General features: G+C 68.5%; 22 protein-coding genes and 8 pseudogenes. 19 read left to right on the top strand and 11 right to left on the bottom strand.

All coding sequences use genetic code 11. The annotated features are described in order from the left end of the window. The first annotated feature begins 150 nt into the window (after positions 1 to 150). The 10 genes and pseudogenes from ACFVV1_RS36095 to ACFVV1_RS36050 all read left to right on the top strand — a co-directional run bounded on the left by ACFVV1_RS36095 (position 151) and on the right by ACFVV1_RS36050 (position 14,359). A complete protein-coding gene (locus tag ACFVV1_RS36095) occupies positions 151 to 3,216 on the top strand; it encodes a lantibiotic dehydratase (RefSeq protein ID WP_389998448.1) in 3,066 nt (1,021 codons plus the stop codon). Further along, a complete protein-coding gene (locus ACFVV1_RS36090; protein WP_389998445.1) occupies positions 3,213 to 4,442 on the top strand; it encodes a lanthionine synthetase C family protein in 1,230 nt (409 codons plus the stop codon). The genes ACFVV1_RS36095 and ACFVV1_RS36090 overlap by 4 nt, the downstream gene beginning before the upstream one ends. Further along, positions 4,415 to 5,413 carry a thiopeptide-type bacteriocin biosynthesis protein gene (locus ACFVV1_RS36085; protein ID WP_389998443.1) on the top strand — a complete coding sequence of 333 codons (999 nt, stop codon included), beginning with the start codon at positions 4,415 to 4,417 and terminating at the stop codon, positions 5,411 to 5,413. The genes ACFVV1_RS36090 and ACFVV1_RS36085 overlap by 28 nt, the downstream gene beginning before the upstream one ends. A 166-nt stretch (positions 5,414 to 5,579) precedes the next feature. After that, positions 5,580 to 8,846 carry a hypothetical protein gene (locus tag ACFVV1_RS36080; protein WP_389998440.1) on the top strand — a complete coding sequence of 1,089 codons (3,267 nt, stop codon included), beginning with the start codon at positions 5,580 to 5,582 and terminating at the stop codon, positions 8,844 to 8,846. 123 nt (positions 8,847 to 8,969) lie between these two features. Then, a pseudogene (locus ACFVV1_RS36075) lies at positions 8,970 to 9,399 on the top strand (HAD family hydrolase); the annotation flags it as partial. Between the two features lie 373 nt (positions 9,400 to 9,772). After that, positions 9,773 to 10,033: a helix-turn-helix transcriptional regulator gene (locus tag ACFVV1_RS36070; protein WP_389998437.1), complete on the top strand. Its 261-nt coding sequence runs from the start codon at positions 9,773 to 9,775 to the stop codon at positions 10,031 to 10,033. A gap of 139 nt (positions 10,034 to 10,172) precedes the next feature. Continuing rightward, complete coding sequence (locus ACFVV1_RS36065) at positions 10,173 to 11,444, top strand: tyrosine-type recombinase/integrase (RefSeq protein WP_389998435.1); 1,272 nt, start codon at positions 10,173 to 10,175, stop codon at positions 11,442 to 11,444. Positions 11,445 to 11,743: 299 nt separating this feature from the next. Next, a pseudogene (locus tag ACFVV1_RS36060) lies at positions 11,744 to 12,019 on the top strand (L-serine ammonia-lyase); the annotation flags it as partial. A 133-nt stretch (positions 12,020 to 12,152) separates the two neighbouring features. Beyond that, positions 12,153 to 13,150: pseudogene (locus ACFVV1_RS36055) on the top strand (IS5 family transposase). A 90-nt stretch (positions 13,151 to 13,240) separates the two neighbouring features. Continuing rightward, on the top strand, positions 13,241 to 14,359 hold the full coding sequence (locus ACFVV1_RS36050) for an IS701 family transposase (RefSeq protein ID WP_389998540.1): 1,119 nt from the start codon (positions 13,241 to 13,243) through the stop codon (positions 14,357 to 14,359). Positions 14,360 to 14,545: 186 nt separating this feature from the next. Here ACFVV1_RS36050 and treY read toward each other — a convergent pair whose 3' ends face one another. Next, positions 14,546 to 16,402 carry a malto-oligosyltrehalose synthase gene (gene treY / locus ACFVV1_RS36045; RefSeq protein WP_389998432.1) on the bottom strand — a complete coding sequence of 619 codons (1,857 nt, stop codon included), beginning with the start codon at positions 16,400 to 16,402 and terminating at the stop codon, positions 14,546 to 14,548. Between treY and ACFVV1_RS36040 the strand changes: the two are divergent. Continuing rightward, positions 16,374 to 16,805 (top strand): annotated as a pseudogene (locus tag ACFVV1_RS36040) (disulfide bond formation protein DsbA); the annotation flags it as partial. The gene treY and the pseudogene ACFVV1_RS36040 sit on opposite strands and share 29 nt — an antisense overlap. Positions 16,806 to 16,960: 155 nt before the next feature. Continuing rightward, the gene (locus ACFVV1_RS36035; RefSeq protein WP_389998429.1) at positions 16,961 to 19,582 is read left to right on the top strand and encodes a right-handed parallel beta-helix repeat-containing protein; all 2,622 of its coding nucleotides are present in this window, start codon (positions 16,961 to 16,963) and stop codon (positions 19,580 to 19,582) included. Positions 19,583 to 19,707: 125 nt separating this feature from the next. On the opposite strand, the gene ACFVV1_RS36030 is transcribed toward ACFVV1_RS36035, so the two are convergent. From ACFVV1_RS36030 to ACFVV1_RS36005, 6 genes and pseudogenes are all read right to left on the bottom strand, one after another. After that, positions 19,708 to 20,304 (bottom strand): hypothetical protein, encoded by a 597-nt coding sequence (locus ACFVV1_RS36030; RefSeq protein WP_389998426.1) that lies wholly within the window; start codon positions 20,302 to 20,304, stop codon positions 19,708 to 19,710. Positions 20,305 to 20,609: 305 nt separating this feature from the next. After that, positions 20,610 to 20,747, bottom strand: a complete 138-nt coding sequence (locus ACFVV1_RS36025) for a hypothetical protein (protein ID WP_389998423.1) — start codon at positions 20,745 to 20,747, stop codon at positions 20,610 to 20,612. 1,223 nt (positions 20,748 to 21,970) lie between these two features. Further along, a complete protein-coding gene (locus ACFVV1_RS36020; protein WP_389998420.1) occupies positions 21,971 to 22,981 on the bottom strand; it encodes an FKBP-type peptidyl-prolyl cis-trans isomerase in 1,011 nt (336 codons plus the stop codon). 2 nt (positions 22,982 to 22,983) lie between these two features. Then, complete coding sequence (locus ACFVV1_RS36015) at positions 22,984 to 23,205, bottom strand: hypothetical protein (protein WP_389998417.1); 222 nt, start codon at positions 23,203 to 23,205, stop codon at positions 22,984 to 22,986. A gap of 142 nt (positions 23,206 to 23,347) precedes the next feature. Further along, on the bottom strand, positions 23,348 to 29,485 hold the full coding sequence (locus ACFVV1_RS36010) for a DNRLRE domain-containing protein (RefSeq protein WP_389998414.1): 6,138 nt from the start codon (positions 29,483 to 29,485) through the stop codon (positions 23,348 to 23,350). A 476-nt stretch (positions 29,486 to 29,961) separates the two neighbouring features. Beyond that, a pseudogene (locus tag ACFVV1_RS36005) lies at positions 29,962 to 30,054 on the bottom strand (IS5/IS1182 family transposase); the annotation flags it as partial. Between the two features lie 2 nt (positions 30,055 to 30,056). Between ACFVV1_RS36005 and ACFVV1_RS36000 the strand changes: the two are divergent. The 4 genes and pseudogenes from ACFVV1_RS36000 to ACFVV1_RS35985 all read left to right on the top strand — a co-directional run. Continuing rightward, entirely contained in the window at positions 30,057 to 30,227 is a 171-nt protein-coding gene (locus ACFVV1_RS36000; RefSeq protein WP_389998545.1) for a hypothetical protein, read from the top strand. Between the two features lie 106 nt (positions 30,228 to 30,333). Further along, positions 30,334 to 30,735: pseudogene (locus ACFVV1_RS35995) on the top strand (IS630 family transposase); the annotation flags it as partial. Positions 30,736 to 30,814: 79 nt separating this feature from the next. Next, positions 30,815 to 32,419 (top strand): ISL3 family transposase, encoded by a 1,605-nt coding sequence (locus ACFVV1_RS35990; protein ID WP_389998411.1) that lies wholly within the window; start codon positions 30,815 to 30,817, stop codon positions 32,417 to 32,419. 151 nt (positions 32,420 to 32,570) lie between these two features. Beyond that, positions 32,571 to 33,617: pseudogene (locus ACFVV1_RS35985) on the top strand (IS630 family transposase); the annotation flags it as partial. A 20-nt stretch (positions 33,618 to 33,637) separates the two neighbouring features. On the opposite strand, the gene ACFVV1_RS35980 reads toward ACFVV1_RS35985, so the two are convergent. After that, positions 33,638 to 35,470 (bottom strand): transposase, encoded by a 1,833-nt coding sequence (locus tag ACFVV1_RS35980; RefSeq protein ID WP_389998408.1) that lies wholly within the window; start codon positions 35,468 to 35,470, stop codon positions 33,638 to 33,640. A 135-nt stretch (positions 35,471 to 35,605) separates the two neighbouring features. Here ACFVV1_RS35980 and ACFVV1_RS35975 point away from each other — a divergent pair. Then, positions 35,606 to 36,132: pseudogene (locus ACFVV1_RS35975) on the top strand (transposase); the annotation flags it as partial. Between the two features lie 300 nt (positions 36,133 to 36,432). Here ACFVV1_RS35975 and ACFVV1_RS35970 read toward each other — a convergent pair. Beyond that, positions 36,433 to 38,118, bottom strand: coding sequence for a recombinase family protein (locus tag ACFVV1_RS35970; RefSeq protein ID WP_389998405.1), 1,686 nt, complete (start codon positions 38,116 to 38,118; stop codon positions 36,433 to 36,435). A gap of 28 nt (positions 38,119 to 38,146) precedes the next feature. Here ACFVV1_RS35970 and ACFVV1_RS35965 point away from each other — a divergent pair, with 28 nt between their 5' ends. Both ACFVV1_RS35965 and ACFVV1_RS35960 read left to right on the top strand, forming a co-directional pair. Then, the gene (locus ACFVV1_RS35965; RefSeq protein WP_389998402.1) at positions 38,147 to 39,442 is read left to right on the top strand and encodes a uracil-xanthine permease family protein; all 1,296 of its coding nucleotides are present in this window, start codon (positions 38,147 to 38,149) and stop codon (positions 39,440 to 39,442) included. 128 nt (positions 39,443 to 39,570) lie between these two features. Continuing rightward, positions 39,571 to 40,305 carry a DUF5995 family protein gene (locus ACFVV1_RS35960; RefSeq protein WP_389998399.1) on the top strand — a complete coding sequence of 245 codons (735 nt, stop codon included), beginning with the start codon at positions 39,571 to 39,573 and terminating at the stop codon, positions 40,303 to 40,305. Between the two features lie 14 nt (positions 40,306 to 40,319). Here ACFVV1_RS35960 and ACFVV1_RS35955 read toward each other — a convergent pair whose 3' ends face one another. Next, complete coding sequence (locus ACFVV1_RS35955) at positions 40,320 to 41,252, bottom strand: GNAT family N-acetyltransferase (protein ID WP_389998396.1); 933 nt, start codon at positions 41,250 to 41,252, stop codon at positions 40,320 to 40,322. Then, positions 41,249 to 42,862 (bottom strand): peptidase C14 (locus ACFVV1_RS35950; RefSeq protein ID WP_389998393.1); only part of this gene is annotated, 1,614 nt, incomplete at its 5' end. The genes ACFVV1_RS35950 and ACFVV1_RS35955, both read right to left, overlap by 4 nt.

Below are 42,862 nucleotides of genomic sequence, written 5' to 3'. Positions count from 1 at the left end.
CCCCGGGGCGCCCCCGGGGGTGTTCCTTCCCCGGCGCCCCGGCCCTTACCCGGGGGCCCCCGGGCGGGGGGGGGGGGCCCCGCCCCCCCCCCGCCCCCCCGGCCCCTCTCCCCCTCTCCCCTCCCCCGCGCCGCCTGACGGAAGGGCCTCATGGCTTCCCGAGCAGTCGCCGGCTACCAGTGGCAGGGCGTGGCGATGCTGCGCGCCACCACCAGCCCCGGACCGGCAGACATCCCCCGTACCCTCAACCTGGACAACGTGGCCGTCACCCGCGGATGGCTGAACCGCATCTGGCAGCGCGAGGACTTCCGCAGCGCGCTGGAGCTGGCCACCCCCGCCCTGTCCGACGCCATCGAGGCCGTCGTCCGGGGCCGGCAGGCCGAGCCCCGTCACGTCCGCCGCACCGCGCTGTCGACGGCCTCCTACCTCCTGCGGTGGCAGCACCGCCCGACCCCGCTCGGGCTGTTCGCCGGCACCGCCCCGGTGTCTGTCGGGCCCCGGGCGAGCGTGCGGTGGCGCGACAAGCACCGCGCGGTGATCCGGCCGGACGCCGAATGGGTCACCGACATGGTCCTGCGGCTCCAGCGCACCCCCGCGTTGCTGAAGCGGTTACCGCTCGTCGCCAACAACGCCGCTCACACGCGCGGCGACCGGTTCGTGGCGCCCGGCCCGCCCTCCGACGGCCACGCCGTCCTCCTGGCCCCCGTCGAGATATCCGTCCGCAACGCCCGGCCGGTGGCCGCCGCCATGGACGCGGCCCGCGCCCCCATCTCCTACGGCGACCTCCACGGCCACCTGCGCGACAGCTTCCCGCAGGCCACACCAGAAAAGATCGACGCTCTCCTCCTGGGCCTGGTCGAGCAGCAGTTCCTCATCACCAGCCTGTGGGCGCCCATGACCACCGTGGACGCCTTCCAGCACCTGTGCCGCGAACTGGGCCGGCACCAGGCGGACAGCGTCCCCGAGGTACGGGACCTGGTCCACGCTCTGTACGCGTTGCGCGACGACGTGTCCTCCCACCAGCCGACACTCTCCGACACCAGCGTGAGCGCCCTCGCCGCGCGGATGCGCGCCCTCACCCCCGTCACCCCGACACCGCTGCTCATTGACACCGCCCTCGACTGCGAGACCCAGCTCCCGCAGGCCGTGATCGCGGAAGTGCAAGCAGCCGTGTCGGCCCTGTACCGGACCACCCCGCAGCCCTACGGATACCAGCACTGGCGCGACTACCACCACCGGTTCCGGGCCCGGTACGGCGTCGGCGCCCTGGTGCCGGTGATGGACCTGGTCTCCGACAGCGGCCTGGGCCTGCCCGCCGGATACATCGGCTCCGAACGCGGCGCCGCCCCGAAACTGCGCACCGACCGGGACGAACTGCTGCTCGCCCTGATGCAGCAAGTCCTCCTGGACGGCCGCGATGAACTCCGGCTGACGGACGACACGGTCGACGCCTTGGAGAAGGCCGCCGGAAGCGACGAGCGGCTGTTCGTGCCCCGAGTGGAGGCCGCCTTCGAAGTCCACTCCCCCAGCACCACAGCTCTGTCCCGCGGCTCCTTCGACGTGCTGCTCACCGCGGTACCTCGACCCGGCAGCAGCATGGCCGGCCGGTTCGCCCACGTCCTGCCACCCGAGGAACAGGACGCGCTCGCCGCCACGTACCACGGGGCGCCGGACGTCCTCACCGCCCAACTCGTGTTCCCGCCGCGCCGACACCGCAACGAGAACGTCACCCGTACACCGCGGCTGCTGCCGCACGTCATCGAGCTGTCCGGCCACCGGGAGCCGGACGAGACGACGATCCAGCTCACCGACATCGCCGTCACCGCGGACCCGCGCAGCTTCCACCTCGTGCAGCTCTCCACCGGCCGGCGCATCGACGTACGGGTCCTGCACGCCTTGGAAGGCGGCACCCAGACACCGCCGCTCGCCCGCTTCCTCGCCGAGGTGGCCAACGGGCGGTACGCCGCCTACAAGCCGTTCGACTTCGGCGCCGGCTCCCGGTTCCCGTACCTGCCGCGGGTGCGCTACCGCCGCACCATCCTCGCCCAGGCCCGGTGGTTGCTCATGGCCGACGACCTGCCCGGCCGCAAAGCCCCGACGCAGGAGTGGGAGCACGCTTTCGACACCTGGCGAAACCGCCTGCGGGTGCCCATGGAGGCCGCCATGATCGAGTACGACCAACGCCTCCCCCTCGACCTGTCCCACCCGGTCCACCGCCGGGTACTGCGCGCACACCTGGACAGCACCCGGCGCTTGGAACTGCGCGAGGTCCCGGACGGCGACTCCCACGGCTGGATCGGGCGAGCACACGAAATCTGGCTCTCCCTGGGCCGGTCCCAGCCGGACACCACCGATGTGCCCGCGCTCCGCCCGGCCACTTCGGCGACCCCCGAGCGACACCTCCCGGGCGCCGGCAACGTGCTCCTCGCGCAGCTCCACGCCCACCCGCGCCGCTACGACGAGATCCTCAGCCGTCACCTGCCCAGCCTTCTCTCCACGTTCGGCGAGCAGCCGCCGGCCTGGTGGTTCACCCGGCACCGGGAGATGGCTCGTCCGGACGCCGACCAACACCTCGACCTCACGCTGCACCTGCCGCCAGACGCGTACGGGACCGCCGCCCAGCACATCCGTACCTGGGCGGACAGCCTGCACCGGCTCGGTCTGGCGTCCGGGCTCGTCCTGGCTCCCTACCAGCCGCAGACCGGGCGCTTCGGCGGCGCGGCGGCCATGGCCGCCGCGCACCAGGTGTTCGCAGCAGACTCCGCCGCCGCCCTCGCGCAGATCCAGCTCACCGAGCACAGCGACACATTCGCCCCGCAGGCCCTCGCCGCAGCCAGCGCCCTGCACCTCGTCACCCCCCTGGCGCCGAACACCACCGCGGCCGAGAAGTGGTTGGTGCGCAACCTTCCCCAGAGCAAGGGGCGACTGGACCGGACCGCACGCAGCCAGGTGCTCGAACTCGCCGCACCGGACGGTGCCTCCGCGCTTGCCGCGCTTCCCGGCGGCTCTCTGGTCGCCGAAGCGTGGCGGGCTCGCGCCGCCGCCGTGGACACCTACCGGCGCACCTTTACCGGCCAGCGTGATCCGCTCGACGTCGCCCGCTCGCTACTGCACCAGCACCACGTTCGGGCCCTGGGCGTCGACCCGCGCACCGAGGAGACCACGATCCGGCTCGTACGAACCGTGGCCCTTCAGCACCGGATGGCGGCCCGATGACCGCGCCGACCGCCACCCCCTCGGCATTCCTGGAGCAGTACACCGTCCAACTCGCAGAACCGGCTTCTCTGCCCTCCGACGAGCCCTGGGCGGTGCAGTCCCTCGCCGACGGCGCCGCCGGAGTCAGCCTGCTGCACATCGAGATGGTCAGCCGTCACGGCGGCTCCTGGCGCTCCGCCCACCGGTGGATCACCGCCGCAGCCACCGGACACATCAGCGCGGCCGACACCACCGGCCTATTCCTCGGCGCCCCCGCCATCGGCTTCATCCTCACCACCGTTCCGCCGCCCTTCCAACACCTGTACAACCCGGCGCGCAGAACGCTCCACCAGCACATCACCGCTCTCGCCCACCGCCGCGTCGATGCCGCGCTCACCCGCATCCGCAACGGCGACCTGCCCACCTTCGCCGAGTACGACCTCTTCTATGGCCTCACCGGCATCGGTGCCTACCTATTGCGCGCAGACCCCGAGGGGATCGCCCTGGAACGCGTCCTGCGATACCTCGTCGCCCTGACCCGCCCGCTCGCCCCTGACGGTCGTGGGCTGCCCGGCTGGTGGGTCCGCCACGACCCGGCACGCGGCGACTCCCCCCACTTCCCGGGCGGCCACGCCAACTTCGGTGCCGCCCACGGAATCACCGGCCCGCTCCTCCTCCTGGCCCAGGCCCTGCGTCGCGGCATCACCGTCGACGGCCACCGGGAGGCCATGTGGGCCATCTGCGAACACCTTGACGTCTGGTGCCAGCTCAGTCCCTCCGGTCCCTGGTGGCCCGAGCACATCTCGCGCCGTGACTTCAGCCGCGGACGCCCTCACCACGACGCCCCCGCCCGGCCGAGCTGGTGCTACGGGACGACGGGCATCGCACGGGCCGGGCAACTCGCCGGGCTCGCCCTGCGCACCCCCGACGTCCAAGCGTTCTACGAGGACGCCCTGTACCGCGCCCTGACCGACCCCGAACAGCTCGCGCACGTCACCGACTCGGGTCTGTGCCACGGCTGGGCAGGCATCTACCAGACCGCCACCCGCGCTGCCGCCGACGCCCTCGACCCCCGCCTTCAGACCCTCCCGAAGCGCCTCGGCGACACCCTCGCAGCGCACGCCCAGCCCGGCCTTCCCGAGCCCGGCCTGATCAGCGGCGACGCCGGCACCGCGCTCGCCCTCACCACCTACGCCTCGCAGCAGGCCCCGATCACCGGATGGGACGCATGTCTCTTGATCAACTGATCTTGACGGAGCCGAGCCCGATCCAGCGCGCGGTCGCCGCCGCCCTCACCGGCCTGCCGATCCCCGACGTCGCAGCCCAGTACGGGATGGAACCAACGATCCTGTCCGACGCCGTGGCGGTCTACGACCAGGCGGGCCGGGAGGCCCTGGCCCGCCACGCCGCCACCACCGATTGGTGGCAGGCCTACCTCCACTTCACCGACTGGGCGGACGCCGACACCACCTTCACCGCGCACGTGCTCCCCGTGCTCCGGGAAGCAGAGGCGGCGGGGGCCATCGCCGGCTGGTGGTACACCCGCAAGCACCCGTGCTGGCGCCTGCGCCTTCGTCTACAGCCCGAGCCCGAAACCAAACTGCCCCTTGGCGACAGCTTCGACCGTCTCGTCTCCGACGGGCACCTGCAAAGGTGGTGGCCCGGGATCTACGAGCCGGAAACCGCAGCGTTCGGGGGCCCGGCCAGCATGACGGCCGCGCACGCCCTGTTCGTCACCGATAGCCGAGAGGCGCCGCAACTGAGGCAGCGCGGGGACCTAACCGTGGGACCGCGAGAGCTGTCCGTTCTACTCTGCACAATCATGATGCGCGCCGCTGGCCTGGAGTGGTACGAGCAGGGGGACGTCTGGCACCACGTCATCACGGAAGAGCACCGATCGGCCGTCAGCGACGTCCCAGCAGACCGGCTTGGCGCCCGCGCCCAGGAGATCCGGCCCCTGCTCTTCGCCGACAGCGATGCCCTGCTGCGCCCTGGCGGCCTGCTGGAGCCCGTCGCCGAGTGGGCCGCCGCCTTCCGCACCACGGGGCAGCAACTCCGCCGTGCCGTTCAGACCGGGACGCTGGACCGCGGGTTGAGGCAGGTGCTCAGCTACCACGTGATCTTCCACTGGAACCGACTCGGCCTATCCATCCGGACACAGAGCATCCTTGCCTGGGCGGCTAGAACGGCGATCCTGCACCACGACAGCCGCGCGTAATTCTTTTGTGGGTGGCGTGTAGAAGACGGACTGCAACGCATCCGCACCGTCGCCGTGCGAGGCCACGGGTGAACGCGGTGAAACAACAGGCCTGTGGCAGGGCACTGGTGCCATTCTGTGATGGCGGACGTATTGAACCGCACGAGCTGCCGCCGGAGGAACGCAGGTGCCCCAGATCGACACCCGACTTATACAGACCGCGGTCATGGGCGGTAAGGACGGCGATCGCCCCGTCATCCTCCCCGAGGAAGCGCACAACCTCGACGAGTTCCGCCGTCAGTACGGCCAGACGAACTTCTGGTGCGGCACGCTCCTGGGCGGCTGCGGCGAGAAGCTGATGACCAAGAGGTACGAGACCAAGGTCTGCCACTTCGCCCACCACCCGGACCGCTACGGCACCAGCGCCGAGTGCCACAGGACCTCCGAGGGTGCCGACGGTGCCGACCACCTGTTCATCAAGCAGCACGTGAAGGACTGGCTCACCGGACAGGGCCACGCCGCCGAAGCATCTCTCCGCACCCTCGGGACGGGACCTGGCGACGCCGTCGACTTCTGGCTGCGGGCCACGGAGCAACACCTGCGCTTCGAGCTCCGGCCCGAGGACTACCGGAGCTGGCGCAAGGCCGCTGAGAGCCTGGGTGCCCGCGAAGGACATGTGGAGTGGGTCTTCGGACCGGAGAACACGATCACCCACGACATGGTCGCGCGCCAGGGATACGCGCTGCGGGTCCGATGTGAGACAAATGGCACCGACCGGCGGGTTCTCATCGGAACCATCACCGCGGACCGGCCGGTCGTGTGGGACCCTCTCGCCACGTGCCGGATGACCAGGGACGGCATTGTGACCCCGGCCCTGGAAAATCTGCGTTCCGCCGGAAAGATACGCGTTGGCGGTATGCGCAACGCCCCGCTCCCCACGAGTCTCCCCATGACCGGAGCTCAAATCGTTTTCGCTGTCGACGGCGAGGCAGCGGCACCGACGGATTCACCGTTCGAGGAGAAGGGCCGCCGTCTCTACGTCGGTTACTTGAAGCCCACCGCCAAACGGATCATCCGGGGGCTGCTCTCGCTCCCCACCGACACGCCGCCGCCCTCCGACGACTTCGTCTACCAGCTCTCCGGTGCCGTGCGCCTCCTGCTCACCGACCCCATCGGAACCGCGCAGGCTTACTGGGCGGTCCGGGCCGACGTAGTAACGCAGCTGAACGGCCTGGACGCGGAGCGCACCGGATTGTGGCGCCCGAGCGTCGCGCTCGACGCGCCGGTCTCTGCGCCCGCCCCCGCGCAGCGGCAAGCCAGCGAGAGGAGGCCCCCTGCCGTCCCCGCACCACAAGTAAGAGGTGTACGCAGTCGGCAGGCGACGGCTCTCCGTAAGGGGTTAGTCATGGTCGCACGCAGGGGCGGTACGACCACGTGGCAACAACTCGCCCAACAGATCGACCCTGGGCTGCGTCATCTCTCTGACAACTCACTGCGCAATCTGCTCGTGGAAGCAGATCACCCGGTGAGCGAGAACGCGGTGCCCTTGAGCGTACTGGTCCTGGCACCCGGGGGGCAGAAGAAGTTGCCTTACCTGAGTGCGGTTCTACGGGACCTCGGTATTGATGCCCCTGTGTCTGAAGCCGAGCTTCAGCGATGGAGTACGGAAGCGATCCGCCGAATCCACACCCTCTACGAGCAACGCAACACCTCGCCCCTGAACGCGGAATCTCCCCCCATCTCCCCCATGATCACGCGTCCGCCGAATGAAGCCAATCTGGAAGACGCGAACCAGAAGATGCGGCTCCTGCGCGAGAAAATCGAGGAGGTGCGCCAAATCGCAGCTTGTGGGGAAGGAGATCGGGCCGCACGCCTCACCACTTCCCTCAAAGTGGGGGCGACCCATCTCCATGACTACACCGAAGCCTGCAAGGACGCCCACGCACTCCGTCGATGGCGCGAGACCAGCAGGCAGTTGCTGCGCAATCTTGAAGACTTGGTCGGCCAAGTCCCAGAGTTTCAGGCTTCAGCCGTTCATCCCCCTACTCCCGCACCGCCTGCCGCCCCTCACCCACCGGAGCGGCCCGAGTCTCCTCCGATCGAACATTTCGAGGCAGCGCACAGCACGGATCAGGCAGCATCACTCCTGCCGCGAATGAGCGAATCCTTCATCGCAGCCAAGGCGTCCGGGGACGTCACCTCTGTACGCCGCTTTGAGCGGGAGGCGATCGCTCTCGCCGGCAGCAAGGCGTCCGCGCAGACGAAACTGCGGGCACGAGTCCTGAGCGACGAGATGCGCACCTGGATCAAGGCACGGGAGTCCGAGGAAGCGCTCGAATCCATGCGCACAGTCTTCGAGACCTTGCCCTCCCCCGGCGATCCCAGAGAAGCGGCGCGGCTCCGGAGCGCCCTGGAGCATGTCAACGCCCTTCGCCGGCTGTCTTCCGAAGCGCTGACACAGGACCTCTCAGACAGCTTTAGCGATCTTGAACATCGTTTGCACGCTGCGCAGACGGCTGCGGAGCAATCGGCCCGACCTGCCTCTGCGGGGGCAAAAGCAGAGAGGTTGAAGAACTGCGGCAGCGATCAGGCTGCGGCACTCGCCGATTTCATCTGGCTGGTCAGCGAGATCGAGGCAGCGCGGGAGGCAGACGACCTCGAGTCGGTCGAAGCCGCGCGCAGACTCGCTGGCCCGCTGTACGCACGCCAACTCGCTCCGGAGGACCGGGAGCGGTTCACCCCGTTCATGCGAGACGTCAAAGCTTGGTGCGGCGCGCACCGGTCACGCCCCGAAACCGTTCCCGTACTGAAGATGATCAGACAGTTGTTCACGAAACTGGACATGACCCGTAGCACGGCGACGGTGTCGGACATCGGGCTCGTACTCGACACGGTGCGAGAACTGCTGCACAAGATGAACGCACCCCTACCCTCAGCGGATGAAAAGCGCCTCGTGGGTTGGGAAGCGCGTCTGCGGCAGCGATCGCTCAGAGAGCGAACTGCGGCCCGTCGTGAAGCCGCGCCAGACAGTACGGTCAGACGGCGTCCCGGCGCCACCACTGAAACCGCCGCCAGTCAGGCCTCATCGCGGCCAGAACGGTTGTCTCTCACGGCGGTCGAGCGGCTGGCCGCTCCGGCCCGCGAGGTCCTGATGGACGCCGCTCGCACGGGGGGTGCGGTTCTGACCTGGGGGGACCTGCGAGCGCGGCTGAAGGAGCCGCTGCCCCATCTGCACCCGGACGACCAGGGTGAACTCCTTGTCGCCGTCGACCGGAACACCCCGCAGGACGAGCCGCTGCTGACCACGCTGATGGCGAGTGCGGACATCTCGCAGCACTGGCTGTACCCGCACGTCCGGTTCAGCCTCGACCGCCCTCGGGTTCCCGAGGAGGAGCTGGCGGCGCACTGGGCACGGGAGGTCCTGAAGCTCCGGCAGATCTGGCGGCATCGGTAGACCGGGGGTGTTCCCCTCTCAGTCACAGGAACGGACTTGGCTCCATGCCGCATGTCGTCCTGAGCCCAGTTCGTTCCGGCGGCCATGGACGGACCGGGCGCGGACTGGCCATGCAGATCAATACAGAGCGACCTGTACCCCGACGTCCGCGACAGCCTCGCCGCCCTGCGCGCGGACGGGCCGTGGCTGGGCATCGCCGGGAACCAGACCGTGCGCTCGGGGAAGATCCTGCGCGGACTCTTCGCCCGAACGTCGACCTGATCGGCACCTCTGACGGCTGGAGGGCCTCCAAACCCGACCCCACCTTCTTCCCCGCCGGGTGGCCGCCGCTGTGCCGGCCGAGCCCGACAAGATCCTCTACTTCGGCGACTGCGTCGACAACGACCTGCGCCCCGGCGCCGCGGCGGGAATGCACACCGCGCTGATCCGGCGCGGCCCCTGGGCCGTTATCCAGCGGCACACCCAGGAGGCCGAACAACTGTCCACCTTCCGGGTGAAGAACCTCCTGGAGCTATCCCCACTGATCAAGCGGTTCAACGAGCGAGCGCGCTGATGGTCGCCGACCAGTCGTAGGGCCGGTAGTTGGTCTCACTACCGCGCTCGCACGCAACTTCGGGGCTGGGATCCGAGTCCGGCGTGCTCTGCCATTTCAGCGAGTACATCGTCGGTGCACAGGTGGAACGGCCCACCGGTCTCGTCCGTGGCCGAGCGGCCGGCGGCGATCCAAGGCACGAAAAACGGCTGAGTTCGCCAGGGTCCAGGCGCAACGATACTGGACGGGACTTTGCTCGACGCCTGGGCAAAGCATGTGAACGGCATCGAACTAGAAATATGAGACCCCCGCTTACCACAAAGGCACGGTACGCCCAAACCGTGACTCGTCAGGGACTCTTGCAGTCGGTCGATTCGACAGGCAGGAGCGCACCATGGACGAGAGCAAGACCCGCATGCCCGAAATGGCATTCCTCACGTTGCACAAGGCAGCGGTCTATCTCGGCATCTCTCCCAACACCCTTTACGTATGGCGTCATCGCCGACAGGGGCCGCCCAGCTTCCAGATGGGCCGACGCGTGATGTACAGGATCTCCGCGCTTGACGAGTGGGTGGACCGGCAAGAAAGGGCGGACTCTCGATCGAATCCTGCTTTGAATCCACTGAACCGCAAGCCGCTGCGTCGCACATCGTGACGTCCACAGCAGCACAGAGCATCGACACCAACCCGACATCAATTCCAACTGCCACAGCGGGATATGACCTGTCGCGAAGAAGCGTTCCCAACACCGTCAAGCACTCGGAACGCATCATTCGCACAGGCAGGAGGCCCCCATGGCGGGCTACATCGAGGATCGTTGGCTCAAGAAGAGGCCGGACAAGACGACCGGCAAGCGCGAGCGTACTTCCATCTGGGGGAAGGGGAAGCGGTACCGCGTCAAGGGCATTCCTGGTATCCAGGACAGGTCCTTCGACACGAGCGAAGACGCCAAGCGCTGGCTCGCTGAGGCCCAGACGGACTCCAGCAGGGGCGACTTCGTCGACCCGCGGAATGGGGCCATCTTGCTCGCCGATTACATCGCCGACCACTGGTGGCCCAGTCGAACGGATGAGCCGTCAACTGCGGGTACCATGCGGAGCCGGATCTGGAACCATCTGATTCCCCTGCTCGGCTCGTATCCTCTGCGCGAGATCGACGCCTCGGCCCTCCGCCGGTTCAAGGCCGACTTGCTCTCTCGAGTCGAGGAGTCTTCCGCCGAGATCATATGGATACACCTCACCACCATCCTGAATGCCGCGGTTGATGACAAGCGCCTACTGAAGAGCCCCGTCGCTGTCCACCGATCGATCAAACGGCCCAAGCCGGTCGCCACGAAGGCGAAGGCGTGGTCTCGAACCACAGTCGACGCGGTGCGGGACGGACTACAGGAGCGGTACCGGATCGCCGTGGACCTCGGGCTCGCACTCGGAGTTCGTCAAGGCGAGGCACTCGGCCTCGCAGAAGAGGACTTCGACTTTGGGGCGGATGTGGTCCACATACGGCGCCAGCTCCGCTGGGACGCGAAAGGAAGGCCCTACTTCTGCCTACCCAAGGGCCGCAAGACCCGTGATGTTCCCCTGCCGCCGAACCTTGCCCGCCGCGTTCGGCTCCACTTCCAGCACTTTCCTCCGGTCGAGTGCACCCTGCCGTGGCGGAACCCTGAGAAGCCGATGACCGAGCTGGAGGAGCGCCAACGCAAGCCGATCACCGTGCGGCTTGCGCTGAGCACCTCCCACGGGCTTCGGATCAACCCCGGAACCTGGAACGAGCGCAGCTGGAAGCCCGCGCTCGTAGCCGCAGGGATACTCCGTCAGGTCGGCACGAAAACGGAGAGTTACGGTGCGCGCGTTCGCCACCACCCCATCTACGAGCGCTCGCGGCCTGACATGTTCCACGTCCTGCGCCACACCTTCGCGAGCGTGCAGTTGGAGGCCGGCGAGTCCATCGTGAGCGTGGCGACCTGGCTGGGGCATTCCTCCCCGAAGGTCACGCTCGACTACTACGCTCACTTCATGCCGGGCGCAGGCAAGCGCGGGCTGGCGGCGATGGATACATGGCTCGTGTGATGCAGGATCGAAAGTCCCCGAGAAGTCCCTGGCGCTGGTAAAGCCGCCGCACAACCAACGAAACCGCAGGTCACAGGGCTACACGCAGCGCCGACCAGTTGTACGCGGAGTACAAGGAGACGGCTCGGGGCGGGCTGGCGGTGAACATCATCGAGTGCTGATGATGTAGGCTCTGACCAGCGCTTTTGTATCTTTCAGCGCTGTCAGGTCCTTCCCTGCTTACGCGGCGGAAAGTCCCCGAAAAGTCCCCAGGATGTCCCAGACGCAGGTTGCTCACGGGGGTTGGGCACGAGCCGACCGAGGACCGACCCGGCACTCTTGAACCGATCCAGGCTCCTGCCTGTGCCTCCCGAGGCGTGGCATGGGAGGCATCCTACCGGGCGGCCTGAAGGTCCGCCGCCGCTTCGCCGTCGCCGCCCGCCAGCTGTGCGCCGAGGGCGACCCGGCCGCGCACGCCGTGGAGTGAGTCACGCTCTACCCATGGCCGGCAACGAGGAAAACGCGGCGGGCGGCGGTGTCGTCACCATCCTGCCAACAGCATCGCTCGACCTGCTCCATCGTCAACGCATCAGCACACAGTCACATCAACGACAGCGATCAAGACCCGTCACGCCAGATGCGGTTGCAGTACTAGGGCGTGTTCTGGGTTGAGATCTTGATTTTCGGTTTTCTGCCCCGTGTCACCTTCCGTGCTGGTAGAAGGCTGGTGTGACGCGGTCTGAAGTGACGGATGACGAGTGGGCGTTGATCGAGCCGTTCCTGCCGATAGGCGAGTTCGGCCCGTAGCCGAAGCGGCTGCGGGAGCAGTTCGAAGGGGTGGTGTGGCGGTTCCGCACCGGCAGCCCGTGGCGGGACATGCCCGACGATCACGGCGCCTGGACGACGGTCTACCACCGGTTCCTGCAGTGGCGTGACCTGGGCGTCTTCGAAGCCCTGATGGACGGCGTGATCTCCGAGGCCGCCGCGCGCGGACAGGTCGACCTCAGCCTGGTCAGCGTGGACTCCACTGTGGCCCGGGCCCACCACGACGCCGCCGGCATGGTCGTGGACGCCGAGGTCCTCACCGCGCTGGAGAAGGCGGCCGAGGAGGAAAAGGGGGCACGCGCAAGGGAGGAAAAGGGCATACGGGGGCGGGCGCCGAACCCGTCAGCCCGGAACGTGAAGAGCGTCGGCGAGTGCGCCGGCGACGACGGGCCCGGCTGAAAGCGGCCCTGCTGGGCCGGTCGCGTGGCGGGCTGACCGGAAAGGTTCACCTCTCCGCCGACCGGCGCTGCCGTCCGCTGTCCTTTGTCCTCACCCCGGGACAGTCCGCCGACAGCCCCCAGTTCACCGCCGTCCTGGCCGGCATCAAGGTCCGCGGCCCGGTCGGCCGCCCCCGCACCCGCCCGGACGCCGTCGCCGGCGACAAAGCATATTCTTCCCGCGCCAACCGCGCCCACCTGCGTAAACGCAACATCAAGGCCGTCATCCCGGAGAAAAAGGACCAGGCCGCGAACCGCAAGAAGAAGGGACGCCGGGGCGGACGGCCCGTCAGCCGCGACGCCGATCTTTACAAGGAACGCAACAGCGTGGAGCGTTGCATCAACAAGATCAAGGACTGGCGCGGCCTCGCCACCCGCTTCGACAAGACCTCCGCCAGCTACCTCGCAGGGCTCCACCTACGTGGCTCCCTCATCTGGATCCGCAGCCTCCGCCCCACCGGCTGATCTCAACCCGGAACAGGCTACTGCAACCGCATCTGGCGTGACGGGTCTTGATCGCTGTCGTTGATGTGACTGTGTGCTGATGCGTTGACGATGGAGCAGGTCGAGTCGTGGTCCGAGGGGATAGCCGGGTTCCATGCCCGCTTCGCCCGTCATTTCGGCAGGTCGGAGCCCCGGGAGCGGGTTCTGGACTATCTGACCGGCCTGCTCGCCCCGTTGGAGAAGAAGAATGCCTGGACCATGGCCGAGCAGGTCGGCCAGCTCCGGCCGGACGGCGTCCAGCGCCTGCTGAACCACTCCGAATGGGACGAGAACGCCGTCCTGATCGGGGATGACACCGGCTTCCTGAAGAAGGGCACCAAGTCCGCCGGCGTCCAGCGGCAATACAGCGGAACCGCCGGACGCACGGAGAACTGCCAGATCGGCACCTTCCTGGCCTATGCCTCCCCCAAGGGCCGGGCCTTGATCGACCGCGAGCTCTACATCCCGGCCTCCTGGACCGAGGACCGGGACCGCTGCCGCGCCGCCGGGATCGGTGACGAGAGCGCCTTCGCGACCAAGAACGAACACTTCCGCTGGATGCTGCAGCGCGCCATCGATGCCGGCATCCCGTTCGCGTGGGTCACCGCGGACGAGGCGTACGGGCAGGTCAAGCACACACGGATCTGGCTGGAGGAACGCGGCGTCGCCTACGTCCTGGCCACCAAGGTCAACGACACCGTGATCAGCGCCCAGGGCGGGGAGTCCCGTGTCGACGCCCTCGTCGCGTTGCAGCCCCACCAGCGGTGGAAGCGCCTGTCGGGCGGTGCCGGCGCCCACGGCGAGCGGATCTACGACTGGGCCCGCGTCCCGATCCGGTACGCCTGGGAGAACGGCTTCGGGCACTGGGTCCTGGCCCGACGCTCCGTCGATAACCCGAGCGAGATCGCCTACTACGTCTGCTTCGGACCGGTCACCTCGCGCCTGAAAGACCTGGTCAGGGTGGCTGCCGCACGGTGGGCGGTCGAGGAGTGCTTCCAGAGCGCGAAGGGCGAGTGCGGCCTGGACCACTACCAGGTCCGCCTCTACCGGGCCTGGTATCGCCACATCACCCTGGCCATGGCCGCGCACGCCTACCTGACCGCAGTCCGCGCCGCAGAAGCCATAAAAGGGGCACCGGAGACGACGAGCAAGACCTCATACCCCTCAGCGTCCCGGAGATCCGCCGGTTGATGGGCCACGCCCTCGTCACGCGCCACTGCCACAGCAACGACCACCGTCTGCACTGGTCACGCTACCGACGACGAAGCCAAGCCCGAGCCCGCAGATCCCACTACAAACGCCGAGGCCACAACCTCCAGATGCAGTTGCAGTACTAACGCCGGGCGGACGGCTTCCGCCCGGCCGGCACCGGGCTGCTCACCCGCGGCCCGCGGGCCCTTCTCGTCCCACCCGGCTGAGCAGCGCCACCGGCCGTTCGGCGAACAGGTCGACCGCCGCGACCGTGGCCCCGGTGAACTTCCGGCCCGCTGCCAGCAGATCGGTCCACGGCCCGTCGTCCGGCAGCGTCAGCTCCGTCCCGCGCCAGCCGCCCGACTCCGCCAGCCGCAACGACAGCCTGGTCACCGCCGTGACCACCTCGCCCGAACGGCAGAAGGCCAGACAGTGCGCGGCCGCCGGACCCTGCGCGCTCAGCGGGGTGTACGTTCCCGACTCGCCGAACAGCTCCGGCCGTTCGCGCCGCAGCCGCAACGCGACCGCCGTGAGCGCGCCCTTCTCGCCGGACGGCCCGCCCTCGGGCGGGTGGCGGAACGGCCGCCGGTTGTCCGGGTCGACCAGCGCCACGTACTCCCGTTCCGTGCCCTGATACAGGTCCGGCACACCCGGCATCGTCAGCTGCACCAGCGCCGCGCCGAGCACATTGGCCCGTACGTACGGGTCGAGCGTGCCCGCGAACCGCTCCAGCGCCTCCCGCACCGGACCGTCGCCCGCGGCCGGCCCCGCCGCCACGAAGTCCGTCACCGCCCGCTCGTACGCCGGATCCGGCTCCGTCCAACTGGTGAAGAGCCCGGCCTCACGGACCGCCTTCAGCAGTGCGGGCTCCAGCCGCCCCGCCATCTCGCGGGCCGGCAGCTTCGCGCAGCCGTACGCCGTCTGCCAGGCCTGCCAGGCCAGTTGTGCGTCGGGCGCGGCCGCGGGAGTCACCCGGCCCAGTTCCACCAGCAGCCAGGACCACTGCTCCGGGCACTCCGTCAGCACCGCGAGCCGGGCCCGTACATCGGCGCTCCGCTTGGTGTCGTGGGTGGTCAGCGCCGTGCCCGTGGTCGGCCAGTCGCGCGCCAGCCGGGCGCAGAACGCGTGGAACTCCTCCGGCGTCACCGCCGGATGCCCGGGATCGCCGCCCACCTCGTTCGCCGAGATCAGCGGCACGTACCGGTAGAACGCCGTGTCCTCGACCGACTTCGCGCGGAGCGCCGAAGCGGTCTGGGCGAACCGGGCGCAGAAGGCGGCCCGGTCGGGCCCCTCGCCCAGCCGCCCCAGCGCCAGCTCCCGCACCACATCGACGGCCGACGCCTCCTCGGGAACGGAGAACGCCGCCTTCGCGTCCGTCACGACCCCGTCCGGGAGCGTCGCCCGGGCCGTCTCCGTGCAGGGGCCGCCGGCCGTCACGTAGGGGCGGTAGACGGGTACGCGTACGAGCAGTTCGTGCACGGCGGTGTGCAGCGCCCACGGGGCGTGGTCCCGCAGCGCGGGGTCCTCGGCGCAGAGGCGTACGGCGAGCCGGGTCAGCAGCGCGGTTTCGGCGGCCAGTTCATGGGTCACCACCCGGTACGCGGCCCGCCGCACGGTCGCCGGCCAGTGACCGCCGCGGTCCCCGGCCGGTCCCGAGTACTCCCGGTAGCGGCCGATCAGCTCCGCCGCGCCCATCGGATCGACGAAGAGGCCGTCGATCCGGTGCAGCGCGTCGTACCCGGTCGTCCCGGCGACCGCCCAGTCCGGGGGCAGCGGTTCGGCACCCGTGAGGATCTTCTCCACCACCGTCCACCGCCCGCCGGTCGCCGCCGAGAGCCGCTCCAGGTAGGCCGCGGGATCGGCGAGCCCGTCGGGGTGGTCGATGCGCAGACCGTCGACGACCCCGTCCCGGACCAGTTCGAGGATCTTGCCGTGGGTGGCGGCGAAGACCTCGGGATCCTCCACCCGCACTCCGATGAGGTCGGAGATGGTGAAGAACCGACGGTAGTTCAGCGACAAGTCGATCGGTCCGGTGCGGGTCACGGTCGCGGCGGCCGCCGACCGCGGTGATGCTGTGCTCCGCGATCTCTACACCGCGATGGGCAGCCGCATCCACCAGCAGAAGAACGAGGACTTCGACGAAGTGATCGCCGAATCCCTCGCGGAGCTCGGTCTGCCCGCCGCGCTGGGTGCCGCCGCGCACTGTGAGACGTACGACGAGGCACTGCGGCGCAGCCACGACGCCGGCAAGGATCCGGCGGCGGACGCCTACGTCGGTACGCCCACGATCCATGTCGACGGCTCGGTCTGGTTCGGGCCGGTCCTGCGGGCCGTACCGCGTGGCGAGGAGGCGGCGCGGGTCTTCGACAGCTTCCGGGTACTTGCCGCGAATCCGGACCTCTTCGAACTCAAGCGGACCCGCACGGGCAGCCTCGACTTCGGCTGACTGCGACCTTCTGTACCGGGCACGTATAGCCATTGATCCGATGATTCCTATGAAAGTGAGGGCGCAGGGCGGGAATCCTGCAACAAGCGTTGACCGATCCACGTCAATCCTCCTACCTTTCTCGTGCCTGACGAGACTGATCCCAAGGAGGAAAGATGCTCGTACCCCGACGAGCCGCGCTTGTCGCGGCTCTCTCCGCGGTCCTGGCGCTCGGCGTTCCCGGCAGCTTGACCGCGGCCGGAGCCGACTCGGCCGACGCGCACTTGGCAGATGTGTATGTGTCCCCCACGGGTGACGACCACGCGCAGGGCATCGCCCGACACCCCGTCAAGACCCTTCAGCGCGCACGTGATCTGGCGCGCGCGAGGGCCGCGCATGCAGACGGCGACCTCACCGTCCACCTCGCCTCCGGTACGTACCGGACGGAGAAGCCGCTCGTCCTCGACGCCCGGGACTCCGGCCGCGACGGCCACAGGATCATCTGGCAGGGGACCGGATCCACGGTCATCAGTGGCGGCCGCAAGGTCGAAGGCTGGAAGCCGGTCCATGGGCGTCCCGGGCTCTACTCGGCCCCTGCGCCCCAAGGTCTCACCGAAACCCGGCAGTTGTACGTCGACGGAGTGCGCGCCCAGCGCGCGCGCGGCGAAGTGCCCGTCGGGCTGACGGTCACACCCACCGGGTACACCACAACCGCGGACACCCTCGCGCACTGGCGCCATCCGTCCGACGCCGAATTCGTCTACTCGAGCGGCGAGGAGCTCTGGAACGTCGAACGCAACGGCCTCGGCCAGTGGACCGAACCGCGCTGCCGGATCGCCGAGGCCGAGGGCACCACCCTCACCATGGTCCAGCCGTGCTGGGACAACTCCAACAAGCGTGTGGAGTTTCCCGACATTCCGGGCCGCACCGTCTCCATGGTCGGCCCCGGCCATCTCACCAACGGCGGCAAGGCTTCGTACATCGAGAACGCCTATGAGCTCCTGGACCAGCCGGGCGAGTGGTACCTCGACCGCTCGGCCCGCACCGTCTACTACCTGCCACGCAAGGGCGAGGACCTGCGCCGTGCGGACGTCGAGGCGGCCTCGGCCGAGAAACTCCTCGACGGCCGTGGCACCGCCGCGGCGCCCGTCCACGATGTCGTCTTCCGCGGGCTGCAGTTCAGCTATGCGACCTGGCTGACCCCGTCGCGGCCCGAGGGCTTCTCCGAGATCCAGGCCGGCTACACCATTACCGGACCCACCGGCTGGGCCACTCAAGGATTGTGCGGGTTCGTCGAAGGCGGCACCTGCCCGTTCGCCTCCTGGACCAAGATGCCGGGCAATGTCTCCTTCACGTACGGCAAGCGCATCGAATTCAGCGACAGCGTGTTCACGCATCTGGGCGCAGCCGGACTCGAACTCGGGGCCGGTACGGCCGACACCCGGGTCAGTGGCAGCATCTTCACCGACATCTCGGGCAACGGTCTGGAGATCGGCGGTGTGGACGGTCAAACTGCCGCCAGTGGCGTGGAAGTGACGAACAATCATCTCTATGGACTGCCCCGTGAGTATCACGGAGCGGTCGGCATCCTCAACGGCTACACCCAGCACAACACCATCGCGCACAACCAGCTCGACCATCTCGGTTACAGCGCGATATCCATGGGCTGGGGAGGCTGGCCCGACAAGATCGGCTCACCGGCGACGCCCAACCCCAGCCATGACAACGTCGTGAGCGACAACCTCATCTTCGACTACATGCAGATGTTCGACGATGGTGGTGGCATCTACACCCAGGGCATGACCGGCACATCGCTCGCCGACGGTGAGAAGGTCACCGGCAATGTCATCCACGACCAGTGGGGCCTGGGCAAGAGCGTCTACACCGACAACGGCTGCACCTACGAGACCGTCGAGGGCAATGTGCTGTACGGAGCCTCGTACGCCAATGTCGCCAGTCGCCACACCGACTACCGCGACGCGCTCGGCAACAACGACCCGACGCTCATCAAGGACAACTGGTGGGAGGAGGGCACGAGCGACGGCGACAACAAGGGGCTGATGACCACCGGCAACCGCATCATGACCTCCCTCGCCGACGTGCCCGCCGCGATTGTCGACAACGCCGGGGTGGAGCCCGCGTACCGGGGGATTCTCACGCGCAGGACCGGGGCGCTCTCCGTACCCGAGGCGCCGTCACGGGTCGGTACCAGCACGGCGGGGGCCGGCGCCCTGTACGCCACCTTCAACCCCAGCTTCGTAGAGGGTGGTTCAGCGGTTCTCAGTTACACCGCGCATACCCTGCGCCTGGATGGGACGGAGGTGGCTGCGTCGACCGCATCGGCCGCCGACTACAAGCGGCTGGCCTACATCCGGATCGGCGGACTCCCCGAGGACGGCGGACCTTTCACCGTCATCGTCACCGCCGCCAACGCGCAGGGCGCGAGTGCCCCGTCCCTCGCCTCCGCTCCGCTCCTGCCTACGGCGGCCACGGTGCCGGCCGACGCCCCCACCGGGCCGAAGTTGCGCACCGCGGCCCACGCCGCGACCGTGGCGTGGACCCCGCCCGTGAAGATGGGTGACGCCAAGGTGATCGGCTACCGGCTGACGCTCTCCGACGGCCGGACCATCGAGGTCACCGGGCGGGACGCCCTGGTCGGCCAGCCCTCGGGCAAGGGCATGTTCCGGGTGATCGGCGGGCTGACCCCCAGTACCGGCTACACCGTCACGGTTGCCGCTGTCACCGCAGCGGGGGCCGGTCCGGCAGCCACGGTCACGGCGACGACCAAGGCCGGTTAGACGGACTCCGAGTGGGCGCCGGGCATCCCGCGGCGCCCACTTCGGGCCGGTCAGGCGGTGAGTGCCGCCAGGCGCGGCAGGCACGTCCTGGGCGTAATAGTCAAGACCTCTGGTGTGATACTTCCTCACCGGTCCTGGCCAGGCCAAACTGCCACAAGATCAATGTAGTTGGCGAAGCGAGGGCCAGGAACCGCGTCTTGGATCGACTCACCGTTCAGCCAGCATATTTGGAAGGTGTCGCACTCGGTGTCGAGTAGACAGCACACTCCGCCGCTGGCGGCGGTGAGGCCGGTGAACACGGCTCTGATGCTTGCGGATCGCTCGAACAGCCGGCTCATCCCCGACGTGGCTGCGGTGAACTCCAGCGACGCGAAGCGAGGGTGTGGCACGGGCGCGAACCGCACCGTGAGGTAGACGTACCCAATCGCAACTCGCCCGGACTCGTCGGGTTCGGAGTCACGGTCCCCGCAGAACTGACGCACCGCGTCGTCGACGCCGAACATGATTGAGGTGTCGAGTTCAAGCCTGTCACTTGTGGAGCAATCCAGCGGCTCGCTTTTGAAGTTGGAAGTGAACGGGACGTCGATCCGGGCACCACCGGGCATGGTGACCGTAAGCGGCGTCACTCGGCGGGCCGGCGGCGCCAGCTTGGTGAGCTCGATCAGCGCCCTGGCGACGTTATGCGCAGGCACAAAGATCTTGTAGCTGTAGTCAAGCCCCATACACTCCACCCCTTGTCCTCGAACTGGATCTTTCCATGACATGCCCGTACCTGTTCGGCACCTGGGCATTGTCCGGCAGGTATGCAGGCTCCGGCGAACAATTTTCCTGCCCGTCGCTCAGTTGAGTTGTTCATGCTGCGTTGCCTTCGGGGCGTTCGACGAGGTGTCCGCGTTCAAAGCGGGCTCCGGAGCGGACGAGGGCGACGAGGTGGGGTGCGTTCACGGCCCGCCACGCCGGCGTCAGGCCCGGATCGCGGGGAAGCAGAACCACCAGAGCCGTCGACACGCACCCTTCAACGTCCTCGCTACAGTCGATCGGCCTCGTACTGGGCAAGACGACGGCGCAGCGCGAGGTTTTCGCCCTGGGCGACCTCCAGGGCCTTTCGAAGCAGAGTGACCTCCTGGTCGTGGGCTTGTTGTTGCTGAGCAAGGCGGGCGCTCAACGCCCGTACGGTGGCTGACGTCGATGAAGACCCAGTTTCGGGGGCAGGTGCGCCGGGGACTCGGGCCGTTCTTCGTGCGGTGCTGTTCGATCAGGGTGCGGAGTTCTGGATGCTTGTAGAGGAAGTCGGTGCTCACCGCTGCTTTGCGGGCGACTGCGGTGAAACTGACGGGCCGGGCGACCCGCCCGCCCAGGCGGAACACTTGCGCGGAGCCCTCGTCGAGGCCGGTGAGATCGATCTCGCACCGACGAAGGGAGCAGGCTGACCCGTCGCCGGGAACCAGCCACGGCTCAGCGCGGACGGCCGCGCGACCACCCTTTCAGCTGGGCCCGGAGACGTGCCGAGCGCAGCTGCTCACCTCACCGCGGCCCGCGCGAGGCCGGTGTCACGCGCCGCCGTGCTGACCGTAGCGTCATGACGGTGGCTCAGCTGACCGCCCTCTGGTGCCGCGGTGGGACGCCAGCTGCTTGCCGCGGGCGCCTACGGCCGGCTCGACCGCGTGGCGCGGCGTGGGCACGCGGACTGCGGCGGGGGCACGGCTGACGCCCTCGGAACCTCAAGACAGCGGACGCTGTGTGGCGTACTGCAGGGGTCACCGAGCAGGAGCACGAGGCAGCGACAGGGGTTGCACCCACCTGTTGCGCGACCCACAGGCACTCCGCGCCGCCCCGCCGTCGCCCGGCGGCCGGAGCCGGGACGGACGTCGGCGGCACTCCGGTGCTGTCCTTCGGGTGGAACGCTGGGCCCATGACTGTTGGGCACGGAGCAGGCAGCTCACTGCTGTGTTCCGGCGGCGTTCGGGTCATCGAGACCGCTGCTACTCGCGTAGATCCATCCGCTGTGGGGGTAGCACCTCGCCCACAGAGCCGGCCGTGTCAGGGAGGACATACGCGTCTTCACCGAACACCCAGTAGACAAGGTTCATCAGCGCCCTCGAGTTGTACGCGGCGCTTCAGACCTGCCCCGCCCGCGTAGTCGCGGTAGTTCCTGACAAGCAGCTTGTAGATGAGGTCCTTGTGGCGATCGGCTGCGGGGGCGCCCGCGATGAGGGCAGTGGTGGCGGCCGCCACGAGGTCCGCGAGCTGCAGGTGTGAGAGGAGGGCCGGGCGACCCGGCCCTCCTACTCGATTTTCGCGCCGACCCTGCTGCGAGGGCAACCGCGCCCGCAGCCGGGCACTCGACCAGGCTACGGTTGAGCGGCCGGCCCCGCCCCACTCAACCGTTCACACGGCCGCCAGCACATCGAACACGAGGACTAAGGTGGAGTTGGCCGGGAGATTCTTCTGGGCCTGCGCGCCGTAGCCGAGGCCGGGCGGGACAACCACCAGCAGCCTGCTGCCCACGCGGGTGCCCACCAGTGTCTTGTCCCATCCTTCGATGACATTGCCGCGGCCGATGACAACGGACATCGGTGTGCGCTTTGCCCACGACGAGGCGAATAGCTTCGCCTCGTCGTCCCCCCGGTTGCTGTCCCACGCCGCAGCCGAGTACTGAACGACTACGGTCCGGCCAGCCGTGATCCGGGCCCCGCGGCCATCGACCAGCGCCGTCGTGCTCACTCGCTTCGGCGGTGTGGTGTCGGGCACCGAGATCAGGTGCTCCGGCCCGCTCAGCCGAACCCGGGGCAGGCCGTCCGCCGCGGCGTCGGCGCTCCCGCTGACCATCGACTTAGCACCGATGACCTTGGCGATGTCGACGACGAACACGACGGTGTCCGTCCCCGACACCTTCAGCGCGGTATTGCCGGACGGGCCGTAGGCGGCCGACGGGGGCGCGACGACCAGCACGCGGCTGCCGGCCGGCTTGCCCGCGACAGCCCGCTCCAGCGCCGGGATCACCGCCCCGTGGCCGACGGAGAAGACCTTGGGGGTGCCCTCCGTGTAGGTGCTCGGCAGCTCTCGGCCCTGCCATGTACGGGCCGTGTAGTCGGCCACCACCACGTCGCCGCTGCGGGCGCCGGGCCCGTTGCCCCGGCTGAGGTCCGTGACGACGAACTTGCCGGAAGGCTTGGCCTTGGGGACTTTGATGGCCGCCGGACGACCGAAGGCCCCGGATACCTCCGGCAGCACGGCGTCCTCGGTCACAGCGGCCGGCACCGCTGCACGGGATACGGAGACTTCGGGGGCGGGGAGGGGCCGGTTCTGGTCCACCGCCCCGTTGCCGTCCGGGTCATGGCTGGTGCAGCCCGTGAGCAGGAGTACGGCGGCGATAAGGAGTAGCGACGGTCGGCGCATGTTCACCCCCGCTCCTCGCTGCCGCGCCGGGTCAACCCGTGCGCCCTGGCCGCTTCAAGCACGGCCCGGAGCCAGGCCGCTCCCCACAGCAGGGAGGTGGCCTCCAGGAAGGCCGGATAGCGGTCACCGCCGCCCGACCAGAAGACGACGTATATGACGGCGGTGATCAGGCCGCTGAAGAACAAGGCGGCGGATTGAAGCAGGGGGGCGGGCATTCCGCGCATGAGAAGTTCTTTCCTTTCTCGGGTGGGAGCAGGTGGTCCGCCCTGGCAGCAGTGGGTGGGCGTCTGCCAGGGCGGCTGGCCGGCCGTGGCGGGCACCGAGTGGGTGCCCGCCACGGCGGAGTGACTTCAGAGGGACGCCCGGCTAGCAGCTACGCCGGTATGGATAGGCCCAGCCGGTCCAGAAGCCGTATCTGAGTCTCCTGGTGAAGAAGAAGCCCAGACACCCGCCCCGGTTGACCTGGCTCTGCGCGATCGCCTGCGTCCACGCGCCGTAGCTGGCGATGAGGATCGTCAGAATCCATCCGACATAGGGGATATAGGCGGACGCCACGGACACCGGGCCGTACAAGTAGTGCGAATAGCCGGCGATGCGCCGCGTGTACGTCCGGTTGAACTTCAGCCACGCGGAGGCGCCGATGTGCCACCCCCACGAACTGCAATAGCAGCTCTTCCAGAAGCTCCAGAGATGCCATGTGACCCTGCCCCAGTCCCGGTACCCCGTCCACCACTTGTGCCAGCGGCCGTCGAGGTCGACCTTGTTCACCGGGTCGGCGGCGGAATAGTCGTACGCATTCGCGCTGCCGCCGGGAAGGGGGTCCGCCGAGAGGAAACGCCCCAGCGTGGGGTCGTAGAGCCGGACGCCCATGAGCATGGCCCCGGTGAGGGTTTCACTGGAACGCTGCTCTGTGCCCAGCCAGCCATAGCGGGTGGATGGACTGTCTGCGAGCACGTTGCCGTACTCGTCCTGGCGCAATACCACCGGGCTCTTGGCGGTATCAAGCGGCAGTTGCACGGCCACGTCGCCGTGGATGTTGGCGAGTTGGAGCACTGCATCGCCGGTGCGCTTGGTGATCGCCTCCATGCTGCCGGTGAGGCCCGGAACGTGTCGGCCGGCAAGTTCCCCGCCGTCCTCCTCGATCCAGGAAGGACTGTCGTTCGACGAGCCGTAGTGGTTGGTCTTGCGTCCTGCCTGGGTCCAGGTCTCGTCAGCGTTCTTCGTCTCCGTGGACCAGGCCGCCAGGCGGCCTGCGGCGTCCAGGTCCCAAGTCTGCCGGGTCTCTGCGGTGCTCTGCCGGCGGACCAGGTCGTTGGCGAAGTACTCGATGGTCGCCCCGCCGGCCTGCGCCGTGGTGCGGCCGTACGCGTCGTAGCTGATGCCGGACGCGATGAGCCGGTCGGCGCTGTCGTAGGAGTGGGTGGCGGTGGTGGCACCGGTGTCGGTGCACCCGGCACCGGGTTCGCTGACGGATGTGGTCAGCGCGGTGCGGTTGGTGTTGTTGTCGAAGCCGTAGCCCCGGCGGGTGCAGCTTTCGTCCGCCGAGATGTCGTCGGTGCGGACCAGCCGGCCGGTCTTGTCGTAGGTGAAGTACTGCTCGGTGGTATCACCTGTGGTTCCTGTGTGGTGGACGATGCGGCCGTGCACCGAGTAGTCGGCCGTGTCGGAGAGGACGACGGCTCCGTCGGAGTCGCGGGTGTAGACGATGGAGGTCGCCTCGCCCACATTGTTGGCCTGGACCGTGAGCGTGTAGCCGCCGGGGAGCCGCTCGGTGGCGAGCCGCCCGTCGGCGTCGTAGGCCGCACTGAAGGTGCCGGCGACCGAGTCGGTCATGGACGTGGGGAGGCCGCGTGGCTCCTGCGTCTTGTCGTAGGTGTAGGTGATGGCGGACGGGACGGAGTCGTTGATCTTCGTCGGCCGGTCGAGGAGGTCGTACTCCGTGACGGTGGTGTTGCCCACGCCGTCGCTGTAGCTGATCTGGCGGCCGAGCTTGTCGGACTTGGTCGTGATGGTCTGGCCGTTGGAGGTCTGGGTTGCCTGCTGTCCGTTGTTCGCGTCGTAGGTGTAGGTGATGTCCGGGGCTGTGGTGCCCAGGCCTCCCGAGATGCCGGTCTTGACCACCCGGCCGAGGTCATCGGTGGTGATGGTGGTGGTCCGGGTCACGCCGTTCGCGGTTTCGGTTGTCCTGGACGGTTGTCCCCACCAGTCGTATTCGATGGTTGAGGTGGGCAGTTGGCTGGGATTGGCGCCGCCCCCGGTGATCGCGCCGGCCGGCCCCGTGGAGCAGACCAGATCGGCCCACTCCGGGCGGCCGTTGCAGGCGCCGGTGCCGGTGGCGGACCAGTAGGTGGTGATGGTGGTGCCAGCGTCAGTGCCGTTGGACTTGGGCAGCGACTTCTTGACCACGCGGCCCTGGGCGTCGTGGGCGGTCGTTTGGGTGATGTTCTTGCCGCCGGCGTCCTCGATGGTGCTGGTGGCCAGGCCCTTGCTCCAGTCGTAGCTGGTCTTCGTCGTGACGGTGTCCGCGTCGGACGGGTAGCCGGCCACGTGGGCGCCGGTGGTGACGGTGGTCGGCAGGCCGCTGGCCTTGGCGCTGCCGTCGGTGGGCCGGCCCTCGTCGTAGCTGGTGACGGTGTGCTGCCGGGCGGCGACGTCGGTGCCGGCTGGTAGGTCCGTGCCGGTGGCGCCCGCCTTGAGGGTACTGGTGAGGGTGGCCAGGCGTAGCGGCCCGAAGGACTCCACATCCAGCTGCTCCGCACCGTCGTAACGGTAGCTGGTGGACAGCGCCTGGGCGCGCTCGGCGGATGTGGCGTCGCTGATGCCCAGCTGTGTCAGAGTGACCTGGCTCTGTGCGCTCTGGGCCAGCGCCAGCTGCCGGTTGCTCGCCGTCAGCTCTCGCACGGTGTTGCCCCGGTAGTCGTACTCGGTGGCGCTGATGTGGCCGCCGGGTGCGGCCGTGTTCACCTCCCGCCCGGAGGCGTTGGCATAGCTGATCGAGGCACGCACGTACGCGCTCTTGGCCAGCGTCCGGCCGTCGTGCGAGGCCGGCACCTCGTCCTGGGGGAAGACCGCGGTGGCGTCAGTGGGCACGTCCGTCTGCCCCCAGGCCGCCACGTCCGAGGGCGCCATTGCATACGGCGCGGCGGTGCCGGTCAGCGGCACGTCGTAGACGACGCTGGCCGCGGCCGTGCCCTCCGTGACGTCGGCCGTGCCCTGCTTGAGCCCGGGCCGGGATGCCTTGAGCAGCATGCCCTCGCCGGCCGTCGCCGCGTTGCCGGCCTTACCGTAGGCGAGGGTCCACGGCAGCTCGCCGGGCGGGCTGAACTTGGTCAGCCGCCCTGCGCTGTCATAGCCATACTCGGTGAAGGTGGCCGGGGCGATCTCGCGTTGCCAAGCGCCGCGCAGATGCCCGGTGTCGTCGTACTGATACCACTCCATCCACTTGGACGTCGCGTTGGCGGCTCCGGGCTCGGTGGACCACTGGTGGATGGCGCTCACTTGCCCAACGAACGAGCCGAAGGCGGTGTCCGTCGCGGTGGTGGTGGTGGCGTAGCGGAACTCCAGCAGCCGGCAGCCCTTGGCCGACGGCGTGGTCGCACAGGTGCTCGCGGAGACCGCCGAGGTCGGCGCGATGATGTACTTCGGCCGGGCAAGGGTCTGCCCGCCCGAGACAACCTTCTCCGAGACGATCGTCACCGCGGAGTTCGAGGTCGCGCGGAAGGAGGTGGCCGCTTGCCAGGTGGTGGCGGCCGGATCCACCTTGGCGAAGGTGGTGGTCACCCCGCTGGTGTCTGTCAGGGTGAACGACCCCGTTAGCGCACCGGTGAGCGTCAGGTGCTCGGCGCCCGGTTCGGGCTTCCAGCCGCCCGAACCGGTAGCGGTGAAGCCGGTCCCGGCGCCCTGGGCGTCGAGCAGCTCCACTGAGGTCGCCGAGGTCTTGCGGATGCTGTGCCACGCGGAGGCGTTCGACTCGGCCGAGACGCCGGACACCCAGCCGGGACCGAAGATCGGTGCCTGGCCTTCCAGGTCCTGGCCGGCGGTGGCGCGCCGCGACGAGAGGGTGCGCGTAACCGCGATCCCGAACGCCGAGACGTCGTTCTCCGTCACCGTGTAGTCGCCGGTGAGCGTGTTCACCTCACCGGGACCCACCTCCCTGCTCGGTGCGTCACCGGCCTCCCGGTCCACCGTGGCCGTGACCGACTGGGAGTAACCCGTGGACGTGCCGTCGGTGAACGCCGCCCGGACATCGATGGGGCCGTCCTCGGCGAGCGTGGTGGTGACGTTCCAGGTCAGCGCGGGCGGTGCCCCGTTCGGCGCGGCCAGCGGCCATGCGATCACTGGAGTGCCGTCGGCGTTCTTGGTGACGTCGGCCAGCGGCACGGTGTGCCAGGCGTCGGTCTCGCCGCGCCGGTACTGGTAGGTCACTCCGGTGTAGGTGGGCTTGCCGGTCGCGGCCAGGGCGAGGCGTCGTGCGGGCCGGTCGCCTTCCCCCGGGGCGAGCATCGCCGCGCCATCCGCACCGACACCGAACTTGTACTGGGTCGTGGCCGATGACAGGTTGCCGCCGGAGTCGATGGTCTTGGCGTACAGGGTGTGCCAGCCATCGGCCGGGGTGATGGAGATGTTCAGCGGGTCGCCGCCGGTGCCGTCGACGGTGTCGTCGATGCGTTTGGCCATGGCCGGGTCGTCCAGGCCCCACTTGAAGCCCTGGCCGTCGGTCGATGTGGTGTCCAGGGTGCAGGAGACCGCGCCGGACACCTTGGCGGTCCATGTGTTCGCCGGGTAGACGGGGCAGGAGACGGTCGGCGCGGTGGGCAGCCCCGTGTTCAGCACGAAGGGCGTGTAGCCGGTCCAGGCCCCGTAGTCGGTGCTGTCGTAGGCGCGGACGCGCATCCGCAGGTGCGAGCCGGAGGGGAAGGCGTTGGCCGTCGGCACTGTCAGGGTGGAGGTGGAGCCGGAGGCCACCTTGTTGCCGTAGGCGGTGTAGCTGTAGGTGGTGTCGGCGTAGGCCGGGTCGGCGGTGACCTCGAACTGGGCCTGCGCGTTGCCGCCGTCGGCGTCGGTGACCTTCGCTGAGAGCATCGGGGTCAGCGAGGTGACGTACCGCTTGCCGTTGTAGGCGTTGACCACCGAGGGCGAGGCGGCCAGGGCGGAGGTGGTGGCGTAGGAGTTGTAGGTGACCGTCAGGTGCGGTTCGGCCGAATGATCCCCGGAGACGTAGTTCGCGGAGCGGAAGCGCCGCCAGGTGTACGGGTCGGTCTCGCTCGCGCCCGCGATGCGCAGGCCGTAGTTGGCGCTGCCGCCGGCCCATGCCTGCACGATGGCGTCGATGTCGAAGTTCATCGTGCCGCCGGGGCAGGAGGTGGTGCTGTAGCCGAGCGCGGCCTTGTTGACCACCGCACCGGTGGCGGTGGTGGCCGGCTGTGCGCCCCACGTGAGGGCGGCGGAGTCCCAATTGGCGGTGATGCGCCGTACCTCGGTTCCGGCGCCGGTGGTGGCGCAGGTGGAGGAGTAGTACGAGTACAGCGCCAGGTTGGTGTCCAGAATGTGCTTGCCGTTGAACCTGGCCACGTCGAACTTCAGGTACGAGCGCGCCTTGTTGGCACCCGTGTCGTAGGTACCCGACTTGAGCTCCGCCGAGCCCTGCTGCGAGTCCGGGTAGTCCGGGGTCTGCACCCAGGTGTCGGTGGTGACCGCCAGCGTCGTGGTCGGGTCCACCGTCACCGGCCACTTCAGCGCCGGGTCGGCGAGGAAGGCCGGATCCGGGGTGAGCACCAGGGTCTGTGACCCGTCGTCGGCCGTTTCGATCTCGGTGGCGACCTTCGCCAGGTGCTCGGGCTCGCCGGAAAGGGGGTGTTTGGAGGAGTCCCACATCATCGGCGCGGGTGCCTCGGCCACCTTCTTGCCGTCGCTGCCGCGCAGCAGTAGGTGGCCCGATGCGGCCTGGGAGATTTTCAGCCCGTCCAGGTTCAGCGGGATACGGAAGGACACCGGATCGGCCGGCGCCTTGTCCAGGATGACGTTCTGGGAGAAGCCCTGCTTCTGCGCCGTGACTTCGAGCGTCTGGCCGTCGCCCAGATTGTATGAGGCGGTGTCGCCCTTCACCGTGGGCGCGGGGAGCTTGTCCTTCCAGCCGAGGCCGAACGATGCTTCGCCCTTGGTCACCGAGGCCAGCTCGGTGTCCCCACCGTCGGAGACCGCGATGTCCGCAGCCGCAGCCCTGGGCTGCAGGTTGGCACCGACATCGGACAGCGAGGTGTCGATGTCCTTCCAGGCGCCGTCCTTCCGGACCCGGATCGGCCCGGCGTAGCTGGTCGTCTGCAGCGCCCCCGAAGGCAGTGCCCACGTCGATGAATCCTCGGTCCGCGCCGCAAGGACTTCGATCTTGCGATCCTGCAGGCGGGCCATCAGCCGGGCGGAGGCCTCATTCGCTGCCTCCGCAGGGCCGGTCGCGGCGGCGGACTCCGTGACTCCCTCCGGAGCGCTCCGGGGTGCGATTGCCATGGCCGCACCCCCTGGCTGAACCACCAGGGCCGTTTCAGCCAGCAGTACCAGCGTGAGGACCCCCGCTGTCCGACGCACAGGACGCGCCGTGCGCGTCGCGTTCGGCGAGGATCCGAGCCATCCGAATGGTCTCGACCATGGTTTCGGGCGTGCACGACTCATCCAACACTCCTTGCTGCAAGAGGAATTGATCGCGGGGGGTGGCCGCGCAACCTGTGGGTGGCGTGATTATCTACGGGCTTCCGGGACCGATCCGCAGCCCGGACGGGGACGTAAACCCAAACCCATGAAAGGCTCAAGTATCAGCAAAAACTGCTGGTCCAAGCCCTCGGCGTGAAGCTCTCGTGAGCCACCAAGAGGCCTCGGTGATCCTGATATGTCACTTCCAGAGGGGGTGACCACCACCGACCGATCCCGGCTGTGATCCTTTGCCAAAACAAGAAGGAAGATCTGTCGGTTCCATGACATGCGGTGATGCCGCGGTCAGCGAGCACTGCGTCTGGGCGGCGCCTGGGTCGACCGCGCTTGCCACGCACGGGCGGAACTGCTTGCAGCAGCGGGATCAGTTGCAGTGGCGAAGAAGAAGGCCGCCGTGCCGAAGTTCGTGCTGTTCCGAGCCGACTCGATCGCGGTGTCCATGCCCGACGCGGACGATCGGCTGGATCGTGCACTACACCCCGGGCAAGAAGCTGCCGCAGCCCTGGAACCAGCGGTTCTGGGCAGCGGCCCACGCTGGCCCTAGCTTGACTCTGTCGGGGATCTTGGAGTTTCGCTGTGCGGCGGCTTGGTCAACAAGCATGCTCGTGTCGTTCCGATGACCGATGCAGCTGCCGAGGTGCCCGTTGTCCGTCCGCAATGGCCTGACCACCCTCTTCGCGGCCTTCGACGTCGCGACCGGCGAAGTCATCACCTCGCTGCACCGTCGACACCGGGCAGCGGAGTTCAAGAAGTTCCTCATCAAGATCGAGAAGGAGGTTCCTGGGCACCTCCAGGTCCACCTGATCTGCGACAATTACGGCACCCACAAGACACCGGCCATCAAGGCCTGGCTGTCCAAACACCCCCGATTCCACCTGCACTTCACCCCCACCGGTTCGTCCTGGATCAACCAGGTGGAGAGGTGGTTCGGCTTCCTCGCCGACCAGAAGATCCGCCGCGGTGCACACAAAAGCGTGCGCTCGCTGGAAGCCGACATCCGAGCCTGGGTCAAGGAATGGAACGAAAACCCAACACCGTTCATCTGGTGTCGGCGGCGGCTGAACTTGGGTTCTGGATCACTTTCAGTGCCGGGGCCACGGAGGGTCACCGAAACCGCGATCATGAACGGCTGTGGGTGTCTTCTTTGAGGACCTGTGGTTTCACCAGGTCGAGGGTGTTCGGATCGAAAACGTAGTGGTGGAAGGCGAATTGGTGGTCGTGCGAGCCCGGGCAACGGCGGAGCGGGCCGGGTGTTCCGTCTGCGGGGTGCGGTCCGCGCGGGTGCACAGCCGATATGTACGCCGCCTTGCGGACAGCGCGGTCGGACACCGCCGGGTGGTGATCGAGTTACAGGTCCGTCGGTTCCGCTGCGGTGAGGGCACGTGTCCGCAGGCGACCTTCGCCGAGCAGGTCAGCGGGCTAACCTTCCGCTACTGCCGACGCAGTGCCGGGCTGCAGGTGGTGTTGCAGAAGCTGGCGCTGATGCTGGCCGGCCGGGCGGGGGCCCGGCTGGTGGACGCGCTCGCGGTTCCGGCGAGCCGCTCCACGCTGCTGCGCCTGATACGGGCCCTGCCGGAACCGGCACCGCGCACTCCGAGGGTGCTCGGGGTGGACGAGTTCGCGCTGCGCAAGGGACACGTCTATGCCACCGTCCTGGTGGACATCGAGACCAGGCGCCCGGTGGATCTACTGCCCGACCGCAACGTGTCGACGGTGGCCAAGTGGCTGACCGCCCATCCCGGCGTCGAGGTGATCTGCCGTGACCGCTCCCTCGCCTTTGCCGAGGCCGGACGGCTCGGCGCCCCGGACGCCATCCACGTCGCGGACAGGTGGCACATCTGGAAGAACCTCGCGGAGGCCGTTGAGAAGGCCGTCGTCCGCCACCGTGCCCTGCTGCGCGAACCACAGGCGGACAACTCCCAGGCCGTCGCGGTCCCGGACATAGCAGAGCTGGCCCCAGACGCTCCGGCCGAGCCGCGACGGTCGGGCCGGCTCTCGGACCGGGTCCGGGAACAGCACGCAGCCGTCCACGACCTGCTCAGCCAGGGCATCGGCCTGCGCGTCATCGCACGGCGGTTGGGACTGGCCCGCAACACAGTCCGCCGCCTCGCCAACGCAGCGACCGCGGATGAACTCCTCATCGGACGGTGGACGGGCCGCACGAGCATCCTCGATCCCCACAAGCCCTACCTGCACCAACGGTGGGCCGAGGGCAGCACCACGGCCCACCGCCTGTTCGAGGAACTCCGCGAGCGCGGCTACGAAGGTGGCGAGAGCGTCGTCAAGGCGTACGTGCGCAAGCTCCGCGAAGCCTTCCCGCACGACGATCCGCCCCGCAAGAATCCTTCAGTGCGGGACGTGACCAGCTGGATCACCCGGCATCCCGACCGCCTCAACGACGACCAGGCCCAGCAGCTCAAAGCCGTTCTGGCCCGCTGCCCGGAGCTGGAGCAGACCGCCCAGCACGTCCGGGCGTTCGCCGAGTTGATGAACAACCGACAAGGCCAGCACCTCGGCCAGTGGATCGACCGCGTCCAGGCCAACGACCTGCCCGCCCTGCACAGCTTCGTCAACGGTCTCGGCCAGGACCTCGACGCCGTCGTCGCCGGCCTCAGCCTGCGCTACAGCTCCGGTGCGGTCGAAGGCCACAACAACAAGATCAAGATGCTGAAGCGCCAGATGTTCGGCCGCGCCAACTTCGACCTCCTGCGCAAGCGGGTCCTCCTTGCGGCATGAAGCCGTTCATGATCGCGGTTTCGGTGACCCTCCGTGGCCCCGGCACTGAAAGTGATCCAGAACCAGAATTCAAGCGACGCCGAGATCTGGACCAAAACAGCAGAAGAGATCCTCGACTCACTCGCCCGTTTCTGCCGTCGTTAGTTCCTGTATGAGTGATTCTTCGGGTGTGCCCGCACCGCGTCGTGGTCCGAAGCTGGAACCGTTGTTGTTGTCCGTTGACGAGCGTGCGGTGTTGGAGCGTTGGGCCCGGCGGGCGACGTCTGCGCAGGCGGTGGCGTTACGGGCGCGGATCGTGTTGGCGTGTGCAGGCCCTGACGTTCCGCCGATTGTTGTGGTGGCGCGGGATCTTCGGGTAGCGGCGGATACGGTCCGTAAGTGGCGTCGGCGGTTCCTGGCCGGCCGGCTGGACGGGTTGGTGGACGAGCCCCGGCCGGGCCGGCCGCCCACCATCAGTGTCGACCAGGTCGAGGCGGTCGTGGTCAGCACGTTGGAGGAGATGCCGAAGAACGCCACCCACTGGTCGCGCAAGTCGATGGCCGACCGCAGTGGGCTGTCGAAGTCGACCGTGGGCCGAATCTGGCGGAAGTTCCATCTCAAGCCTCATCTGACGGACACCTTCAAACTGTCGACGGACCCCTTGTTCGTGGAGAAGGTCTACGACGTGGTCGGGCTGTACTTCAATCCGCCCGAAGGGGCGGTGGTGCTGTCGGTGGACGAGAAGTCGCAGATCCAGGCGCTGGACCGGTCCCAGCCGGTGCTGCCGATGATGCCGGGCATGCCCGAGCGTCGCACCCATGACTACGTCCGCAATGGCCTGACCACCCTCTTCGCGGCCTTCGACGTCGCGACCGGCGAAGTCATCACCTCGCTGCACCGTCGACACCGGGCAGCGGAGTTCAAGAAGTTCCTCATCAAGATCGAGAAGGAGGTTCCTGGGCACCTCCAGGTCCACCTGATCTGCGACAATTACGGCACCCACAAGACACCGGCCATCAAGGCCTGGCTGTCCAAACACCCCCGATTCCACCTGCACTTCACCCCCACCGGTTCGTCCTGGATCAACCAGGTGGAGAGGTGGTTCGGCTTCCTCGCCGACCAGAAGATCCGCCGCGGTGCACACAAAAGCGTGCGCTCGCTGGAAGCCGACATCCGAGCCTGGGTCAAGGAATGGAACGAAAACCCAACACCGTTCATCGACTCTGCTGCCCAATTCGTTCAGGCGGAGAGTCGGTAGTTGAGTCGTTCGAGCTGGCTGTGGCGGGTGCGGTCGGGGGTGCCGGTGGTCCAGTGGGCGTCGAGTCGGATCACGTTGAGCGCGGTGGCGGAGAAGGCGTGTTGGAGGCGGACTTTCGGCAGGCCGCGGTAGCGGGCCCGGCGGATTCCGGTGACGTCGAGGGCCTGGTTGATGGTGCCCTCGACGCCGGCCCGGAGGGTGTATTTGTTCTTCCAGGTGTTGGTCTTCTGCTCGGCGCGGGCTCTGGCGAGGTTCTCGTGGAGTTCCTCGGGCCTCAGGGTGAGCGTGCGGCGCCCGATCTGCGAGGTGGTGCACTGCTTCTGGAAGGGGCATTCCCGGCAGGTCAGGACGCTGAAGGTGATCACGATGGCGTCGGTGCCGTGCTGTTTCACCGGGTTCCAGTGGGAGCTCGTCTTGCCGGCGGGGCAGCGGACCTGACGGGTCTTCCAGTTGACGGTGAAGGCGTTCTTGTCGAAGCCCTCGGCGGCCTTGGCCTGCGCGGAGCAGTCCAGGAGGACTGGAGTGACCATGCGGATGCGCTGCTTCAGGGCCTTGGTGATCAGGTCCGCGGAGGGGTAGCCGGAGTCGAGGTAGTGCTCGGTCGGCTTCACCCCGTGCGCGACGAGCTTGCGCTGGATCGGGGCGGTCGCCTTCACATCGGGCACGGTCGCGTCGGTGGTGTGCACATCGGTGATCAGATTCGGCATCGCTCCTGCCGCTGCCTCCGCCCCAGCTACGGCGTCGGCGTCGGCGTCGGCGTCGGCGTCGGCGTCGGCGTCGGCGTCGGCGTCGGCGTCGGCGTCGGCGTCGGCGTCGGCGTCGGGGAGAGTGGAGCAGGTTTCCGTGAGGTGGATCTTGTAGCCCATCCAGAACAGGTCATCGCCCTTGGCCGCCCAGCGTGCGTCCGCGTCGTAGGGGGAGGCCAGGCGGAGTTGACCGGGCGGGACGCCGTCGTCGGCGTCCCGCTTCTTGATCACCTGCCGTCCCCGGCTGTCGCTGCGGATGATGTAGGTCTGCACGAGTACCTGCCGCAGCAGGTGCACGGCCTCGATCTGACGGATCCATACCGGGGCGTCATCGGCCCAGGCGGCCAGGCACAAGGCGAGGGCGTCCTGGCCGAAGACCTGGGCGAGGCGGTCGCGTTTCGTTTGCGAGGGCGGCATGCGCCAGCCGTCGACCCGCGGCCCGTACCGCTCGGCGAACTCCGTCACGTCAATCTGCCCGGCCAGCCAGAGGGGGGCCGCAACCGCGAGGGCCTCCAGAGCAGCGCGCACGCTCTCGCCGGCCAGCTCCAGGCGGTTCAAGTCCCGCACCGCGCTGATCACATGGGTGGAGTCAGTGCGCTGCTTGCCCCCTGCCGCCACCAGACCGGCGTCCTTGCAGTGCTCAAGAAGCCGGTCGAAGACCACCCGCTCCATGCCGTTGTCCGCGAGCCGGGCCCTGAACTTGCTGAGCACACTGGCATCGAAGCCTGTGTCGGTGAGCTCCGCTCCGAGCGCGTACTTCCAGTCGATGGCCCGCACCGCCATCGCCGCGGCCTGCCGATCGGTGAGGTCCTCGGCGAACTGCAACACCGTCACCAGCGACAACACCCCAGGCGACAGGCCCGGCGCCCCGCGCACCCCGAACGCCTCGGCGAACGGCTCATCGACGAAGACCGCCGCGAGGTGGTCCCGCACCCGTATTGCCAGGCTCCCCTTGGGGAACGCCGCCCGCGCCACCACCACGGTCTGCTCCGGAATCTCCCGCAGTCCCACCGGCCGCATCGACATCCGTACCGCCTCCACGGCCGCACGACGGAAAAGCGGCCTCACGAACGATCATCGCGGACCCGCCCTCACCCCCGCAGTGAATTAGGCAGCAGAGTCTTCATCTGGACCAAAACAGCCGAAGAGATCCTCGACTCACTCGCCCGTTTCTGCCGACGGATCTCCGGCGCAGGACACTAGCAGCGCTGCCGAGTCCACTTCGTCCGCGACGTTTTCTCCACGATCCCCAAAGGAGCAGCCGAGATGGTCGCCGCGACTATCCGCACACTCTTCGCTCAGCCCACCGCCGAAACCGTCCGGGCCCATCTCGACACCGTCGCGGACATGCTCGGCAAGCAGTTCCCCAAGGTCAGAGAAATGCTCCTCGGCGCGAAGGAGGACCTGACCGCCTTCGCGGACTTCCCTCACCAGCACTGGAAGAAGATCCAGTCGACCAACCCCTTGGAACGGCTGAACCGGGAGATCAAGCGCCGGTCCGACGTCGCCCAGTTCTTCCCGACACCCACGCCGTCGCCCGGCTGGCCAACGCTGTCCTGGCTGAACTCCACGACGAGTGGATCGCCGTCCCTCGCCGCTACCTCTCCATCGAGAGCATGGACAGCTCTATCCGGGCAGCGCACCCCCCTGCCCGGCACAACCGAGTGATCACCTACACCACGTCACGGGACATGGCCCTGGGCTTTGCCCGGCCATGTGGATCTCCATGACCTTTGGTCCGAAACCCTTTGGGTTCCGGACCAGTACCACGGATTGACTGCAGGGTGAAATCGCCTGTCATCGACATGGTGATCCCTCCAAGGCCACCAGCCCGCGTCTGCAGCTGGTGGCTCCGGTGACACCCTGGAGGGATCCGCATCTAATGAACGCCGCACGCACCCCCATGCCGAGCGAAGATGACTGCTGGGAGGCGTTCTGGGACGCCCTGGCCGCCGCAGTGGCGACGCGTCATGAATCCGTATCAAACGGCGCGCAGGACAAGCGTGAGACACCCCCCGGTCAAGGTAGCCCTACAGCACAGCACCAGCCGTAGAGGGCGCTCCCGCCGCCGACACCAAGGGGCGTTCCTCCCACATGGGAACGATCCGATACTTCTCCTCCAGCGGCAATCCGCGCCCCTTGCGGACGTAAATCCCGCGCACGACCGTTTCAATCAGCTTGTTCCTGGTGTTCGGCGTCGCCTGCTCCCACTCGTCCACCAAACTCTTGAAGGCCACGGCGCGGGGCTGGGAGACCATGCGCTCTCGACGTTTCGAGAGCTGCTGACGCTCCGTCTCAAGCTCCTCGCGGCGAGCGTTGATCCGCTCCTGCTTGCGGCGAGCAGCATCCGCGTTGATCAGGCCATCCACCAAGCTGTCGGTGAGCTTGTCCTCCTGCCGCACCAGCCTTTCCAGTTCCCGTTCGATGCCGGTGAGCCGGGCTGCGGAGTCATCCGGCTTCAGCGCCGACTGACTCCGGCACACGCGCGTCTCCATGTCCTGGCCGCCCTTGGCGTTCTCCTTGAGCCAGTCAAGTACGCGGGCTTCGATGTGTTCCAGGTTTCCGTACCCGGATCCGCGGCATGAACCGAGTTCGGCGTACTGGCGGCACCGCCACGTCACATCGAACGGATCGGGACGGCCGTCAATCGGGGGCCTCCGGATCTTCTTCGCCCGGAGCAGGGCGTGCATCGAGCCCCCGCAGGCCGCGCAGAAGACCAACCCGGTCGTCGAGTACCGGATCTCTCCCCGCTCACGGGCTGACGTCTTCGGCGAATCACCACGGCGGTCGAGATAGGCGTCCCAGACACGCTCGCACTCAGCGCGGTCGCTGATCACGGGTTCGTGCCCGCCCGGCAAGTACAGTCCGAACGTCTCCGGCCTGCGCGACCTGTTGCGTCCCCGGCGCTTGACTCCGTCCTTGTCGGTTCGCAGGACGTGCTGTTGCTCCGGCAACCGGTAGCGCACGAACCCGAGGCCGAAGCCCGAGTCGAGGATGTCGTACAGGCGCCCGGGCGTCACGGGCTTGCCCGAGGCCGGATCGTACCACTCGTGCGTGATGTGAGCGATGAACTCACCGGCGGCCACCCGCCGCCAGGCATCGGCCAGCCTGGGCCCCAGCACCGGATCGACCTTGAGTATGCCCTCCTTGCACGCCGGGCAGGTCTCCAGCGGTACACCCGGCTTCCGGGGAGGGCAGGTGTCGCACCGGTAGTAGCCGAATCGCCCCTGGTTCGCGTGCGGAAGTCCCTTGCGTCGGCGTCGGGCTATGGATTCCTTCCATACGTCGGCCTGCTGGTCGCTGAACAGCTCAGCGATGTTGAGCATCTGCCGGATCGCGAAGCGGCCGATGTTCGTCCGCCCATCGAAGTCCTCCTTGACCGCACGGACTTCAATGCCCAGCTCGGTGAGCCGGTCGAGGTTGGTCAGCGAGTCCTTCATGTTCCGGCCGAAGCGCGACCAGACCCACAGGATGAGGACGTCGAATTCCTCTCGCTCAGCCATCCCAATGATCTTGGAAATCTGGCGTTCCCCGAAAGAGCGTCCCGTCTTTCCCAGGTCCATGATGGGCTTCCCCACCAGGTGCATGCCCTCCTTGGCGGCAAGCGTCTCGCCCTGGAACTGCTGCAGCTCCGGGCTGATCATGTCGTCCCTGGCCGTACTGACCCGGATGTAGATCAGCGCTCGTCGCGCACACCCCGATTCGGTTCCTGCCATCGTCGTTCCCTTCCACGTTCCCGGTCCTGTGACCGCGCCGGCGACGGCATCTCATCATGGAAAGGGCGGCACGACATTCGTCGCGCCGGTACTCATGGGCCTGGACCCGAACCTGGCGATCATGATGTCGGGTGTCGCGACGGTCATCTTCCTGCTGGCCACGCGCGGCCAGGTGCCCAGCTACCTCGGCTGTTCGCTCTCCTTCGTCGGGGTCGCTGCGACGATCCGGGCGAGCGGCGGCTCCAGCGCCGTGGTCACCGGTGCGGTCTTCGCCGTCGGTGTGGTGCTCTTCCTCGCCGGTCTCGCGGTGCAGCGGTTCGGCGCCCGGATCATCCACGCGGCGATGCCGCCGGTGGTCACCGGCGCCGTCGTCATGCTGATCGGCTTCAACCTGGCTCCGGTGACCGCGTCGACGTACTGGCCGCAGGACCAGTGGACGGCGCTGCTGGTGATGCTGTTCACCGGACTGGCCGTGGTGTGCCTGCGTGGATTCTTCTCGCGTATCGCGATCTTCCTGGGGCTGGTCTTCGGGTACGCGCTCTCCTGGGTCCTCGACCGGGTCTTCGGCAAGATCCACTCCCCGGTGGGCGGCGCCCAGGCCGTCGACCACTGGCGGCTCGATCTGTCGGGTGTCGCCAAGGCCGACTGGATCGGGCTCCCGTCCTTCCACGCGCCGAGCTTCGAGTGGTCGGCGATCCTGGTCGCCCTGCCCGTGGTCATCGCGCTGATCGCCGAGAACGCCGGGCATGTGAAGGCCGTCGGCGAGATGACCGGCGCCTCGCTGGACGACAAGCTGGGCACCGCGATCGCCGCCGACGGCGCCGCGTCGATGCTGTCGACCGCGGTGGGCGGCCCGCCGAACACCACGTACTCCGAGAACATCGGCGTCATGGCCGCGACCCGCGTCTACTCCACCGCCGCGTACTGGGCCGCTGCCTGCTTCGCCCTGCTCTTCGGCCTCTGCCCCAAGTTCGGCGCGGTCGTCGCCGCCATCCCGGGCGGTGTGCTCGGCGGCATCACCGTCATCCTGTACGGCATGATCGGCCTCCTCGGCGCCCAGATCTGGCTGCACGCCAAGGTCGATCTGCGCAATCCGCTGAACCTGGTCCCGGCCGCCGCGGGCATCATCATCGGGGTCGGCGGGGTCAGCCTGAAGATCACCGACACCTTCGAGCTGAGCGGTATCGCGCTGGGCACCATCGTGGTGATCACCGGCTACCACGTACTGCGTGCCTTCGCCCCGGCGCACCTCAAGACCCAGGAGCCCCTGCTGGATTCGGGAACGTCGGCGTACGGCGAACAGGATCCGACGGACAAGGCGTAGGGCCTCTCGATCGGATCACGCCGATCGCGTGTACGCCCGCTGCGCGGGTGGCGTGCCCGTTCCCCCATTCCGATGAACCCCTCGGCCGGTCGGTGCCGTGGCGGGTCCCCGGCTGGGACGCTGCCCCCATGGCGCAGTTCGAGCAGGTGCAGAGGTTTTCGCAGGGGGACGGGCCGGGCGTCGCCACGGTCCCCGACATCGCCCCGGTGATCGAGCGAATGCGTGTGCTGCGCACCGCCTGGCCGCCGGTGGGCGGCGTCGAGGACGGGGTGGAGGTCTTCAACCGGGTCTATCTGACGGTCACCGAGACCATCGACCGGCAGATCGACGACGGTGCCTTCCCCGACCGGCGGGCCGCCGCCGCACTGGATGTGCGGTTCGCGGAGCGCTATCTGTCGGCGGTCGATGCCGCGGCGGCGGGGCGGCGGCCGCCCGACTGCTGGCGGCCCCTGTTCCAGTACCGGCGCCATCCCGGTGTACGGCCGCTGCAGTTCGCCCTGGCCGGCGTCAACGCCCACATCGCCCACGATCTGCCGCTGGCCGTCGTGGACACCTGTCGCGCGCTGGGCTGCGCCCCGCCGGACCTGGAGGACGAGTTCGACCGGGTGGGCGATCTCCTCGTGACGATGGAGGAGCGGATCCGCGAGGATCTGATGCCGGGCCCCGATCTGCTGGAGCTCGCGGACCCGCTCACCCATCTGCTCGGCTCGTGGAGTCTGGAACGTGCCCGCGAGGCGGCCTGGTCGGCGGCCCTGGTCCTGTGGCGGCTGCGCGATGTGCCGCTGCTCGCCGAGGAGTTCAGGAAGCGGATGGACGCGGGGGCGGGTCTGGTGGGGCGCTGTCTGCTCACTCCCTGCCGCTGACAACGCCCCGGACTTCAGAAGCAGTCGCCGTACCAGTGGACCGCGCCCGGCGCCGTGACCGTGGCCCGGACGGATTCGGCGGTGGCGTGCAGCGGGCGCGCCATGCCGGCATGCTCCTCCACCGACCGGGGGTCCGCCAGCAGCGCCGGGAGTGCCGCCCGGACCTCGGGGCCGTCGGGAATCCGGACCCGCGCGCGGCTCAGCCCCGCGCCCCGGCCTCGTTCACCGACGGCGGCGAACAGCTCGCCCAGGCACTCGGGCGCGCCGGCGAACTCGCGCACCTCCACGTACTCCCCCGCGTGCTGGGCCACGATCCAGCCGACGAGCGCCCCCGACGCGGGGTCCTCCGCCACGAGCGACCGCTCGACCGGGCCGTACCAGGCGGGCACCCGCACCGACCAGTCCTCGGGCGCCCGCAACGAGCTGAGCGGCCTGTTCACGTTGTGCGCGTGGTGCAGGGCGGCCACCTCCACGGCGTCCCGCGCGGTGGCCTCGCGGACCCGGAACGCCCCGGAGGCTGCCGGGGCAGCCAGCGTCCCCTCGGTGTACGTACTGCCGAACTCCTGCCATCCCGAACCCCGGTAGACACCGGGCGTGCCGGTGAACAGCAAGGACCAGGCGCACTGTTCGGCCGTCATGGTGCGTTCCGCCGCCACCAGCAGCCGCCGCACCAGCCCCTGTCCCCGGGCCTCGGGGCGGGTGGCGACGCTGCCGATGCCGCCGACCCGCTGCGGGGTGCCGCGCGCGTCGCGGATCAGCCGGGGTACGTAGACGACGACCGCGTCGATCCCGCCTCCCGGACCGTTCTGTGCGACGAACGTGTGCCGGTGGCGGTCCGGGTCGAGGGCGTGCAGGGCGGCGATGTGCGGGGCGTCGAAGCACCGTTGCCACAGGGCGGCCAGGGCCGCATCGTCGGCCCCGGTCGCGGTCCGGATGACGGCGGTCACAGGGTCAGGTTCCCGTCCGTGCGCACCGAGTCGCCGTTCGCGGGCATCGCGCTGCGCTTCGTACCGTCCTCCACGCACGCGGTGTGCAGAACCGAAGCCAGGGCGTCCGGGGCGAGGTGGAGCGTGCCACCGGTGAAGCGGCTGCCGGTGGCCGCGTAGTGGTTCGTGCCGTCGGTGATGCGCACATGGGCGGTGTCCGGTGCGGAGGCGGCGCTGCTGAGCGCGGTGATGTCCCAGGTCACCCTTCCCGGGCCGGCCGCCCGGCCGAGCAGCGTCCTGGCCTTGTTGCTGCCGGTGAGGCGGGTGCCGCCGGTGACGGTGAGCCGCTGGTCGCGTACGGCGCTGAGTTCGATGCCGGTGTTGTCGTACGTGCCGCCGTCGATCCGCAGGTCCGCCGAGCCGACCGAGAGCGGGGCGGCGTTCTCGGCGCCGGTGACGGTGCAGTCGGTGAAGTGGACGGGTCCCGCACCGCGCAGGATCGCGCCGTCGACGCCCTTGAAGGTGCAGCGTATGAAGTGGACGGGAGCGGTGACCGGGGTCTGGACGAGGACGGCTCCCGCGGGCGGCTCGAAGGAGCAGTCGCTGATGGTGGTGGGCCGGGTGGAGCGGGCGGAGCGCTGGGCGACCGCGAAGGTCTTGGCGGTGCAGCCGCGGACCTGGGCTCCGTCGGCGTTGACGGTGAGGGTGCCGGCCTGGTCGAAGGTGGGGCGCGCGATCACCGTGATGTCTTCGAGCGTCAGATCGGTGATCTTGGTGTTGGCGGTGAACCAGGAGCAGACGTGTCTGCGTACGGTGATGCGCTTGGCGGAAATCCCCCACTGTGCACCGGAGTTGGCTATGTCCATCAGTCCGGAGTTGCCGTCGAAGAGCAGGTCGTGCTCGTACTGCCCGTGGGTCGTGAAGGGGTTGCCGCCCGCGTCGTCGCCGTCGCCGTGGCAGTTCACGACGGTGCAGTAGGCAGAGGCCGTGAGGTCGTTGAGGTGGCGGACGTTGCTGGTCGTGCAGTCCGCGACCCGTCCGTACAGACAGTAGATCTGCTGGGTGAGATAGCCCGCGCCGCCGTACTCGACGGTGGGCGGGTTCTTCAGCGAGCAGTCCTCGGTACGGAAGCGGGTGCACCAGCGGCGCATGATGACCGGCCAGAAGGAGCCGGTGGCGTGGATTCCGGAGACGTCGCAGCCGACGGCGTACTCGAAGCTGACGGGGTGGGAGCCGGTGTACTCGTCGGGACCGGCACCTTCGAAGACCAGGTTGCGGATGTGGGTGCCCTGGACCGGTTCGACGCGGGTCCAGGTGAGGGTGCGGCCCGCGGCGAGTTCCCAGCCGTTGAGGTAGCCGATCCGGATGTGGCCCGCGTCGATGATCTCGGTGATCTCGACCAGCTTCTGCAGCTCGCGTTCGTCACCGCCGCCGCCCGCGACCGGGTCGACCTGTACGGCCCACCACTGGCCGACCTCGAACGCCTTGGCGTCGGGGACCGGGAAGGTGTCGGTGAGTTCGATGACCTTGCCGGAGAGCGCGTGTTCGACGGTGGTGTCGGTGACGGTGCCGCGGAAGGAGAGGACGGCGCCGAAGGGGTTGTCGTGGGTGTTCTTCTCGATGCCTTCGGT

This window comes from Streptomyces sp. NPDC058092, assembly GCF_042884935.1.
Lineage (GTDB): Bacteria > Actinomycetota > Actinomycetes > Streptomycetales > Streptomycetaceae > Streptomyces.
This window is presented reverse-complemented; position numbering and strand designations above follow the sequence as displayed.

Bases quoted from the DNA above. Each gene is read 5' to 3' on its own strand.
- ACFVV1_RS36095 (WP_389998448.1), top strand. From the start codon at position 151: ATGGCTTCCCGAGCAGTCGCCGGCTACCAGTGGCAGGGCGTGGCGATG.
- ACFVV1_RS36090 (WP_389998445.1), top strand. From the start codon at position 3,213: ATGACCGCGCCGACCGCCACCCCCTCGGCATTCCTGGAGCAGTACACC.
- ACFVV1_RS36085 (WP_389998443.1), top strand. From the start codon at position 4,415: ATGGGACGCATGTCTCTTGATCAACTGATCTTGACGGAGCCGAGCCCG.
- ACFVV1_RS36070 (WP_389998437.1), top strand. From the start codon at position 9,773: ATGGACGAGAGCAAGACCCGCATGCCCGAAATGGCATTCCTCACGTTG.
- ACFVV1_RS36065 (WP_389998435.1), top strand. From the start codon at position 10,173: ATGGCGGGCTACATCGAGGATCGTTGGCTCAAGAAGAGGCCGGACAAG.
- ACFVV1_RS36050 (WP_389998540.1), top strand. From the start codon at position 13,241: ATGGAGCAGGTCGAGTCGTGGTCCGAGGGGATAGCCGGGTTCCATGCC.
- ACFVV1_RS36035 (WP_389998429.1), top strand. From the start codon at position 16,961: ATGCTCGTACCCCGACGAGCCGCGCTTGTCGCGGCTCTCTCCGCGGTC.
- ACFVV1_RS36030 (WP_389998426.1), bottom strand. From the start codon at position 20,304: ATGGGGCTTGACTACAGCTACAAGATCTTTGTGCCTGCGCATAACGTC.
- ACFVV1_RS36020 (WP_389998420.1), bottom strand. From the start codon at position 22,981: ATGCGCCGACCGTCGCTACTCCTTATCGCCGCCGTACTCCTGCTCACG.
- ACFVV1_RS36015 (WP_389998417.1), bottom strand. From the start codon at position 23,205: ATGCGCGGAATGCCCGCCCCCCTGCTTCAATCCGCCGCCTTGTTCTTC.
- ACFVV1_RS36010 (WP_389998414.1), bottom strand. From the start codon at position 29,485: ATGGCAATCGCACCCCGGAGCGCTCCGGAGGGAGTCACGGAGTCCGCC.
- ACFVV1_RS35970 (WP_389998405.1), bottom strand. From the start codon at position 38,118: ATGGCAGGAACCGAATCGGGGTGTGCGCGACGAGCGCTGATCTACATC.
- ACFVV1_RS35960 (WP_389998399.1), top strand. From the start codon at position 39,571: ATGGCGCAGTTCGAGCAGGTGCAGAGGTTTTCGCAGGGGGACGGGCCG.